The 51,862-nt window shown below is 74.1% G+C and carries 41 protein-coding genes; 11 read left to right on the top strand and 30 right to left on the bottom strand.

Going from position 1 to position 51,862, the window contains the following annotated elements; translation table 11 throughout:
* Positions 1-141: 141 nt before the first annotated feature.
* Both ABZ793_RS02540 and ABZ793_RS02535 read left to right on the top strand, forming a co-directional pair.
* On the top strand, positions 142-1,215 hold the full coding sequence (locus ABZ793_RS02540) for a sugar phosphate isomerase/epimerase family protein (protein ID WP_357450773.1): 1,074 nt from the start codon (positions 142-144) through the stop codon (positions 1,213-1,215).
* Between the two features lie 109 nt (positions 1,216-1,324).
* On the top strand, positions 1,325-2,509 hold the full coding sequence (locus ABZ793_RS02535) for an ROK family transcriptional regulator (RefSeq protein ID WP_357450770.1): 1,185 nt from the start codon (positions 1,325-1,327) through the stop codon (positions 2,507-2,509).
* Between the two features lie 212 nt (positions 2,510-2,721).
* Here the strand turns inward: ABZ793_RS02535 and ABZ793_RS02530 are convergent, their stop codons facing one another.
* The 21 genes from ABZ793_RS02530 to ABZ793_RS02430 all read right to left on the bottom strand — a co-directional run bounded on the left by ABZ793_RS02530 (position 2,722) and on the right by ABZ793_RS02430 (position 28,893).
* Positions 2,722-3,729, bottom strand: coding sequence for a sugar phosphate isomerase/epimerase family protein (locus ABZ793_RS02530; RefSeq protein WP_357450766.1), 1,008 nt, complete (start codon positions 3,727-3,729; stop codon positions 2,722-2,724).
* A 318-nt stretch (positions 3,730-4,047) separates the two neighbouring features.
* On the bottom strand, positions 4,048-6,156 hold the full coding sequence (locus ABZ793_RS02525) for a ThuA domain-containing protein (RefSeq protein ID WP_357450763.1): 2,109 nt from the start codon (positions 6,154-6,156) through the stop codon (positions 4,048-4,050).
* A 74-nt stretch (positions 6,157-6,230) separates the two neighbouring features.
* The gene (locus ABZ793_RS02520) at positions 6,231-9,095 is read right to left on the bottom strand and encodes an RICIN domain-containing protein (RefSeq protein WP_357450760.1); all 2,865 of its coding nucleotides are present in this window, start codon (positions 9,093-9,095) and stop codon (positions 6,231-6,233) included.
* Between the two features lie 325 nt (positions 9,096-9,420).
* Complete coding sequence (locus tag ABZ793_RS02515; protein ID WP_357450757.1) at positions 9,421-10,488, bottom strand: polyprenyl synthetase family protein; 1,068 nt, start codon at positions 10,486-10,488, stop codon at positions 9,421-9,423.
* The gene (locus ABZ793_RS02510) at positions 10,485-11,942 is read right to left on the bottom strand and encodes a nucleotide pyrophosphatase/phosphodiesterase family protein (RefSeq protein WP_357450754.1); all 1,458 of its coding nucleotides are present in this window, start codon (positions 11,940-11,942) and stop codon (positions 10,485-10,487) included. The genes ABZ793_RS02515 and ABZ793_RS02510 overlap by 4 nt, the downstream gene beginning before the upstream one ends.
* Before the next feature lie 156 nt (positions 11,943-12,098).
* Positions 12,099-13,289 carry a metabolite traffic protein EboE gene (gene eboE, locus ABZ793_RS02505; protein WP_357450752.1) on the bottom strand — a complete coding sequence of 397 codons (1,191 nt, stop codon included), beginning with the start codon at positions 13,287-13,289 and terminating at the stop codon, positions 12,099-12,101.
* A complete protein-coding gene (locus tag ABZ793_RS02500) occupies positions 13,289-14,155 on the bottom strand; it encodes a TatD family hydrolase (RefSeq protein ID WP_357450749.1) in 867 nt (288 codons plus the stop codon). The genes eboE and ABZ793_RS02500 overlap by 1 nt, the downstream gene beginning before the upstream one ends.
* On the bottom strand, positions 14,155-14,775 hold the full coding sequence (locus ABZ793_RS02495) for an EboA domain-containing protein (RefSeq protein ID WP_357450746.1): 621 nt from the start codon (positions 14,773-14,775) through the stop codon (positions 14,155-14,157). The genes ABZ793_RS02500 and ABZ793_RS02495 overlap by 1 nt, the downstream gene beginning before the upstream one ends.
* A 38-nt stretch (positions 14,776-14,813) precedes the next feature.
* A complete protein-coding gene (locus ABZ793_RS02490; RefSeq protein ID WP_357450743.1) occupies positions 14,814-15,734 on the bottom strand; it encodes a sugar phosphate isomerase/epimerase family protein in 921 nt (306 codons plus the stop codon).
* Complete coding sequence (locus tag ABZ793_RS02485) at positions 15,731-16,636, bottom strand: SCO3242 family prenyltransferase (RefSeq protein ID WP_357450740.1); 906 nt, start codon at positions 16,634-16,636, stop codon at positions 15,731-15,733. The genes ABZ793_RS02490 and ABZ793_RS02485 overlap by 4 nt, the downstream gene beginning before the upstream one ends.
* Entirely contained in the window at positions 16,620-17,780 is a 1,161-nt protein-coding gene (locus ABZ793_RS02480; protein ID WP_357450737.1) for an inositol-3-phosphate synthase, read from the bottom strand. The genes ABZ793_RS02485 and ABZ793_RS02480 overlap by 17 nt, the downstream gene beginning before the upstream one ends.
* Before the next feature lie 483 nt (positions 17,781-18,263).
* Positions 18,264-19,502: a Gfo/Idh/MocA family oxidoreductase gene (locus ABZ793_RS02475; RefSeq protein WP_357450734.1), complete on the bottom strand. Its 1,239-nt coding sequence runs from the start codon at positions 19,500-19,502 to the stop codon at positions 18,264-18,266.
* 20 nt (positions 19,503-19,522) lie between these two features.
* On the bottom strand, positions 19,523-20,578 hold the full coding sequence (locus tag ABZ793_RS02470) for a substrate-binding domain-containing protein (protein ID WP_357450731.1): 1,056 nt from the start codon (positions 20,576-20,578) through the stop codon (positions 19,523-19,525).
* 139 nt (positions 20,579-20,717) lie between these two features.
* Complete coding sequence (locus tag ABZ793_RS02465; protein WP_357450728.1) at positions 20,718-21,830, bottom strand: ABC transporter permease; 1,113 nt, start codon at positions 21,828-21,830, stop codon at positions 20,718-20,720.
* Positions 21,827-23,338, bottom strand: coding sequence for a sugar ABC transporter ATP-binding protein (locus ABZ793_RS02460; protein ID WP_350712276.1), 1,512 nt, complete (start codon positions 23,336-23,338; stop codon positions 21,827-21,829). The genes ABZ793_RS02465 and ABZ793_RS02460 overlap by 4 nt, the downstream gene beginning before the upstream one ends.
* Before the next feature lie 113 nt (positions 23,339-23,451).
* Positions 23,452-24,630, bottom strand: a complete 1,179-nt coding sequence (locus tag ABZ793_RS02455) for an ROK family protein (RefSeq protein ID WP_357450725.1) — start codon at positions 24,628-24,630, stop codon at positions 23,452-23,454.
* A 345-nt stretch (positions 24,631-24,975) separates the two neighbouring features.
* Positions 24,976-26,085: a YihY/virulence factor BrkB family protein gene (locus tag ABZ793_RS02450; RefSeq protein WP_357450722.1), complete on the bottom strand. Its 1,110-nt coding sequence runs from the start codon at positions 26,083-26,085 to the stop codon at positions 24,976-24,978.
* A 64-nt stretch (positions 26,086-26,149) separates the two neighbouring features.
* Positions 26,150-26,959, bottom strand: coding sequence for an ABC transporter permease (locus ABZ793_RS02445; protein WP_357450718.1), 810 nt, complete (start codon positions 26,957-26,959; stop codon positions 26,150-26,152).
* Positions 26,960-26,969: 10 nt separating this feature from the next.
* A complete protein-coding gene (locus tag ABZ793_RS02440) occupies positions 26,970-27,770 on the bottom strand; it encodes an ABC transporter permease (protein WP_357451458.1) in 801 nt (266 codons plus the stop codon).
* Positions 27,771-27,910: 140 nt separating this feature from the next.
* Positions 27,911-28,099 carry a DUF397 domain-containing protein gene (locus ABZ793_RS02435; protein WP_357450715.1) on the bottom strand — a complete coding sequence of 63 codons (189 nt, stop codon included), beginning with the start codon at positions 28,097-28,099 and terminating at the stop codon, positions 27,911-27,913.
* Complete coding sequence (locus ABZ793_RS02430; RefSeq protein ID WP_357450712.1) at positions 28,090-28,893, bottom strand: helix-turn-helix transcriptional regulator; 804 nt, start codon at positions 28,891-28,893, stop codon at positions 28,090-28,092. The genes ABZ793_RS02435 and ABZ793_RS02430 overlap by 10 nt, the downstream gene beginning before the upstream one ends.
* A gap of 431 nt (positions 28,894-29,324) precedes the next feature.
* Here ABZ793_RS02430 and ABZ793_RS02425 point away from each other — a divergent pair, with 431 nt between their 5' ends.
* Positions 29,325-29,570: a flavin reductase gene (locus ABZ793_RS02425; RefSeq protein ID WP_350712262.1), complete on the top strand. Its 246-nt coding sequence runs from the start codon at positions 29,325-29,327 to the stop codon at positions 29,568-29,570.
* Positions 29,571-29,626: 56 nt separating this feature from the next.
* Here the strand turns inward: ABZ793_RS02425 and ABZ793_RS02420 are convergent, their stop codons facing one another.
* Together ABZ793_RS02420 and ABZ793_RS02415 are read right to left on the bottom strand one after the other, a co-directional pair.
* Positions 29,627-30,166, bottom strand: coding sequence for a hypothetical protein (locus ABZ793_RS02420; protein ID WP_357450707.1), 540 nt, complete (start codon positions 30,164-30,166; stop codon positions 29,627-29,629).
* Positions 30,167-30,276: 110 nt separating this feature from the next.
* A complete protein-coding gene (locus ABZ793_RS02415) occupies positions 30,277-31,209 on the bottom strand; it encodes an ABC transporter ATP-binding protein (RefSeq protein WP_357450704.1) in 933 nt (310 codons plus the stop codon).
* A gap of 567 nt (positions 31,210-31,776) precedes the next feature.
* Between ABZ793_RS02415 and ABZ793_RS02410 the strand changes: the two genes are divergently transcribed.
* The 5 genes from ABZ793_RS02410 (at position 31,777) to ABZ793_RS02390 (ending at position 38,762) form a co-directional block, all read left to right on the top strand.
* The gene (locus ABZ793_RS02410) at positions 31,777-33,912 is read left to right on the top strand and encodes a TRAP transporter fused permease subunit (protein WP_357451455.1); all 2,136 of its coding nucleotides are present in this window, start codon (positions 31,777-31,779) and stop codon (positions 33,910-33,912) included.
* Positions 33,909-34,928 carry a TAXI family TRAP transporter solute-binding subunit gene (locus ABZ793_RS02405; RefSeq protein WP_350712264.1) on the top strand — a complete coding sequence of 340 codons (1,020 nt, stop codon included), beginning with the start codon at positions 33,909-33,911 and terminating at the stop codon, positions 34,926-34,928. The genes ABZ793_RS02410 and ABZ793_RS02405 overlap by 4 nt, the downstream gene beginning before the upstream one ends.
* A 71-nt stretch (positions 34,929-34,999) precedes the next feature.
* Positions 35,000-37,408, top strand: a complete 2,409-nt coding sequence (locus ABZ793_RS02400) for a nitrate- and nitrite sensing domain-containing protein (RefSeq protein ID WP_357450701.1) — start codon at positions 35,000-35,002, stop codon at positions 37,406-37,408.
* Complete coding sequence (locus ABZ793_RS02395) at positions 37,405-37,797, top strand: roadblock/LC7 domain-containing protein (RefSeq protein WP_357450697.1); 393 nt, start codon at positions 37,405-37,407, stop codon at positions 37,795-37,797. The genes ABZ793_RS02400 and ABZ793_RS02395 overlap by 4 nt, the downstream gene beginning before the upstream one ends.
* Positions 37,794-38,762 (top strand): TAXI family TRAP transporter solute-binding subunit, encoded by a 969-nt coding sequence (locus ABZ793_RS02390; protein ID WP_357450694.1) that lies wholly within the window; start codon positions 37,794-37,796, stop codon positions 38,760-38,762. The genes ABZ793_RS02395 and ABZ793_RS02390 overlap by 4 nt, the downstream gene beginning before the upstream one ends.
* Before the next feature lie 10 nt (positions 38,763-38,772).
* Here the strand turns inward: ABZ793_RS02390 and ABZ793_RS02385 are convergent, their stop codons facing one another.
* The 6 genes from ABZ793_RS02385 to ABZ793_RS02360 form a co-directional block, all read right to left on the bottom strand.
* Positions 38,773-39,309, bottom strand: a complete 537-nt coding sequence (locus ABZ793_RS02385; RefSeq protein WP_357450691.1) for a hypothetical protein — start codon at positions 39,307-39,309, stop codon at positions 38,773-38,775.
* Positions 39,310-41,202: a DNA primase gene (dnaG, locus tag ABZ793_RS02380; protein ID WP_357450688.1), complete on the bottom strand. Its 1,893-nt coding sequence runs from the start codon at positions 41,200-41,202 to the stop codon at positions 39,310-39,312.
* A 114-nt stretch (positions 41,203-41,316) separates the two neighbouring features.
* Positions 41,317-42,954, bottom strand: a complete 1,638-nt coding sequence (locus tag ABZ793_RS02375) for a BCCT family transporter (RefSeq protein WP_357451452.1) — start codon at positions 42,952-42,954, stop codon at positions 41,317-41,319.
* 89 nt (positions 42,955-43,043) lie between these two features.
* Positions 43,044-43,880, bottom strand: a complete 837-nt coding sequence (locus tag ABZ793_RS02370; protein ID WP_357450684.1) for a siderophore-interacting protein — start codon at positions 43,878-43,880, stop codon at positions 43,044-43,046.
* Between the two features lie 10 nt (positions 43,881-43,890).
* A complete protein-coding gene (locus ABZ793_RS02365) occupies positions 43,891-45,240 on the bottom strand; it encodes a deoxyguanosinetriphosphate triphosphohydrolase (protein WP_357450682.1) in 1,350 nt (449 codons plus the stop codon).
* Positions 45,230-45,583: a VOC family protein gene (locus ABZ793_RS02360; protein WP_350712273.1), complete on the bottom strand. Its 354-nt coding sequence runs from the start codon at positions 45,581-45,583 to the stop codon at positions 45,230-45,232. The genes ABZ793_RS02365 and ABZ793_RS02360 overlap by 11 nt, the downstream gene beginning before the upstream one ends.
* A 194-nt stretch (positions 45,584-45,777) precedes the next feature.
* Between ABZ793_RS02360 and ABZ793_RS02355 the strand changes: the two genes are divergently transcribed.
* Positions 45,778-46,263 (top strand): roadblock/LC7 domain-containing protein, encoded by a 486-nt coding sequence (locus ABZ793_RS02355; RefSeq protein WP_357450678.1) that lies wholly within the window; start codon positions 45,778-45,780, stop codon positions 46,261-46,263.
* Positions 46,264-46,362: 99 nt separating this feature from the next.
* On the opposite strand, the gene ppdK is transcribed toward ABZ793_RS02355, so the two are convergent.
* On the bottom strand, positions 46,363-49,098 hold the full coding sequence (gene ppdK, locus ABZ793_RS02350) for a pyruvate, phosphate dikinase (RefSeq protein WP_357450675.1): 2,736 nt from the start codon (positions 49,096-49,098) through the stop codon (positions 46,363-46,365).
* Positions 49,099-49,494: 396 nt separating this feature from the next.
* On the opposite strand from ppdK, the gene ABZ793_RS02345 reads away from it, so the two are divergent.
* Positions 49,495-51,141, top strand: coding sequence for a beta-N-acetylhexosaminidase (locus tag ABZ793_RS02345; protein ID WP_357451449.1), 1,647 nt, complete (start codon positions 49,495-49,497; stop codon positions 51,139-51,141).
* A 449-nt stretch (positions 51,142-51,590) separates the two neighbouring features.
* A partial coding sequence (locus tag ABZ793_RS02340; RefSeq protein ID WP_357450672.1) for a C39 family peptidase occupies positions 51,591-51,862 on the top strand: 272 nt, incomplete at its 3' end.

Raw genomic sequence — 51,862 nt, 5'->3', positions numbered from 1 at the left:
GTGCTGGGCGTTCCCCCCCGCGGGGCCGCCTGGCGCTGCTGCTGCGGGTCACCCGGCCACGGCGCCCACCGACGTGCCCGGGTCACCGCCGGTGGCCCCGGCCCGGATCCACCCTCCCCGCACCGAGAAAGGCAGCAACCCATGAACGACAGTCAGCACGGGATGAGCCGTCGCCGCATGCTCGGCGCCCTCGCCGGCGTGGCCGGCGCGGCGGCCGTCGGCGCCACCGGACTCGCCTCCGCCGCCGGCGCCAACGGCAACGGCGTCCTCGTCCCGCCCGGCAAGCGGGGCATCATCCTCTACAGCGTCCGGGACCGCATCGGCGCCGCCCCGGACACCAGCGGAGTGCCGTACGGCTTCGAGCGGGTGCTCGGGCGGCTCGCCGAGATCGGCTACCAGGAGGTGGAGTTCGCCGGCTACAACCAGCACACCACCATCCTCGGCCGGCAGATCACCGCCGCGGAGATCCGCACGATCCTCGACGACAACGGGCTGCGGGCCAACGGCTCGCACGCCTCGATCCCCGGCACGGTCACCCCGGACACCATCGCCGCGTTCGAGCGGACGCTGGACACCGCCGAGATCCTCGGCATGACCCACATCGGCACCGGCAGCGACCCGACCGGCAGCAACTACAAGGCCGACTGGGACGCCGCCGTCGACCGGTGGAACACCTTCGGCGAGATGGCCGCCGCCCGCGGGCTGAAGCTGTACACGCACAACCACGACGCGGCGTACAACTTCCTGCTCGACAGCGGCCCGCTGGACGCCCTGGGCCGGCCGACCCGGTCCTCCGGCGTGCGGAAGCTGGAGTACTTCATCGCGCACACCAACCCGGAGTGGGTCTGGTTCGAGATGGACATCTACTGGGCGCACGTGGCCCAGCACCGGTTCCGCAGCTACACCGACCCGGACGGGGTGGTGCAGACCAGCATCTTCGACCCGCTGGCCGTGGTCGCCGCCCAGCCCATCCGGTTCCCGCTGTTCCACGCCAAGGACGGCGCGTTCAACCCCGCCAGCAGTGCGGGGTACGACATGGTGCCGCTCGGCCAGGGCGACATCGACTACGGCGGGTTCTTCGCCAACATGGGCGCCAAGGGCTACCACAACCCGATGTGGGAGCAGGACAACGCACCGGGCGGCGCCACCGACCCGGGCCGGTCGCTGCGCTACGCGGAGCTCAGTTTCCAGCACATGTCGGGTCTGCGGGGCTGACGGACCCGACACGCACCTGGGGGCCGCGTCCGGGACGACCGGGCGCGGCCCCGCGCGCCACACGCCGGTAACAGCGCCGTGGAAGACTTCAGGCCGGGAGGTGATGGCGATGGTCCTCGTCCGGCCTGAGAACGCGTACCAGGCACGGCTGGTCCGGCTGCTGCGCGACGACGGTCCCCGCTCGCGGGTGGAACTCGGCGACGCGGTGGGCCTGTCCCGGTCCAAGCTGGCCGCGGAGGTGGACCGGCTGGTCGAGCGGGGCCTGGTCGAGACCGCGGGGCCGGCGGCGTCGCGCGGCGGTCGCCGGTCCTCGATGCTGCGTGTCGCCGGCGGCGTGCGCTTCGCCGGCGTCGTCGTCGGCGCGGACCGGATCAGCGTCACGGTGACGGACGGCGAGTTGACCGTGCTCGCCGGGGTCGCCGAGCCGATCGACGTCCGGGTGGGGCCGGAGCCGGTGCTCGGCCGGGCCGTCGAACTGGTCGGAAAGCTGCGGGCCGAGCTGGGTCTGGCCCACCTCACCGGGGTCGGCGTCGGCCTGCCGGGGCCGGTCGACTTCCCCGAGGGCACGCCGGCCTCCCCGGCGGCCATGCCGGGCTGGCACCGGTTCCCGGTGCGCGAGGCGTTCGCCGCCGAGCTGGGCTGCCCGGCCCTGGTCGACAACGACGCGAACGTGATGGCGCTCGGCGAGAAGCACGCCGGGGTCGGGCGCACCTTCGACGACTTCCTCTACGTCAAGCTCGGCACCGCGATCGGCTGTGGGCTGGTGCTCGGCGGCACGCCCTACCGGGGCGCGACGAGCAGCGCCGGGGACATCGCCCACCTGCCGCTGACCGAGGACGGACCGAGCTGCGCCTGCGGCGAAACCGGCTGCCTGGAGGCGTACTGCGGCGACCGCGGGCTGGTCGACGCGGCGCTCGCCGCGGCCCGCGCGGGACGGTCCACGGCGCTGGCGGCCCGGCTGGCCGAGGCGGGCACCCTCTCCGTGGCCGACGTCGTCGCGGCGGCGGGCGCGGGCGACGCGGCCGTGCAGGCCCTGGCCCGGGACGCGGCCCGCCGCCTGGGTCAGGTGCTGGTCGGTCTCGTGAGCTTCTTCAACCCGGGCATCGTCATCATCGGGGGCGCGCCGGCCGGGCTGGGCCACACACTGCTGGCCGAGATCCGTGGGGTGGTCTACCGCCGGTCCGCGCCGCTGGCCACCGGCACGATGCCGATCGTGCTCTCCGACCTCGACGACCGCGCCGGTGCGGTGGGCGCGGCGCGGCTGGTCAGCGACCACCTCCTCTCGGCCGGCTGACGGGGGCCGACCGGCGGCCGGCCCCCGAGCGCGGGCTGAGCCTCCGCTGCGGGCCGAGTCCCCGCTGCCGCACGCGGCCGTGACCGCTGCCGGGCCCTCGGTCCGTGCCGCCGAACGCGGCGTCGGCCGGCAGCCGTGACTCGGCCCGTGCCGCTGGCGGGTGCTCAGTCCTCGCTGCTGGCGGGTGCTCAGTCCTTGCCGCCGGCGGGTGCTCAGTCCTTGCTGCTGAACGCGGCGTCGAAGGCCGCGGCCGGGGCGTCGAAGGCGAGCCGCCGGACGAACTGCAGGGCTTCCGGGGCGCCGACGAGGCGGTCCATGCCGGCGTCCTCCCACTCGATCGAGATCGGGCCGGCGTAGCCGATCGCGTTCAGCGCCCGGAAGCAGTCCTCCCAGGGCACGTCGCCGTGACCGGTCGAGACGAAGTCCCAGCCGCGCCGCATGTCCGCCCACGGCAGGTGCGAGGCGAGCCGGCCCCGCCGCCCGTCCCCCGTACGCACCTTCGCGTCCTTGCAGTCGACGTGGTAGATCCGGTCGGCGAAGTCGAAGATGAAGTTGACCGGGTCCAGCTCCTGCCAGACGAAGTGCGACGGGTCCCAGTTCAGCCCGAACGCGGGCCGGTGCCCGACGGCCTCCAGCGCCCGCTTCGTCGTCCAGTAGTCGTACGCGATCTCGCTCGGGTGCACCTCGTGGGCGAAGCGGACCCCGACGGAGTCGAAGACGTCGAGGATCGGGTTCCAGCGGTCGGCGAAGTCCTGGTAGCCCCGCTCGATCATCTCCGGCGGCACCGGCGGGAACATCGCCAGGGTGTGCCAGATCGACGACCCGGTGAAGCCCACGACGGTGTCCACGCCGAGCCTCGCCGCCGCCCGGGCGGTGTCCTTGATCTCCTCGGCGGCCCGTCGGCGTACGCCCTCGGGTTCGCCGTCGCCCCAGATCCGGGCCGGCAGGATGCCCTGGTGCCGCTCGTCGATGGGGTGGTCGCAGACGGCCTGACCGACCAGGTGGTTGGAGATCGCGTACACCTTCAGGTTGTGCTTCGCGAGGGTCTCCCGCTTCCGGTCGACGTACGAGTCGTCGGCGAGGGCCTTGTCGACCTCGAAGTGGTCGCCCCAGCAGGCGATCTCCAGCCCGTCGTAGCCCCACTCGGAGGCGAGCCGGCAGACCTCGTCGAACGGAAGGTCGGCCCACTGGCCGGTGAAGAGCGTGATGGGTCGCGCCATTGTCCTTCTCCCCTGTCGTGATGGGGGATTCCGTACGGGCGGGCCGGGGCGAGGGTGACCGGCCGGTACCGGTGAACGGCGGGACCGCGGGGTGTGCCGGTGGGTGCGGGACGCACCGAGACCCGCCGGGTTGCGCCTCCCGCCGGGTCACCGGCCACCAGAACGGTCGCCGTCCCCACTCTAGGCACCCCGGCGGCCCGAGGAAACCCCCCGCGGCCTGCCCGCCCTCCCGCCCCGCGATCGTGCAGTCCCGGCCCGTGTTTCGCGGCGTCCGCCGGAGACGCCGGGGCACCAACTGCAAGATCGCGGGGACCCGGGTCAGGGCAGGGTCCACTTCTGGTTGGCGCCGGCGTGGCAGGTCCACAGGTGCACGGCGGTGCCGTCGGCGGGGTTGTTGCCCGAGACGTCCAGGCACTTGCCGGACTGCGGGTTGCGCAGCGTCCCGTCCGGCTGCGCCGACCAGTTCTGCGCCCCCGTGCCGTTGCACGTCCAGAGCTGGATCTTCGTGCCGTCCGCCGAACCGCCACCCGAGACGTCCAGACACTTGCCCAACGCCCGCACCGTCGAGTTCGGCGTCACCGTCCAGGTCTGCGCGGCGCTGCCGTTGCAGGTCCAGATCTGGATCTGGGTGCCGTCGGCCGTGGCGGCGTTGCGCACGTCCAGGCACTTGCCGGCCAGGCCCCGGATCGGGCCCACGCCGCCGCTGCCGCCGGGCCTGACCAGGGTGAAGTCGTCCACGTCGAAGAGCCCCGAGCCCGACCCGGTGAAGGTCAGGTAGAGGTTGCGGGTGCCGGACGGGACCCCGCCGAGGGTGGTGGTGACGTCGGCGAAGGTGGTCCAGCTTCCGGTGTTCGGCACCGCGACCGCGCCGAGCACGGTGCCGGTCGTGGATCCGGTACGCACCTGGAGGGTGCCGCCGGGCCCGCCCGAGACGACCCGCGCCCGGAACGACGTGACCCCGGTCAGGTCCACCCCGTCGTACGCGGCCCAGTCGCCCGGGTCGATGTGGCCGAGCGTCTGGCCGCCGTTCGCCCCGGCCTTCGTGAACGGGGTGACGCCGCCGGCCGAGCTGAACGCCTCCGCCTGGATGGTGGTGTCGCCGGTCGGCGGGGTGGTGCCCAACTCCTTGATCCGGATGTTGCGGAACGAGGCGTCGTCGCCGGTGCCGTGGTTCTGGAGCCCGATGTGGCCGGCGAGTGACCGGGCGGGGTCGGTGTTGGTGAAGTCGTTGATCTTCACGCCGTTGAGGAGGACCTGGAGGCGCTCGCCCTCGACGAGCAGCTCGTACGTGTTCCACTCCCCCGGCGGGTTGAGCGCCGCGTCCCGGGCGGCGAGGTCGGCGGACTTGAAGGTGTAGACCGCGCCGGTGGTGCGGTCGGCCGCGTCGGTGGCGTCGATCTGCACCTCGTAGCCGTTGTTCACCGCCGACCAGGGGTCGCTCGACGGCGGGAAGCCGATGAAGACGCCGGAGTTGTCGTCGCCGGCGAGCCGCCAGTCCAGCTTGAGCGAGTAGTTGGTGAACTGCTTCGCGCTGTACCAGTAGAGCCCCATCCCACCGACCGAGGTGAGGGTGGCGTCGGCGTTGCCGAAGCCGCCCGGCCCGGCCTGGGACCAGCCGGTGGTCGAGCCGTCGTAGAGCGTGGTGTAGCCGGTCTCGGGGCGGCAGTCGGCCCTGGTGCGGCCGGCCGCGTACCGGATGCCGCCGAGCAGGTGGGCCCGGAAGGCCGGCTCGGCGTACGACGCCTGGGTGTGCCCGCCGCCGGTGTAGAAGGCTCGGCCGCCGCTGTGGGTCTTGCACCAGGAGTGCGGGTGGTCGGCGCCCATCGAGCCACCCGAGTAGGACGACTCGTCGAGGGTGGCCAGCACGCGGGCCGTGGAGCGGGCGTTGGTCTGGTAGTTGTACCACTCGTCGGTGCGGGTCCACGTCTGCGGCAGGTGCGCGGTGGCCGCGTGCGCCCGGTTCTCCGCCTTCACGTTCGCCTGCTGGATGTGCGGGTGCGAGGCGAAGTACGCGCCGACCAGGTTGCCGTAGAACGACCAGCCGTACTCGGTGTCGGCGGCGGCGTGCACGCCGACGAAGCCGCCGCCGGAGCCGATGTACGCCTCGAAGGCGCCCTGCTGGGCGGCGTCGAGCACGTCGCCGGTGGTGTTGAGGAAGACGACCGCCTCGTATCGGGCCAGGTTGGCGGTGGTGAACTGGGCGGCGTCCTCGGTGGCGGTGACGGTGAAGTTGTTGGCCGCGCCGAGGTCGCGGATGGCCTGGGTGCCGACCGCGATGGAGTCGTGCCGGAAGCCGGCGGTCTTCGAGAAGACCAGCACGTCGTACGGGGCGTCGGCGGCGCTGGCCGGGGCGGCCGGGGTGGTGCAGGCGAGGACGGCGAGGACGGCGGTGGCCGCGCCGAGGACGGTTCGCAGGAGTTTGCGCATGTCGCTCTCCCAACAGACGGTAGGAAGGGCCCCTGCCTCTGCACCAGGCGTTGGCAGGAGCCGTTCCTTTCGGGTCAGGGCAGGGTCCACTTCTGGTTGGCGCCGGTGTGGCAGGTCCACAGGTGCACGGCGGTGCCGTCGGCGGGGTTGTTGCCCGAGACGTCCAGGCACTTGCCGGACTGCGGGTTGCGCAGCGTCCCGTCCGGCTGCGCCGACCAGTTCTGCGCGCCCGTGCCGTTGCACGTCCAGAGCTGGATCTTCGTGCCGTCCGCCGAACCGCCGCCCGAGACGTCCAGACACTTGCCCAACGCCCGCACCGTCGAGTTCGGCGTCACCGCCCACGTCTGCGCCGCCGTGCCGTTGCAGCCGTAGATCTGGATCTGGGTGCCGTCGGCCGTGGCGGCGTTGCGCACGTCCAGGCACTTGCCGCCGAGCCCGACGACCGGGCCGGTGCGGACCGCCGCGCCGGTGGCGAAGGTGAGCGAGTCGACGTCGTAGAGCGCCCCGGTGCCCGCGCCGGCGAAGGTCAGGTAGAGCGTGGTGGTGCCGGCCGGCGCCCCCGACAGGCTGCCGCTGACCGTGGTGAACGTGTCCCAGGCGCCGGTGACGGGGACCGCCGCGGAGCCGAGCACGGTGCCGGTGGCCGAGCCGGCCCGCACCTGGAGGGTGCCGCCGGAGCCGGCCGAGGAGACCCGGGCGCTGAACGAGGTCGCGTCGTTGAGCTTGTACGGCTCGAACGCGATCCAGTCGCCGTTGTGGATGTCGCCGACGGTCTTGCCGCCCTCGGCCGTGGCCTTGTCGAAGGTGTTGACGCCGGAGGAGGTCCTGAAGTGCTCCGCCTGGCGCTTGCGGGGCTGGAGGGTGTGCTGCTTGTGCGTGGTCAGCCCGCCCGCGTCGGTGTACTCCGCGTCGAAGATGGCGAAGATGTTCGCCGCGTCGTCGTGCTCGCCGTCGACGGGGATGGTGATCGAGCCCGAGCAGCCGGTCCTGGAGGTGATCTGGTGGCCGTGGCTGTCGTGGCCGAGCACGTAGGTCATCCTGACCTTGGTGCAGTCGATCGCGCCGTCCTCCGGGTCGGTCACGGTGATGCTGAACGGCACGGTGTCGCCGTAGCTGAACAGTTGGCCGTTGGCCGGGCTGTTGATGGTGACCGTGGGCGCGGTGTTGCCGACCCCGATCTGCACGTTCGCCGTGCCGGTGGCGTCCTGCGGGTCGCGGACGGTCAGCGTGACCTGGTAGGTGCCGTTGGCGGTGTAGGTCTTGCTGGGGTTGGCCGTCGTCGACGTGGTGCCGTCGCCGAAGTTCCAGGAGTACGTCAGCGCGCCGCCCTCCGGGTCCGACGACCCGGCCGAGGAGAAGTTCACGGTCAACGGCGCCGTGCCGGAGGTCCTGTCGGCCGAGGCGACCGCGGTCGGCGCGCGGTTGCCGCCGGCGATGTGGTCGTACCGGTACAGCGCCGAGTTGGCGTCGCCGTTGAAGTAGCCGGTGCCGTAGTCCAGCACGTAGAGCGCGCCCTCCGGCCCGAACGCCATGTCCATGACCTGCTTGCCGTTCCACGGGAACGTGTCGATGGTGCCCGGCGCGCCGCCGGCGTCGAGGTGGATCGGCTTGACCCAGCCCCGGCCGAGTTCCCCGGCGAAGAACTGCCCGTCGAAGGACTGCGGGAACTTGGTGGCGGAGTCCAGCGCGGCGTCGTACCGGTAGACCGGGCCGGCCATCGGCGACTCGGAGCCGCCGCCGAACTCCGGCGGGCTGCCGGCGTCGCCGGCGTACCGGATCCAGGCGGGCTTCGCCCCGGGCAGGGTGGGCAGGCCGGTGTTGCGGAAGGAGTTGTTGGTCGGCCCGCCGGCGCAGTCGTACTTGGCCCCGGCGGTCCCGGTGGCGAAGTCCCACTCGGCGTACGTCTCGGCGGCGGTGTTGGTGCCCGTGCAGTACGGCCAGCCGTAGTTGCCGGGGCCGGTGACCCGGTCGAACTCGACCTGTCCGCTGGGGCCCCGGGCGCTGGTGGTGCCGGCGTCCGGCCCGTAGTCGCCGACGTGGACGATGCCGGTGGCCCGGTCGACGCTCATCCGGAACGGGTTGCGGAAGCCCATCGCGTAGATCTCGGGGCGCGTCCTCGGGTCCGAGTCGACGAACATGTTCCCGGCCGGGATCGCGTACGTGCCGTCGGCGTTCACCCTGATCCGCAGGATCTTGCCGCGCAGGTCGTTGGTGTTGGCCGCGCTGCGCTGCGCGTCGTACGCGGGATTGCGGTTGGTGCGCTCGTCGATCGGCGCGTACCCGGCCGAGTCGAACGGGTTGGTGTCGTCGCCGGTGGAGAGGTAGAGGTTGCCGGCGGCGTCGAAGTCGATGTCGCCGCCGACGTGGCAGCACATGCCCCGGTCGGCGGGCACGTCGAGGATGTCGACCTTGCTGCCGGTGTTGATGGTGAAGTCGGCGTTGAGGGTGAACCGGGAGAGCCGGTTGACGCCCTGCCAGGCGGAGAAGTCGGTGCCGGTCGCCGGCGCGTCGCCGGCGGGGGTGGACAGCGGCGGGGCGTAGTAGAGGTAGATGTGCCGGTTGCTGGCGAAGTTCGGGTCGGCCCCGATGCCCTGCAACCCCTCCTCGTCGTGGGTGTAGACCGGCAGCGTGCCGATCACCGAGGTGGTGCCGGCGGAGTCCGTACGCCGGACGGTGCCGTTGCGGGCGGTGTGCAGGACCGACCGGTCCGGCAGCACCGCGATCGTCATGGGCTCGCCGACCTCGGCGACGCCCTTGGCGAGGGTGACCTGCTGGAAGTCGGTGCCGACGATGGGGTGGGCCTGGGCCGGAGTGGGGCCGCCCAGCGCGGCGGGGCCGGCGCCGAAGGCGACCGTGGCGGTGGCGGCCAGCAGCAGCGCCGTGCCGGCGGCGGCGGACCGTCGACCGGTCCCGTGGGTGGAGGCGTCCTTCGTGGACATGGATGTGCCGTCCCTTCCTGACCAGTGACTGCCAGGGCGGGCGCGCGCCGTCGCGCCGGATGCCGTAGCGGGGATGGGTCGGCCGCCGGGTGGTGTCCCGGCCGGCCGTGGCCTGCGAGGGGTGGGGTGTGCCACCGCTCGGAGGTCACCAGTCGATGGGTTCCCGCGCCGCCGGTTCACCTCGACGAAACATCTTCGCGATGGCCCGACGCTAAATGACACACGTCTATGTGTCCACATGTTCCGACCGATCGGCGTGAACTTTCGTCGATCCCGCGAAAAGTCCCGGCGGCGGCCGGCGGCGGCGGCCGGCGGCGGCGGCCGATCAGAGCGTACGGTCGACGGCCTGGGCGGCGAGGGCGGCGAGGGCGGCACGGGCCTCGGGGGTCACGGGGGCCTCCGCCAGGGCCGCCAGGGCGGCATCGGCACGCACCCGGATCATCCGCTCGATCCGCTCGCGCGCGCCGGTACGCTCGATGATGTCCCGCAGCTCGGCGGCTCCGTCGGCGTCCAGCGCCGGGTTGCCGAACAGCTCCCGCAGCCTGGCGGCCTGCGCCCGGTCGGCGGCGCCACGGGCCAGCGCCATCATCACCGTCGGCTTGCCCTCCCGCAGGTCGTCCAGGACCGACTTGCCCGTGACGGCCGGATCGCCGAAGACCCCCAGCACGTCGTCGCGCAGCTGGAACGCGTCGCCCAGCGGGTCGCCGAACGCGGCCAGCTCGGCGACCGGCCCCGGGCCCGCCCCGGCCAGCGTCGCCCCGATCTGTAGCGGCCGGGTGACCGTGTAGCGGGCAGCCTTCATCCGGATCACGGTCAACGCGCTGGCCACCGAGCCGTCGCCCACCCCGGAGACCAGGTCCAGGTACTCGCCCGCGATCACCTCGGTGCGCATCAGCGCGAAGACGGCGCACCCCCGGTGCACCCGCGCGGCGTCCAGCCCGCACTCGTGGAACATCTGGTCGGACCAGGCGGCGCACAGGTCGCCGCAGAGCAGGGCCGTGTTGCGCCCGTACGCCTCGGGGTCGCCCCGCCAGGACGAGCGGGCGTGCAGGTCGGCGAAGAGCCGGTGCACCGACGGCTCGCCCCGGCGGCGGTCGCTGCCGTCGAGGATGTCGTCGTGGATCAGCGCGAACGCATGGAACAGCTCCAGCGCGGCGGCGGCCACCACGATCGGGGTGCCGTCGGGGGCGCCGGCGCCCCGCCAGCCCCAGTAGCAGAAGAGCGGGCGCAGCCGCTTCCCGCCGGCCAGCACGAACCGGTGCAGCGCGGTGAAGACGCCCCGGGGCGCGCCGTCCGGCCAGTCCCGGCCCTGCCGGTCGAGGAACGCGGCCAACTCGGCGTCGACACGGGCCCGCAGTTCGCCGGTGTCGGGGGGCGCGACGGTGACGGTCACGACGCCTCCCCCGGTCGTCCGGCCGCCGCCGCAGGGGGCGGCGGCGCGGCCCGGGGCGGCGACGCGGCCGGCGGGACCAGCCCCGCCAGCTCCAGCAGCAGGGCTTTCACCTCGGTCGCGGCGACCCGGTCCCGGGCGGCGGACGGGTCGGAGCAGAGCAGCACCGGCCCGTCGGCCGGGTCGGCGGGGAGCCGCCCGTGCGACCCGCGCACCGCCTGGGCGCCGGCGTCCAGCCCGACCACGCTCATCAGGTAGCGCAGCCCGAGCTTCTTGCGCGCCAGCGCCACGGCGGCGCGCCGCTTGGCGGCACCGGGGGCGGCGGGGTCGAAGAACAGCTCCGCGGGGTCGTAGCCGGGTTTGCGGTGGATCTCCACGAGGCGGGCGAAGTCCGGCGCGCGGGTGTCGTCGAGCCAGTAGTAGTACGTGAACCAGGCGTCCGGCTCGGCGACGAGGACGAGTTCTCCGGCGCGCGGATGGTCCAGCCCGTACGCGGCCTTGCCGTCGGCGTCGAGCACCTCGGCCACCCCGGGCAGCGCGGCGCAGAGCTTCGCCACCGCCGGCACGTCGGCCGGGTCACGGACGTAGACGTGCGCGACCTGGTGGTCGGCGACCGCGAAGGCCCGCGAGGTCCACGGGTCGAGGTACTCCATGCCGGCCTGGGTGTGCACCCGCAGCAGCCCCTCGGCGCGCAGCAGCCGGTTGACGTCGACCGGGCGGGAGGCGTCGGTGATGCCGTACTCGGAGAGCACCACCACGGTGGCGTCCCGGGCCCGGGCGGCGTCCAGCAGCGGCCCGAGCACCCCGTCCAGCTCGGCCGCCGCCGCGGCGGCCTGCGGAGAGGAGGGGCCGAAGCGCTGCAGGTCGTAGTCGAGGTGCGGAACGTACACCAGGGTCAGGTCCGGGGACTGCTCGGCGAGGATCCGCTCGGCGGCCCGGCAGATCCACGCCGACGACGCCAGCCCCGCGCCCGGCCCCCAGTAGCTGAACAGCGGGAAGGTGCCGAGCCGGTCGGTGAGCGCGTCGTGCAGCTCCGGCGGGTCGGTGTAGCAGTCCGGCTCCTTGCGCCCGTCGGCGTGATAGACGGGACGCGGGGTGACCGTCCAGTCCACGTCCGCGCCCATCGCGTACCACCAGCAGACGTTGGCGACGGTGTAGCCGGGCTCGGCGCGACGGGCGGCCTGCCAGAGCTTCTCCCCGCCGACCAGCGCGTTGTGCTGGCGCCAGAGCAGCACCTCGCCGAGATCCCGGAAGTACCAGCCGTTCCCGACGATCCCGTGCCCGGCCGGGGGCAGCCCGGTGAGGAAGGTGGACTGCACCGAGCAGGTCACCGCGGGCAGCACCGTGCCCAGCTCGGCGCGGAAGCCGGCGTCGGCGACCGCGCGTAACCGGGGCATGTGCGCCAGCAGGCGCGGGGTCAGCCCCACCACGTCCAGCACCACCAGCCGCCGGCTCATGTCGGCACCTCGCTCCGCTCGGCGCCGCCATGAGGCACCCCGGCGCTGTGTCGATGATTCACTCGCAGACGCTCGCTCATGTCGGCACCCCGCTCCGCTCGGCGCCGCCATGAGGCACCCCGGCGCTGTGTCGATGATTCACTCGCAGACGCTCGCTCATGTCGGCACCTCCGCCGGACGGGCCTCCGGAGCCAGGCCGAGGGCGACCAGCTCGGCGTGGGCGAAGGCCAGCTCCGCGGCGATCCCGGCGGCCAGCTCCGCGTCGGTGCCCGGCCGCCGCGCCGCCGGCAGCACCCCCCAGGTGTACGTCTCGACGTCGAGGTGGTCGCAGCCCGCCTCGGGCCCGGCGTAGAGCGCGGCCAGCGCGGCGCGCAGCACCGGCAGGGTGGAGCCGAGCGGCGGTTCGGGCGGGGCGTGCAGCGGCACGTGGTAGTGCACCCGCCACGGCCCGGGCAGCCGCGCGGCCAGGGCGGCGTCCAGGTCGTCGGCGGCATGGGCGGGGTGGGCCGGATCCGCCGCCCCCGCGCAGCCGGCCGCGCGGGTCTGGTGCAGGAAGCGCGGCTCCACCCAGCGATGCAACGCCGCCGTCGCCTCGGCCGGCGCCTCGATGGCGGCCGAGACCTGCACCTTCACCACCGGCAGGCCGGCGGCCCGCAGCCGGCGCAGCGCGTCGGCCGGCTCCTCCCAGGCGCAGGCGAGGTGGGCGAGATCCAGGCAGACGCCGAGGCGGTCGGTGTCCACGCCGGACAGTGCCGCGACGGCCTGTCCGGTGCTCTCCACCACGCAGCCCGGCTCCGGCTCGAAGCCGACCCGGACCGGTCGGCCGGTGTCCCGCTCGACGGCCGTGAGACCGGCCGCGAGCTGGTCGAGCCGGCGGCGCGCGGCGTCCGCCCGGCCGGCGTCCCAGGGCCGCCGCCAGGCCAGCGGCAGGGTGGAGACCGAGCCCCGGGCCGCGTCGTCCGGCAGCAGGTCGGCGAGCACCCGGGCCAGGTCCAGGGTGTACGCGAGCCGCCCGCCCGTGGTCCAGTCCGGGTGGTAGACGTCGCCCTTGACCACCGGCGCCTGGAAGGCCGCGTACGGGAAGCCGTTGAGCGTGACCACCTCCAGCCCCCGGACGGTCAGCTCGGTACACAGCCGGCGACGGGCCGCCGGGTCGGCGGCCAGCTCGGCGGCGACCGGGGCGGCCAGCCACAGCCCGAGGCCGAGCTGGTCCGCGCCGACCGCCTCGCGGACGGGCACGGCGTAGGTGTCCAACTGGCGGAGGATGCCGGCGAGGTCCTCGGCGGGGTGCACGTTGGTGCAGTAGCCGAGGTGGACGGTGTCGCCGCCGGCGTGCCGCAGCCGCATCAGCTGCCGCCGCGCAGGATCGAGTTGCCGGCCCAGGTGCCGGTCGGCGGGTCGACGTCGGCGCGGTCCAGGTCGGCCAGGTCCAGCCGCCCGGACTGGCCGTAGAACTCGACCGGGTTGCGCCACAGCACCCGGTCGACGTCGTCGTCGGTGAAGCCGGCCAGCAGCATCGCCTCCCCCGTGGCCCGGGTGAGCAGCGGGTCCGAGCGCCCCCAGTCGGCCGCCGAGTTGACCAGCACCCGCTCGGTCCCGTACGCCCGCAGCAACTCCACCATGCGCGGCGGCGACATCTTGGTGTCGGGGTAGATGGAGAAGCCCAGCCAGCAGCCGGTGTCCCGGACCAACTTCACCGTCACCTCGTTGAGGTGGTCGAGCACCACCCGGCCCGGCTCGATGCCGGACTCGGCCACGACGGCGAGGCTGCGCTCGACGCCCCGGGCCTTGTCCCGGTGCGGGGTGTGCACCAGCGCCGGCAGGTCGTGCGCCACGGCCAGGGCCAGTTGGGCGGCGAAGGCGTCGTCCTCCTCCGGCGTCATCGAGTCGTAGCCGATCTCGCCCACCGCCACCACGCCGTCCTTGTCGAGGTAGCGCGGCAGCAGGTCGAGCACGGGGCGGCAGCGCGGGTCGTTGGCCTCCTTCGGGTTCAGCGCGACCGTGGCGTGGTGGCGGACCCCGAACTGCCCGGCCCGGAACGGCTCCCAGCCGATCAGCGAGTCGAAGTAGTCGGCGAAGGAGGCGGCGCTGGTGCGGGGCTGGCCGAGCCAGAACGCCGGCTCCACCACCGCCCGGACGCCGGCCGCGGCCATCCGCTCGTAGTCGTCGGTGGTCCGCGAGGTCATGTGGATGTGCGGGTCGAAGATGCGCATCACGCCTCCCTGGCGGTGATCGGGACGGGACCGGTGGTGAGCCGGCCGAGCAGCGCGGTGGCGTCGGCGGGCATCGTGCGGCCGGCGGCCTGCCGCTCGGCGGCCAGCCCGGCGAGCATCGCGGCGAGTTCCGCGTCGGCGCGGGCGTCGAGGTCGTGCACCACGGCCAGCGGCACGCCCGTGAACACGCACTTGAGCACCGCCTGCCGCCAGGCGGCCGGGTCGAGGTGCCGGGCGTACGGGCCGAGGGCGGCGGCGACCAGCCGGGTGTCGTTGGTGCGGATCGCGTCGTGCAGCAGCGGCACCCCGGCCGCGCCGATCGGCAGCAGCGGCAGGGCCTTGAGCACGGCCCGCTTCTCGGCGGCGTCGCCGTGGCGGTAGAGCGACTCGGCGTGCGGGGCGTGGTCGGCGGGCAGCGCGGTCAGCAGCAGCGCCCGGGCCGCCTCGTCGGCGCTCCAACCGGCCGGCTCCGTCAGCGGGGCCCGGCCGCAGCGCCGGCCGGCAGCCGCGAAGAGCCCGCCGATCGCCGCCGGTTCCGCCGCCACCCGCCGCACCGCCGCGTCGAGCCAGTCGGGCTCGGGTACCCCCCGCAGCGCGGCCCGCAGTGAATCCGGTGTCATCCCGTCTCCTCTCTCGTGCTGCCCTGCGCGTGGCCCCGTCACCGATCCCGTTGCGCGGCTTCCTTCGTGGCGGTACGCAGGAAGTCGAGCGAGCGGGCGGCGACGGCGGGTGCGGCGTGCGAGTGCCGGGGCAGCTCCACGGCGACCAGCCCCCGGTAGCCGGCGTCGGCCAGGGCCCGCAGCACCGGCGGGAAGTCGATCTCGCCGGCGCCGAACTCCAGGTGCTCGTGCACGCCCCGGCGCATGTCGTCGATCTGCACGTTGACCAGGTGCTCGGCCACCTCGTGCACGCACGCCGGGACCGACCGCGGCTCCAGGCAGCGGCAGTGTCCGATGTCGAGGGTGATGCCGAAGTGGGCCGGGTCGCCGAGCGCGCCGCGCAGCCGGCGCCAGCCGGCGATGTCCTCGACCAGCATTCCCGGCTCCGGTTCGAAGCCGACGGTCACCCCGGCCACGTCGGCGGCGTCGACCACCGTCGCGCAGCCGGCGACCAGCCGGTCCCAGGCCGTCGGCGGCGGGACGGCGTCGGGGCGTACGCCGGCCCAGAAGGAGACGGCCTCCGCGCCCAGGTCGGCGCCGATCCGCACGGCCCGGCGCAGGAACTCGACGCGCCGCGTCGGGTCGTCGTGCAGCAGCGTCGGGGCGTGCTTGTGCCACGGGTCGAGCAGGTACCGCGCGCCGGTCTCGACGACCACGGCGAGGCCGAGCGCCGCCAGCCGGCGGGCGACGGCGGCCACCCGCCGCGCCAGCGCGGGCGCGAACGGGTCGAGGTGGTCGTGGTCCAGGGTGAGCGCGACGCCCTGGTAGCCCAGGTCGGCGATGACCGCCAGCGCGTCGGCCAGCCGGTGGTTGGCGAACCCGTTGGTCCCGTAGCCGAACCGCAGCCCGCCGTCGCCGCGGCCGGCCGCCCCGGCGCTCCGGGGCTCCTGGGCCGCGTGCCGGGGGCTCGGGGTGGTCATGTCGGGGAGACCTTCCGGGCCAGCCGGCGGCCCAGGGGCGCGGCCGCCGCCACCGCCAATCCGAGCAGCCCGGCGCCGGCGCGCGCGGCCAGGGCGCCCTGCAACGCGGGCAGCCCGGTGATCCCGGCCCCCACCGCCGCACGCACCCGGGCGGCGGAGGGATCGGCCACCACCCGGGCCTGGGCCGCGCCGTAGCGGGCCGCGTACGAGCCGGCCAGCAGGGCCGGCAGCATCTCGACGCCGGCCGGGCCACGCCGCCGGCGGGGCATCGCGCGACCGGCGGACCGGGCACGACCCGTCGGGACGGTGGCGGCGCCGGCGGCGACCAGGGCGGTGCCGGCGAGGGTACGCAGCGGCAGCGCCGCGTCGGCGCCGGTGACCTCCCGGCGGGAGAGTGCCGTGACCGTCCACGTGTGGGCGGCCACGGTGACCGCCGCCGGCACCGCCCGCAGCACCCGTCCACCCGTGGCGCCGAGCAGCACGTCCAGCCCCCGGCACGCGGCCATCACGGCCGGTCCGGCGGGGGTGTTCTTCGCCGCCAGGTCGTACCCCCAGACGGCGGCGGCGAGCGGGACGGCGACGCTCGCGGCGCGCCGGCCCCCGGCGGTGGCGGCCAGCGCGACCCCGGCGGCGGTGAGCCCGGCGGCGAGGCCGAGGGCCGTCCCGGGGGTGACCCGGCCGCTGGGGATGGGCCGCTCGGGGCGTTCGACGGCGTCCAGCCGCCGGTCGGCCCAGTCGTTGGCGGCCATTCCCGCCCAGTAGAGCAGCACGGACGCGGCGGCCAGGGCGGGCGTACGCCGGTCGAGCGCACCGGCCGCGGCCGCGCCGGCGACGACGTCGCCGGGCACCGAGAGCGCGGCCGGGGCCCGGACCAGCTCGGCGAGGTCAGTCGCGCGGGGCATCGGCACCTCCCGCGTGCAGCCGGCGGGCGAAGCCGCACAGCCGGGTCCACTGGTCGGCCAGCGAGTGGGTGGACGCGCCGAGCGGGTCCTTGAAGAAGAAGGCCAGGTCGTGCAGGGGGCCGGTGTGGCCGGCGGCGTGCGCGGCGGCGACGAGCCGGGCCAGGTCGAGCACCAGGGGCGCGGCCAGCGCGGAGTCGCAGCCGTGCCAGGTGAACTCCATCCGCATCCCGGTGCCGAGGAAGCCCGCGAAGGTGACCAGGTCCCACGCGGTCTTGAAGTCGCCCAGTTCCTCGACGTACTCGATCCTGGTGCCGCCCTGCGGGAGGTAACCGAGCGTCTCGCCGAGCACCCGTTGCTTGCTCTCCACCTTGGCCGCGTTGGCGGCCGGGTCGGCGAGGGTGGCGCCGTCGCCGCCGCCGAGCAGGTTCATCCCGGACCAGGAGCGCACCGCCAGGTGCCGCATCGCGAACATCGGCGCGAGCACCGACTTGACCAGGGTCTCCCCCGTCTTGCCGTCGTGCCCGGCGTACGGAATCCCGCGTTGCGCCGCCAGCGTGGCCAGGGCCGGCAGCCGCAGCCCGGTGGACGGGGTGAAGTCGACGTACGAACAGCCCGCATGCACCGCCGCGTACGCGTAGAGCGAACTGGGCGGCAGCACCTCGTCGGGACCGGCGAGCGCGGCCCGCAGCGTGTCCGGGTCGGCGTGCGCCGGGTGCGGTCGGGCGACCGGTTCGGTGGCCGAGACGTTGACCACGACCACCCGGTCCAGCTCGTGCCGGCCCCGGAAGTCGGTGAGGTCGCGTACGGTCGCGGCGGCCCGGTCCGCCTGGGTGCCGGCGGTGGGGGCCGCGCGCAGCTCGCGCTCGACGGCGGCCAGTTCGTCGGGGAGGGCGGCGACCAGCCGGCCGGGCAGCACGCCGGCGGCGGCGAGGGCCTCGGCGCGTTTGGCCACCGGGACGGTGGCGAGGTCGTGCCCGCCGAAGACCAGGTCGGTGAAGGCCGGCAGGGCGGGCCCACGCACGTCGGGCAGCTCGGTGACGCAGCCGGTCGGGCCGGTGAGCCCGGCTCGCAGGGCGAGCGCCCCGACGATGCTGGTGGTCGCGACCGAGCCGCGCGCCCCCACCAGCCAGACACCCGTACGCATGGTGCTCCTTCCCGTCAGGAGGGACCGGCCGTGCATTGGCTTACATGGATATCAAAAGTTTGTTCGGAAAGATACGGATCTGTACGGATGGGCCCCGTCCGCCGGCCGTACCGGGGGAGCCGACCGGCCCGGTGTCGACGTCGGCGGCGACGACGCCGGACCGACTCCCGGTGCGGGCGCGGACGGACGGGGCTGGCAGGCAGGGTCGGTCGGCGTCTCGCCCCTGCCTCCCCCGCATCCGCCGGTCGGGACGACGGCGCGCCCCGACCGGACGTCGTGGGGTGACGCGGCCCGGCGGGATCGCCGGGTGGTGGCGGTCCTCCGGTGCGACTGGGGAATCCCGGTCCGGCCGCACCGGACGACCGTCCTGCTCGTGCGCCACCGGGCCGTGGCGGCCCGGCTGCACGTCCTCCGGTGCCGACCTCGTCCCGGCCGCGGGGCGCAACCGCGGCCGGTCCCTCGCCGGTCGGCGCCGGAGGTGGCTCAGACGGCCACCGAGGCCAGCGCGGGCTCCACCTCCGTCCACGAGGAGCCCAGTTCCGCCGACCGGGCGACCGCGTCCAGCACGAGCTGGACCTGGAGCCCGTCGGCGAAGGAGGGGGCCGGGTCGACGCCGGTGGCGACCGCCTCGACGAAGTCCCGCATCTGGTGCGTGAAGGAGTGCTCGTAGCCGATGATGTGGCCGGGCGGCCACCACGCCGACATGTACGGGTGCTCCCCCTCTGTCACCAGGATGCGGCTGAAGCCCTGCTCGGCGGCCGGTCGCGTCGCGTCGAAGAACTCCAGCTCGTTGAGGCGTTCCAGGTCGAAGGCCACGGTCCCGAGGGAGCCGTTGATCTCCACCCGGAGCGCGTTCTTGCGGCCGGTGGCGAACCGGCTCGCCTCGTACGTGGCCAGCGCGCCACCGTCGAGCCGGGCCACGAAGACCGCCGCGTCGTCGACGGTGACCGTGCCGGTGGCCGGGCGGTGCCCGTCGGCGCCGTTGCCGTCGACCGCGCCCCCGTCCACCGTGGCCGCCAGCCCGCTCGACCCGCCCGGCAGCGGGCGCTCCTTGACGAACGTCTCCGTCACGGCGCTGACCCCGCTGATCCGCTGCCCGGTGACGTACTGGGTCAGGTCGATGATGTGCGCGCCGATGTCGCCGAGCGCGCCGGAGCCCGCCCGGTCCCGCTGCAACCGCCAGACCAGGGGGAACTGCGGGTCCACGATCCAGTCCTGCAGGTACGTCGCCCGGACGTGCCGGATCACCCCGAGCCGCCCGTCGGCGACGAGCTGGCGCATCATCGTGACCGCGGGCACCCGGCGGTAGTTGAACCCGCACATCGACCGCACGCCGGACGCCCGCGCCGTGGCCGCCGCGGCGGCCATCGCCCGGGCCTCGGCGACCGTGTTCGCCAGCGGCTTCTCGCACAGCACGTGCTTGCCGGCGGCCAGCGCGGCGAGGGCGATCTCGGCGTGGCTGTCCCCGGGTGTGCAGACGTCGACCACGTCGATGTCGTCCCGGGCGACGAGGTCGCGCCAGTCGGTCGTGTACGCCTCCCAGCCGAGCCGGTCGGCGGCGTCGGCCACCTTTCCGGCGTCCCGGCCGCAGATCAGCGCCATCCGGGCCCGTGTCGGCAGGTCGTACACCCGGTTCACGGTGCGCCACGCCTGCGAGTGCGCGGCGCCCATGAACGCGTAGCCGACCATGCCGACCCGCAGTTGCCTGTCTGTCGTGGACAAGGTGGGTCTCCCCCCGTGTGTCAGAACCCGAGCTTCAGGTAGTTGCCCGCGTTCTCCTTGGTGATCGTCTCGGAGGCGAGGACGATCTCCTTGGGCACCTGGAGTTCCACCAGGTCGGACATGCCCTTGCCCTGGCCGATCAGCCGGGCCAGGGAGATCGCCGAGGAGGCCATCGACGGGCTGTAGGTCACCGTCGCCTTGAGCACCGTGTTGTCGGCCTGGATGTCCTCCATCGCCTTCTTCGAGCCGGCGCCGCCGACCATGAAGAACTCCTTGCGGTTGGCCTGGTTGATCGCGGCCAGCACGCCGATGCCCTGGTCGTCGTCGTGGTTCCAGATGGCGTCGATCTTCGGCAGGGCCTGGAGCAGCTGCGCCGCCTCCTGCTGCCCGGAGTCGGCCGTGAAGCGGGCCGCGCGCCGGTTGGCGATCTTCAGGCCGTTCGCCGTCAGGGTGTCGACGAAGCCCTTCGACCGCTCCTGCGTCAGCTCCAGCTCGTCCATGCCGGCGATCTCGCCGATGACCGGGTTGCTGACGCCCTTGGCCTTGAACTGCTCGACCATGTAGGTAGCGGCGGCCACGCCCATGCCGTAGTTGTCGCCCTTGATCTGGAGCCGGTAGGCGCGCGCGTCGGGGAAGGCGCGGTCCAGGTTGACCACCGGGATGCCGGCCTTCATCGCCTCCAGGCCGAAGGCGTTGAGCTCCTTGCCGTCGTGCGGCAGCAGCACGATCACGTCGGGCTTCTGCGAGATGAGGGTGGACAGCGCCGCCCGCTGGGCCGCCGCGTCCGCGCCGGCCTCGACCGCCTTGAACTCCACGTCGGAGTACGCCCCGGCCTGCGCCTTGGCGTTGTTGGTGATGGCGGCGATCCAGCCGTGGTCGGCGGCCGGCGCGGAGAAGCCGATCGTCACCCGCTTGCCGGGCTCGCTGTTGCCGCCGGGGGCGCCCGCCGCCTTGGTCTGCGCCTCGGTGGGCTGTGTCTCGTTGCTGGTGCAGCCGGCGAGCAGCACGCCGGCGCCGACGGCGGCCCCGCCGAAGAGCAGCCGGCGGCGCGACACGTCGCGACTGTGCTGGGTCATGACGACCTCCTGGGTTCGCGGTGGTGGAGGAAACTCGCGGATCTGGACGGGACGAGGGCGTGCGGGGCCCGGCCACCGTCGCTCGGGTGGCCCGGACGCTGCGCGGATCGGGTGCGGTTGCCGGTGGTGCGGGTACGGGTCAGGTGGTGGTGAGCCGGTTGCGACCGAGGAACTGGGTGAGGCTGCGGAACTGGACCTGCTGGACCAGGACGGCGGCGACGATGATGCCGCCCTTGACCATGTTCTGGGCCTCGGTGGAGAGACCGTTGATGGCGAAGAGGTTGGTGATGGTGGCGAAGATGACCACCCCGAGCAGGGAACCGATGATGGTGCCCCGCCCGCCGCTGAGCAGCGTGCCGCCGATGATCGCGGCGGCGATCGCGTCCAGCTCGTAGAGGTTCGCCATCGCCGCCTGGGCCGAGTTGGCCTGGGCGGTGAGCATGATGGCGGCGATGCCGCAGCAGAGGCCGGAGAGCGCGTAGAGCAGCAGGGTGTGCCGCTTGACGTTGATGCCGGCGAGCCGGGCCGCCTCCGGGTTGCCGCCGACGGCGACCGTACGCCGGCCGAAGGTGGTGCGGTTGAGCAGCACCCAGCCGGCGGCCACCACGGCGGCGAGGATGTAGACCAGCAGCGGGATGCCGAGCAGGTCGTTGCTGGCGAGACCGTTGATGAAGGTGTTCTCCGACACCTGGGTCTGCTTGTTGGAGATCTCGGCGGCCAGGCCCCGGGCGGCCACCAGCATGGCCAGGGTGGCGATGAACGGCACCAGCCGGCCGTACGAGATGAGCAGCCCGTTGACGAGGCCGACCGCCATCCCGACGGTGAGCGCGCTGAAGATCATGCCGCCGGCGCCGTAGCTCTGGGTCGCCACCGTCGTGCACCAGACCCCGGCCAGCGCGACGATCGCCCCCACCGACAGGTCGATGCCGCCGCCGATGATCACGAAGGTCATCCCGACGGTGACCACGCCGACCACGGCGGCCAGCTTGAGGATGCTGAGGATGTTGTCCCACACCCAGTCCGGATTCGAGTACAGGTCGGATCGGGTGAGGGCGCCGATGACGACGAGCACCGCCAGCACGCCGAGCAGGGCGAGGTTGCGCCGGGCGCCCTCGCCGCCGTCGCCCCGCCACCAGGAGAGGCGCCCGGCGGTGGAGACCTTGTCGACGGCCGGCGGGTCCACCGGCGGGGACTGCGCCGGCAACTGCGCCGCCCGCTCCGGCGCTTCGGTGGAAGTAGGACCCTCGGTCATGCCGGTGCGCCTTCCATCAGGGACCCCGCCATGACGAGGTCGAGCACGGTGTTCTCGTCGAGTTCGCCGGCCGGGGCCTCGCGGACGACCCGCCCCTCCCGCATCACCAGCACCCGGTCGGCCAGGCCGAGCACCTCGGGGACCTCGCTGGAGACCAGCAGCACCCCGACGCCGCGGGCGGCCAGCCCCCGGACGACCTGGTAGAGCTCGGCCCGGGCGCCGACGTCGACGCCCCGGGTGGGCTCGTCGAGCAGCAGCAGCCGGGTGTCGCCGAGCAGCCAGCGCCCGACCACCACCTTCTGCTGGTTGCCGCCGGAGAGGGTGCGCACCGGCCGGCGTACGTCGCGGGGGCGCAACTCCAGGCTCTCGGCGATCCGGTTCGCCTCGGCCCGCTCCCGCCCGGCGTCGGTGAAGCCGGCGCGGGCGTAGCGGGCGAAGGTGGCCAGGGTGACGTTGCGGTAGACGGGCTCGCCCAGCAGCAGCGCCTGGCTCTTGCGCTCCTCGGGGGCCATCCCCATGCCGGCCCGCACCGCCGCGCCGACGCTGCCCGGGCGCAGCGGCCGGCCGGCCATCCGCACCGTGCCGGCGTCGGGACGGCGCGCGCCGTAGATCGTCTCCAGCAGTTCCGACCGGCCGGAGCCGACCAGCCCGGCGATGCCGACGATCTCGCCGGCCCGGACGCCGAGCGAGACGTCGGCGAACTCGCCGGCCCGGGTCAGCCCCTCGACCGTGAGCAGGTCCGCCCCGCCGGCCGGGTCCGCCGGGCGGTCCGGGAAGACGTACTCGATGGTGCGGCCGGTCATCCGGCTGACCAGGTCGCGGGTCGGGGTGCCGCGGGCCGGCAGGTTCGCCGCGGTGGTCCGGCCGTCCTTGAGTACGGTCACCCGGTCGCCGATCTCGCGGATCTCCTCCAGGCGGTGCGAGATGTAGATGACGGCGATGCCCTGCGCGGTCAGCTCCCGGATGATCCGGAACAGGTTGCCCACCTCGTCGTGGGCCAGCACGGCGCTCGGCTCGTCCATGATGATCAGCCGTGCCTCGTGGGAGAGCGCGCGGGCCATGCTGACCACCTGCTTGCCGGCGGCGGGCAGCGCACGGACCATCCGTCCGGGCGGGATCTCCGCGTGCCCCAGCCGCCCGAGGATCTGCCGCGTACGCCGGGCCATGTGTCCCCGGCGGACGAAGCCGAACCGGCGCGGCTCGTGGCCGAGGAACGCGTTCTCCGCGACCGAGAGGTCCTCGACCAGGTCGAGTTCCTGGTAGATCGTGGCGATGCCGGCGCGCATGGCGGCCTGCGGGTTGGCGAAGCCGACCGGCTGGCCGCGCCACTCGACCTGCCCCGAGTCGGGGCGGTGCACCCCGGCCAGCACCTTGATCAGGGTGGACTTGCCGGCGCCGTTCTGCCCGAGCAGGCAGTGCACCTCGCCGGCACGCACCTCCAACTGCACCCCGTCCAGCGCGCGTACGCCCGGGAAGGTCTTGACCACGTCGGTGAGGCGCAGGACCACCTCGCCCGCGACGGCGTCGGCTGGCGCCTCGACCAGCGGAGCGTCGGCGGGGACGACATCCGCCGGCGTGGCGGCGGCCGGCTTCTCGGGCACGTTCTCCTCCTCGCGCTCGTTCACGACGCCTCCGCGAAGGCCACGTCGCTGGCCAGGACGGCGGCGCCGGCCACGCCGGCGCGGGGCCCCAGCTCGGACAGGACGACCGGGAGATTGCCGGTGGCCAGGGGCAGCGACCGGCGGTAGACCACGCTGCGGATCTCGGCCAGCAGGATGTGCCCGAGCTGGGCGAGCCCGCCGCCGATCACGATCATCGACGGGTTGGTGAAGCTGACCAGCCCGGCCAGGACCCCACCGACCCGCCGACCCCCGTCGCGGATGAGCTGGATGCAGGTGACGTCGCCCTCGCCGGCGCCCTCCGCGACGTCCCGGGCCGTCACCGCGCCCCGCGCGGCGAGCCGCTCGGCCAGCGCGGGCGAGGTGCCGGCGCGCGCCGCAGCGGTCGCGTCCTTGGCCAGCGCGGCGCCGCTGAACAGGGCCTCCAGGCAGCCGAGGTTGCCGCAGGAGCACATCGGGCCGTGCGCGTCGACCTGGATGTGGCCGATGTCGCCGGCGCAGCCGTCGGTGCCCCGGTAGACCTCGCCGCTGAGGTAGATCCCGCACCCGATTCCGGTGCCGATCTTCACGAAGAGGAAGTCGTCCACGGAGTGGGCGACCCCGCCGTGCCGCTCCCCGATCGCCATGATGTTGACGTCGTTGTCGACCACCGCCGGGCAGCCGTGCTCGCGGGTGAGCAGCTCGCGCACCGGGAACCGGTCCCACCCCGGCATGATCGGCGGGGAGACCGGCACGCCGTCGCGGAAGCTGACCGGGCCGGGCACGCCGATGCCGACGGCGTCGAGCCGCTCGTAGGCGCCGTCCACCCGGGCCTTGTGCAGCAGCTCGTTGACCCGCTGGAGGGTCACCTTCGGTCCGGTGCGGATGTCGGCCGGCTCGGCGTACGCGGCGACCGGCTCCAGGCGGCCGTTGACCACCTCGACGTCGATGGAGCTGGCGCCGAGGTCCACGGCGGCGAACCGCAGGTGGGGGCTCAGCTCGACGAGGGTGGAGCGCCGGCCGCCCCGGGAGGCCGCGAGCCCCGCCTCGGCGACGTAGCCGAGCCCGACGAGCCGTTCCAGCTCGGCCAGCAGCCGGGGGCGGGGCATCTGCAACCGGTCGCCCAGCTCGGCCCGGGACACCGCCCCCTCGTCGCGGAGCAACCGCAGCAGCCGGACGTGCAGGGGGTCGACCGTCCGCACCGGACTCACCTCTTCCCGCGCCTCGTTCACATCGACGTATCACCGATGTGTTGTGTCCGACACAGTAGGAGCCTTCTGCGCCGGCTGTCCATACCTTCAGCACATCCAACGCCAACTTTTGTCAGATCGAGCAAAAGTCCCCGCAACCCCGCACGCCCGCACCCGCCCGCACACCCTCGGCGATCTTGCGGTTCGCGCCCGGGAAATGCGGCGCACCAGGGCGAGATCCGGGCCGAAAGTGCAAGATCGCGGGGCGCGGGAGCGTGGGGTGCGGGTGGGGGCAGAAGGGCGCCCCGCCGCCCGGGTGGGCGGCGGGGCGTGGTGGGGCTGGGGCTGGGGGTCGGGTCAGCGGCGGTTGGCGGCGTTCCGCTTCTTCCTGAGCTTGCGGTCGTCGCGCAGCTCGACGTAGGGCTCCTCGTCGGGCGAGTGGCCCGCCTCGATGGCGCGGCTGCGCTCCAGCTCGGCGTCGAACTCTGCGCCGAGGAGGATCGCGATGTTGCTCAGCCACAGCCAGATCAGGAAGATGATCACACCCGCGAGCGCCCCGTACGTCTTGTTGTACGAGCCGAAGTTGCTGACGTAGAGGGCGAACAGCCCGGAGATCACCAGCCAGATCACCACAGCCAGCACGCCGCCCGGGCTCACCCAGCGGAACCCGCCGTGCCTCGCGTTCGGGGAGGCCCAGTAGAGGATCGCGAACATCAGGCTGACCAGGAGCAGCAGCACGGGCCACTTCACGATGTTCCACACGGTCACCGCGGTGGAGCCCAGCCCGATCGCCTCGCCGACCTGCGCGGCGAAGCCGCCCGTGAAGACCACGATCACCGCGCTGGCCAGCAGCATCACGCCGATCACCGCGGTCACCCCGACGCGGATCGGCAGCGTCTTCCAGATCGGCCGCCCCTCCGGAACGTCGTAGATCGTGTTGGAGGCGCGCATGAAGGCGGCGATGTAGCCGGAGGCCGACCAGAAGGCGGCCAGCAGACCGAGGATCGCGGCGAGCCCGGCGAAGCCCCCGCTCTGCTGCGCCTGGTTGATCGCCCCCTCGACGATCTGCCGGATGTTCTCCTGCGGAACGGCCTGGTTGACGGTGTCCTTGACGCCCTGCGTCGCGCGCGGGCCGAGCAGGCCCAGGATCGAGACCAGCACCAGCAGGCCGGGGAAGATCGAGAGCACCCCGTAGTAGGTCAGGGCCGCCGCCCAGTCGGTGAGGTTGTCGTCCTGGAACTCCCGGAGCGTGCGCCGCAGCGCCGCCTTCCACCCGGTGCCCGGCAGCGCCGTCGGGCTCTCGGGGCCCTCGTCGGGCCCGACCGGGCCGCGCCCGGGGCCGTGCCGCCGCGCCGGATCCGGGCTGTGGTCGGCGCGGCCCGTCCGTCGGTCACCGCCCGCCCTGCCGGCGGCGCCGGAATCGTCGCGGTCGCGCCCGCCGCGGGCGGAAGACTCGTCGGAGGCCATCGCCCCTCCCTCTGGTCGGCTCATGTCCCCCCGACATGCCCCGGCAGCGGCGACGATTAACCACCTACCGGTAGAGCAACCTGCCCATCCGGCGCGAAGCGACCAGCAGGCCGACACCCAGCACCGCGAGCAGGTAGAGCACGTCGAGCACCCACGCCCAGCCGGCCGTGCCCACGGTGACGCCGCGGATCAGGTGCACCGCGCGGTAGAGCGGGGTCACCTCGACCACCCAGCGCAGCAGGGACGGGTACGCCTCGGCGGGGACGAACGTGCCGGAGAAGAGGAAGAGGGTGAACTGGGCCGAGCCCATCAGGTCGAAGTCCTGCCAACTGCGCATGAAGGTGGAGATCGTCATGCCGAGCGCGCCGAAGGCGAAGCCGACCAGCACCGCCGCCGGGAAGGCGACCAGGGCCCGGGCCACGGTGGTCAGGTCCATCCCCACCATCACCACGAGGAACGCGGCCGAGTAGGACCCGCCCCGCAGCATCGCCCAGCCCAACTCCCCGAGGGCGATCTCGAACGGCTGCACCGGGGTGGCGATCACCCCGTCGTACAGCTTCATGTACTTCATCTTGCCGAAGAAGTTGAACGTCGTTTCCGACAGCGCTCCGGTCATCGCCGACGAGGCGAGCATGGCCGGCGCGACGAACGCCGCGTACGTGACGACCTGGCCGCCGGGCAGCGTGAGGTCGCCGACCAGCGCGCCCACCCCGACGCCGATGGAGAGCAGGTAGAACAGCGGCTCCACGAAGCCGGAGACGAGCAGCAGCCAGTAGACGGACTTCAGGGCCGCGACGTTGCGCTCGGCCACCGACGTCGACCGGCGGGTCGCGGCGGCGACGTCGACCAGCCGGGGCAGGACGAGACTGACCACAGCACCCTTCCTAGACGACGAGCCGGCGGCGGAACGCGCGGCGGGCCAGCAACCAGCCGGCGACCGCCCAGGCCGCGAGGTAGAGCAGGTGGCCGGCGACCGACCACTGCGGAGCGACGCCGAGCGTCGCCGCCCGGCACAGGTCGACGCCGTGCCACAGCGGCGTCGCGTACGCCAGCCAGCGCAGCGCCGTGGGCAGCGACTCGACGGGGAAGAACACCCCGGCGAAGAGCGTCATCGGGATCACCGCGAAGCGGAGCAGCATCGCCAGCCAACTGTCGGTGGACACCACCGACGCGTACGCGAAGGTCGGGGCGGCGACGGCGAGGCCGAGCAGCGCCACCACCGGTAGCGTGGCCACCGCCCACGGCGAGCGCAGCGCCCCGAACAGCGTCATCACCAGCAGGAACGCCGCGACAGTGGTGAGCACCCGGAACAGCACGAACGCCAGGTGCCCGCTGAGGATGTCGCCCACCCGCAGCGGCGCGGCGCTCTGCGCGAAGTAGGTCTTGATCCACTGGAAGTTGCTGAACACCGGCCACGTCGACTCGCCGATCGCCGTCTGGAGGGCGGTCGACGCGATCAGGCCGGGCACGATCCACTCGAGATAGCGCACCCCGCCGACGCCCTGGTCGATGTAGGCCCCGACGCCGACCCCGAACCCGAGCACGGTCAGCACCGGCAGCAGGAACGACGAGAAGACGCCGGCCCGCCAGGTGCGCCGGTAGCCGACCAGGTAGTGCGCCAGAACCGCCAGCGCCGGCACGCGTGGCAGCGACGGCCGCGCCCGATCCCGCGCCTGTTGCGCCACGCTCACGCGACCACCCCCGTCCACCACGGCCTTCCTACCCCTGGGGTACGACAGGCCGCAGCCACCCTACGACCGGCGTACGCACCTGTCGTGGCAGTTTCCGCTCCGCGCGGGTTGTCTCCATTCCCTGGACAGGCGAGCTACCGCCGGGCGACGCCTGAGACGAACGCCCGCCAGGCGGCGGGGTCGAAGGCCAACACCGGACCGGCCGGGTCCTTGGAATCGCGTACGGCAACCACGCCGGGCAGGTTGTCGGCCACCTCCACACACGCACCACCTTGGCCGTTGCTGCGGCTGCTCTTGCGCCACCGGGCGCCGGTCAGGTCCATGTCTCCGCCACTTCCGCCATCAGATCGAGGGACTGCTGCTGCGATAGTGCCTCACCACGGATCGACTCCCAAACGTCGACCATCTGCCGCATGTACTCGGCGCGGTCGATCACCTGTCCGTGGAGTTGCCCCTCCAGGTAGACGACATCCTCCCCGTGCGGCGAGGTGGCGATCACGAAGGGCCCGTTGACCCCACCGTAGGCACCGGCGGAGAGCGGCACGACCTGAATTCGGACCCGCGGCAGGGTAGAGCCGAGCTTCACGAGATGGCGAAGCTGCTCGTTCATCACCTCTGGCCCGCCAATCCGGCGGCGCAGCACGTACTCGTCGACGACGGCGGTGAGCAGTGGCGGCCGGTCGAGGGTGAGCACGGCCTGGCGATCCAGGCGGGCCATCACCTGCTGCTCGATCTCGTCCGGCGCGAACAGGCCGGCACCGGTCAGCAGTGCGCGGGCGTACCCCTCGGTCTGCAACAGGCCCGGCACGCACAGCGGTTCAAACCAGCGCAGCGCCGTCGCCTCCGCCTCGATCCCGGTCCAGTCGCGGACCCACGGCACCACGGTCTCTCGGCTGATCCGTCTCTGGATGCGCTCGAAGCGTCCGTCCGCACCGAACACGGTGTCGCAGCGGCGGGCGAAGTCGAGGCTCGGCCGGCGCTCGCACGTCTCCACCTTGGCGACCAGGGCGCCCGAATAGCTCAGCGCCTCGGCCAGCGCGGTCTGGGACATGCCACTGGTGGCCCGGGCGAGCCGCAACTCCTCCGCGAAGTGGTCCAGCATGGACGAGCGTTCCACGGACAGCCTCCGTACATCCTCGTACCGCCAGGGCACGGCCGCCGTACGCCCTGGTCGTCGGCGCGCGGGACCTCCCACCGTAGTCGGGTCCTCACCAGACTGTCACGCAGCGGAACCGCTCACGGGATCGGACGGCGGGCGGAACCAGGCCGGGGGCGCCCGGAGACAACGAGGTCCAGGGCGCCCCCTCCCACCTCGACGGAGGCTCACCGCATGCGACTCAGGTTCTGGCGCTGCCGGCGTTCGACGCCACCCGCCACGCTCCCCCGGCGTACGCCCAACGACCGACCGGCGTGGGCGACCGCGCCGACGGAGGTCTTCCCGACCGATGTCCCGGGACGCCCGGGGCGGCTGACCCGGGCGCAGGAGTGGCGGGCGAACGGCGGCCACTGGCTACCGTCGCCGCGCCGGGCCGGGGAGGGCCCGCGCTGATGCCGCGCTACCGCCCGCACGTCGCGGCGCGCCCGTCCTGGCGCTGCCGGGTGTGCGGCGCCGCGTGGCCCTGCTCCCCGGCCCGGCTGGCGCTGCTCGGCGAGTACCGCGAGAACCGGACCGGCCTGCTGATCTACCTCGGCACGCTGATGTACGAGGCGACGGGCGACCTGGCCGACCTGAACGGGCAGGTCGTGCCGGATGGGCTGGCCGACCGCTTCCTGAGCTGGGCGAGGGCGCGATGACCAGCACGGCCGACCGGCTCGGCTCTGGTGGCACCGCGAGGCCGGGCGCGGGCCGGTCAGCCGCGGACCGCCCGCAGCAGCGACAGCACCGCGGAGCCGAGCAGCAGCAGCCCGGCGCCGGTGCCGACGACCAGGCCCGCCGACACCCCCGAGGTGAGCGCGGTGGCCAGCCCGGCCAGCGCGACGGCGCACATGGCGACGCCGAGGGGCCGCAGCAGCGGGTCGCGCAGCACCGGCACGAGGGGGAAGAAGTGCAGCCCCACCACGGCGCAGACCAGCACCGGGATGAACTCCGACCAGCCGGCGAGACCGAGCACGGCGGCACCCAGCCCGGCGGCGGCGAACTCGGCGACGACGATCAGCAGGTAACGGCGTTCGGCGGCGCGGTCCCGGGCGACGGCGGCGGCCCTCCGGCTCCGGGCCACCACGACCGCTCCGGCCACGGCGGTGAGCAGCGCCGCGCCGCTGGCGACGACGAGCAGGGCCCGCAACGGCTGGTCGGCGGCCGGCACGCTGAACCAGATGGTGGCGAAGACCCCCAGGTAGAGCGCACCCAGCCCGGCCTGGTGGCGGGACTGGAACTCCAACCTCGACATGAGACCCCCGTGCTCGTCGCCCGGCCGGCAACGTGCCGCCGGCCCGCCGATGCTACGGAACGAGTCGCAGGAGGCTGACGCCCCCCGCGCCGCCCGTGGACGTGCGCGACTCAGTCGACCAGGGTGCGGCCGGTGAGGTGGAGGAAGACGTCCTCCAGACTGCTGCGCCGGACCAGCACGTTGGCGGGGTGCAGGCCCAGCGCGCCGACCTCGGCCACGGCCGCGTCGCCGTCGGGGACGTAGAGCAGGATCCGGTCGGGCAGCACCTCGACCCGCTCCCCCAGGCCGTCGAGCTTGCCGGCGAACGCCTCCTGCGACTCGGCGGCGAACCGCAGCTCCACCACCTCCCGGGTGGAGTGCCGCTCGATCAGCGCGCGGGGCGAGCCCTCGGCGACGATCCGGCCGCCGTCCATCACGACCAGGCGGTCGCAGAGTTGCTCCGCCTCGTCCATGTAGTGCGTGGTGAGCACCAGCGTGACGCCCTGCTGCTTGAGCCGGAACAGCCGCTCCCACACCAGGTGCCGGGCCTGCGGGTCGAGGCCGGTCGTCGGCTCGTCCAGCAGCACGATCTCGGGCTCGTTGACCAGCGCGCGGGCGATGGTCAACCGCCGCTTCATACCCCCGGAGAGCGGCTCGACCTTGCTGTCGGCCCGCTCGGTGAGCTGGACGAAGTCGAGCAGCTCGGCGGAGCGGGCCCGGGCCACCCGGCGGGGAATGCCGAAGTAGCGCGCGTAGGTCGTGAGATTTTCCCGGACGGTCAGCTCCGGGTCGAGGTTGTCGAGCTGGGGGCAGACGCCGAGCCGAGCCCGGATGGCCGGCCCGTCGCGGACGGGATCCATGTCGAGGATGCGCAGCTCACCGCCGCTGGGCGGGGAGATGCACCCGATCATCCGCATGGTGGAGGACTTGCCGGCGCCGTTGGGCCCGAGGAAGCCGAAGGCCTCACCGGCGCGCACCTCGACGTCGATGCCGTCGACGGCGGTGAAGTCGCCGAACCGCTTCACCAGCCCCCGCGCCCGGATGAGTGGCTGAGGCGTGGTCACCGCCCGACCCTAACCGCCCGGTCCGACACGTCCCACCGGTTTGTCGGGCGGGACGCCCGACCCCGCCACCGGGACGCGCCGCGGGCCGACCGGGGCGGGGTCCCGCCGCCCCTCGGGCCGACAGGGGGCGGTGGCCCGACAGGGGCGGTGGCCAGGTAGGGAACCCCTCGGCGGCCGGATCGGCCGAGCGGGCGCACGGAGAGCGACGACACTACTCTCCGTCGCGGCGCCGCCGGGGCGGGCGTGCCCGCGTCGGCCGGCGGGCAGGGCGGAAGATCCGGAGGGCGTTGTCGGGACCATAGTGGACAAGACGGATTCAATCGCCGCCGGACATTCCGTATTGTCGCCAGTTCCGGGTTACATTCCGATCAAAAGGCGACCACAACCGCAGTATCTCTGCGTAATTGTCCACCCGTCGCCATTACCGGCTGCAATCATGGCCGGCAATATTCCCTAAGGTATGCAATTCGCGTATCGTGCCCCCTCGTGTCACCAGTACGTTCTTCCGGCGACCCCGCCCCACAGCCACCTTCCGTGGGCCCGGGATCCACCGTGAACGAAGACTTGATGCCGCTGCCACCGGAACCGCCCGACAAGACGGATTCCGCCGGCGCCGATCCGCGCGACCTCGCCGCCCAGTTCGAGGACGAGAAGCCGGGACGGGTCCTCTCCGGGCCGGTCGGCGTCCTGATCACCGGCACCACGCTCGCGATCGCGCTGCTCGCCCTCTGGCAGGTGTTCAGCCCGCTCTCGCAGGGCAGCAAGTTCTACCTCGTCATCTTCCTGGCCGGCGTCCTGCCGGTCGTCTTCCTGGCGTACCCGGCGGACCTGCGGCTGCCCGAGCGGCTGCGGCGCGGGGCCCGACGAGCGGACGGGGAGAGCCGGCCCGACACCGGCGACCGCGACGAGGGCGGGGGCCCGACCGTGGTCGACTGGGTGCTGGCCGCCGCGGCGCTGGTGAGCTGCCTCTACCCGGTGCTGCCGGTCCCCCTCGGCGACGGCGGCGGCGGGTACGACGCCTTCCTCGACCGGCAGGGCCTGCTGGTCGGGGTCGACGTGGCCATGGGCACCGTGTTGCTGCTCCTGCTGCTGGAGGCGTGCCGGCGCACCACCGGGTGGATCCTGCCGGCCGTCTGCCTGGTCTTCCTCGGCTACGGCTACTACGGCGGGCTGCTGCCCCAGTCCTGGCCGGTGGCCCACGCCGGCCTCGACTTCGGGCAGCTCGTCGACGCCTTCTACAACTCCGACAGCGGCTTCTACGGCACCCCGCTCGACGTCGCGGCGACGTACATCGTGCTGTTCACCATCTACGGCGCGGTGCTGGACCTCTCCGGAGCCGGGCGGTTCTTCGTGGAGCTCTCCGCCGCCGCCTTCCGGCGCTCCCGGACGGCGGCCGGCCGCACGGCCGTCGCCTCGGGCTTCCTGCTCGGCACCGTCTCCGGCTCGGGCGCGGCGACGACGGTCAGCATCGGCGCGGTCACCTGGCCCGTCCTGCGTCGGGCCGGCTACCCGCCGGAGCGCGCGGGCGGCATGCTCGCCGCGGCCGGCGTCGGGGCGATCCTGTCCCCGCCCACCCTCGGCGCGGCGGCCTTCATCATCGCCGAGTACCTGGGCGTGTCGTACCTCCAGGTGCTCGGCTGGGCCACCGTCCCGACGGTGCTGTACTACCTCGGCATCCTGCTCGCGGTCGAGATCGACGCCCGGCGCTCGGGGGTGCGCCCGGTGGTGCTCGACACCGCCTCCCCGTGGCGGCTGCTGGGCCGGTTCGGCTACCACTTCCTGTCGCTGCTCGCGATCGTCGTGCTGCTGGCCGTGGGCTTCTCCGCGACCCGGGCAGTCGTGGTGGCCACCGTCCTGGCCGCGGTGCTGTCCTTCCTGGACCGGCGGCACCGGCTCACCCCGGCCCGGCTGCTGGCCGCGCTGAGCGCCGGCGTGCGCGGGGTGCTCGCGGTGAGCGCGGTCTGCGCCGCGGCGGGCATCATCACCGCCACCACCACCAAGACCGGCCTCGGTCCGCAGGCCGCGGCGCTGCTGGTCAGCGGGGCCAAGGCCGTCAGCTCGGATCCGGCCGTGGTGCTGGCGCTCACCGCGCTGCTCGCCGCCGTCGCCCTCACCCTGCTCGGGCTGGCCGTGCCGGTCACCGCGTCCTTCGTGATCGGCTGGGTGATCATCGGTCCGGCCCTGCTGGACCTGGGCGTCACGGCGCCGGCCGCGGCGATGTTCGTCTTCTACTTCGCGGTCCTGTCCGAGGCCTCCCCGCCCACCGCGCTCGCCGCCGTGGCCGCCGCCGCCGTGACCGGCGGCCGGCTGGTGCCGACCATGTGGCAGACCCTGCGGTACGCCCTGCCGGCCTACCTCATCCCGCTCGCCTTCGTGGTCACGCCGACGGGCCTCGGGCTGCTCGGCATCGGGGGCGCGCAGCGGATCGCCGTGGCCGGGGTGGTGGCCGCCCTCAGCGTCGCCGTGCTGGCGGTGGCGGCGGGCGGCTGGCTGCCCGGCGTCGGCCCGGCCGGCACGCCGGAACGGATCCTCGGCGCGCTCGCCGGGCTGACGCTGCTCTGGCTCGAACCCGTACCCGTCGCCGTCGGCGCCGCCCTGGCTGCCGTCATGGTGGCGGGTGTGCTCGTCAGACGCGGCACCGCCGGCCCGACCGGCGTGCCGTCAGCAGGTGCAACGGTCACCCATGGGGAGGAGAAACAGTGAGACGGATCAACGTGCGGATCGCCGCGGGGGTGGGCACGCTGGCGCTCGTCGCGGCGGGCGCCGCCGGTTGCGGGGGGCGTCAGGACGGCGCCACCAAGGACGACGCCGCCAGCGAGATCACCTGCAAGGTCACCGAGAGCACCCGCGTCGGCATCGCCACCGGCAACGCCACCGGCGTCTACTACGTGGTCGGCAACGCCCTCGCCGGCCAGCTCTCCGGGGCGACCGACGGCAAGCTGAGCGGCACCGCCGCCGAGACCGGCGCGTCGGTGCAGAACATCGAGCAGCTCGTCGGCGGCCAGTACGACGTCGCCTTCTCGCTGTTCGACACGGCGGTCAACGCGGTGCAGGGCAAGGGCAGCTTCACCGCCCCGCAGCCGGTCGAGGCGCTCGCCCGGATCTACGACAACTACACGCAGGTCGTCGTGCGGGCCGACGCGGGGATCAACTCGGTCGCCGACATGAAGGGCAAGAAGATCTCGACGGGCTCCCCCAAGTCCGGCACCGAGGTCATCGCCAACCGCCTGCTGGAGGCCGCCGGCCTCGACCCGGCCAAGGACATCCAGGCGCAGCGGCTCGACCTGACCAAGACCGTCGAGGGCGTCAAGGACGGCAGCATCGACGGCTTCTTCTGGTCGGGCGGGGTGCCCACGGGCGGCGTGACCGACCTGTTCACCACGGCCGGCGACAAGGTGAAGTTCCTCGACATCACCCCGCTGCTGCCCAAGATGGCCGAGCTCAACCCGGCGTACCAGGCGGGGACCATCAAGGCGGACGTGTACAAGACGTCGGCCGACACCCCGACCATCGTGGTGCCGAACGTGCTGCTGGTCCGCAAGGACCTCAACGCGAACGTGGCCTGCGCGATCGCCCGGACGGTGTTCGACAGGAAGGACGCGCTGGCCCAGGCCAACCCGGCGGCCAAGGGCATCAGCCTCGACACCGCCCGCAAGACCGACCCCGTGCCGCTGCACCGCGGCGCGGCCAAGGCGTTGCAGGACCTCGGCGCGAGCTGACCCGTCGGTGCCGGGCCCGGGGCGTACCGCCCGGGGCCCGGCACCCTTCCGACCCACCCCGGAGAGCCCGCGTGTCGCTTCCCGACCCCGCCCGCGTGCGCCGGCACCACCGGCCCACCGACCACACCGACCGGCTGTGGTCGGTACGCACCCAGCTGCTCGCGCCGATCCTGGTGGCCACGGTCGGTCTGGTGGTGCTGGGGGCCACCCAGACCGCCACCGCGCTGGACGCCTCCGCCGACGCGGACCGCGCCCGGGTGCTCGCCGGCACCGCGACGGCCACCGTGCGCCTGGTGCACGAGCTGGAGCGGGAACTCGGCGAGACGGCGGCCCTGCGCCAGCGGGGCGGCTCGACCGGCCGTCCCCTCGTCGAGGCGCAGCGGCGGCGGGTCGACACCTCCGTGGAGCGTTACCGCGGTGCCAGCCGGGACGCCCGCCGGGCCGCCCCGGACCTCGGCCAGGTGCTCGACGGCGCCGACGCGCAGCTCGGCCAGCTCGCCCCGGCCCGCCAGGCCGCGCTCAACGCCACCACCGCCGACCCGACCTACCTGGCGCTGGTCGAGTCGCTGCTCGCCGTCGCCGACGCGCTGCCGGCCCAGGTCCGCGACCGGGACCTGGCCAACGGGGCCCGGGAGGTGGCGGCGGTGGCCGCCCAGGAACACCTCGCCGCCCTGGAACGCGACCTGCTCCGCACCGTCTTCGTGCGGGGCGCGCTGGCGGACGGGGAACTGGTCCGCCTCGGCCAGTTGCGCGGCGCGCAGGAGCAGCGCCAGGCCGAGTTCTCCCGGATCGCCGGCGGGCGGTCGACGGCCGCGTACGCCCGGCTGGTGACCGGCACCGACGTCTCCACGGCGCGGCGGATGCGGGACAGCGCGCTCAACGCGGAGACCGAACCGGGCGGGCTGCGGACCGACGGCGACGCCTGGTACGTGGCCCAGAGCGGCGCCATCCGCCGGTACAACCTGCTCGGCCGGGAGCTGTCCGAGGAACTCGACCGCCAGGCCGCCGGCCTGGCCCGGGACGCGCGGCGGCGGGCCCTGGTCACCGGCGGCGCGACCACCGCCGTCGCGCTGGCGTCGCTGACCGCCGCCGCGCTGCTCGCCGTGCGCACCAGCCGCCGGCTGCGCCGGCTGCGGGTCGCGGCGCTCACCATGGCCCACCGGGAGCTGCCGGAGCGGATCACCGCGATCGCGGCCGGCGACGGTACGCAGACCGAGGGCGCGGCCACCCGGCTCACGGCCGGCATCCGGCAGGGCCGGGACGAGGTCGCCCAGGTCGCCCAGGCGTTCGACACGGTGAACCGGGCCGCGCTGCGGCTGGCCGGCGAGCAGGCCGAGCTGCGGATGGACGTGACCCGGATGGTCGAGGCGCTGGCCCGGCGGATCCGCACCCTGATCACCCGGCAGCTGCGCCTGCTCGACGAGTTCGAACGCGAGGAGACCGATCCCGACGCCCTGGCCCGGCTCTTCGCGCTGGACCACCTCGCCGCCCGGATGCGGCGCAACGGGGAGAACCTGCTGGTCCTCGCCGGCGGCGAGCCCGGCCGCGCGCACGAGGGCGCCCATCTGCTGGCCGACGTGATCCGGGCGGCGGCCTCGGAGATCGAGGAGTACCCCCGGGTGGAGGTCGACGTGCCCACCGTCGCGGTGCACGGCGACGCCGTCGGCAACCTGGTCCACCTCCTCGCCGAGCTGCTGGAGAACGCCACCGTCTACTCGCCGCCGGACGCGCCGGTGCACGTCGACGGCCGACGCACCATCGACGGGCTCACGCTGCGCGTGCACGACCGGGGCATCGGGATCAGCGACAGCCGGCTCGCCGCGATCAACGAGCGGCTGCGCGTCCCCGCGATGCTCTCCAGCGCCGCCGCCGGCAGCATGGGCCTGCACGTGGTGTCCCACCTGGCGGCCCGGCACGGCGTGCGGGTGCACCTGTACGCCACCGGCGCGGGCACCGTCGCGCAGGTGGACATCCCGGAGTCGGCGCTGACCCGGGTCGAGTCGGTCGCCCCGCGGCCCGCCCCGGAACGGCGTACGCCGGAGCCCACCGCCGCGGCCCCCTGGTTCCGGCCACCGTCCACCCGGGCCGTCCCGCCCGTGTCGACCGGCGCCCGCCCGGGCGAGTCGGGTGACCCGGCCGCCCTGCCCGACATGGCCGGCATCCACCGCGCGCCGACGGTCGCGCTCCCGGTGCTCAGGGCGCGGCCGGCCGGCCCCGCCACCGCGCCGCCCCCGCCGTCCTCCGTTCCCGCGCCGCCCCCGCCGGGCCCGGCGCCGGCCCCCACCACCGGGGTCGGGCTGCCCCGCCGCACCCGGGGCGGCCAACTCCCGGCCGCGCTGCACGACGCCCCCGCGCCGCCGCCGAAGGACGACCTGCTCGACCCCGAGCTGGTGCGCTCCCGGCTGTCCGCGCTCGCCGAGGGCGTCGCCGCCGCGACGCGACGTACCCAGCAGACGACACCCCCCAGGAGAAACCCATGACCCCATCCGCGAGCGCCAGCCTCGACTGGCTGCTGGCCAACTTCGCCGAGCAGGTGCCGGACGTGTCGCATGCCCTCGCCGTCTCCGGCGACGGGCTGCGGCTGGCGGCCTCCCCCGACCTCGCGCCGGACCAGGTGGACCAGCTCGCCGCCGTGATCAGCGGCCTGGCCAGCCTGACCGTCGGCGCCGCGCGGCTGATGTCCGCCGGCCGGGTACGCCAGCAGATCGTCGACATGGACGGCGGGGTGATGCTGGTGATGGCGGTGGGCGAGCGCGCGCTCGTCGGGGTGCTGGCCGCGCCCGGCTGCGACCTGGGCCAGATCGGCTACGAGACCGCCATGCTGGTCCAGCGGGTGGCGGAGGCGCTGGAGCCGGCGGTCCGGGCGTGACCGGACGGCCCCGACGGCTGCTGGCGGCCATGCTGGCGGCCCTGCTCGCCGCCGGCTGCGGCACGTCCGAGGCCGGGCCGCAGCCCTGGCACGGCGGTCGCATCTTCCTCGCCACCGGCAACACCACCGGCGTCTACTACCAGCTCGGCGGCGGCTACGCGGACGTGATCAGCCGCCACCTGCCCGGCTACGAGGCCCGGGCCGAGCCGACCGGGGCGTCGGTGGAGAACATCAACCGGCTGGCCAGCGGCGACATGGAGATCGCGTTCAGCCTCGCCGACACGGCCGCGGACGCGGTGCAGGGGCGCGGGGCCTTCGAGGGCCAGCCCCAGCCCGTCCGGGCGCTGGCCCGGGTCTACAGCAACTACACCCACGTGATCGTCCGGGCCGACGCGAAGATCACCGCCCTGTCGGGGCTGCGCGGCAAGCGGGTCTCCACCGGCTCCCCGAAGTCCGGCACCGACATCATCGCCGGGCGCCTGCTGACGGCCGCCGGCCTCGACCCGGACCGCGACGTCCGCCGGGCCACGCTGTCCCTGCCGGAGACGGTCAAGCGGATGCGGGCCGGCACGCTCGACGCGATGTTCTTCTCCGGCGGCCTGCCCACGCCGGGCATCGCCGACCTGCTCTCCAGCGCCCCGGGGAGGTTCGCGCTGCTGCCGATCGCCGACCTCATCGAGCCGCTCGGCGCCCGGCACGGCTCGGTCTACACGACCGCCGAGCTGCCGAAGGAGGTCTACGGCACGACGAGCGCCACGCCGACCGTCACGGTGGCGAACGTGATCCTGGTCGGCGCCGACATGCCCGACCAGTTGGCGTACGACCTGACCCGGCTGCTCTTCACCTACCAGGCCGACCTGGTCGGCGTGCACCCGGAGGGCGGCAACTTCACCCAGCAGAGCGCCGCCGGCACCGACCCGATCCCGTTGCACCCGGGGGCCGCCCGCTTCTACCGGGGCGGGTGACCGACGTCGGTCAGGCGTCCGCCGGGGTGGTGGCGGCGCGGGCGGCGGCGACGAGGCGGTCGGTCTCGGCGAGCACGTCGGGGTCGTCCGCCGGGGTGCCGGGATCGAGGCGGACCGTCCAGGTGAGGCCGTCCACGCCCGGCGCCCGCCGCGCGGCGACCCGGCCGGCGCCGCCGGGCACCGGGTGGTGCCGGGTGTACGCCACCGAGCGGGTGACCCGCTCCCGCACCTGGTGGGGCAACTCGCCGGGGTCGAGCAGCAGGTAGGTCTCGGCCGGGCAGTCCGCCACCACCAGGTAGCCGTCGCGCTCGGCGACCCGCTCGGCCGGCGTGACGGTGAGCTCCCGGCCGGACCAGACCGCCTTGAGGATGTCGTGCCAGCCCAGCCGGTGCGCCCGGCCGGGCAGCCAGAGCCCGAGGTTGCTGGCCACCACCACGCCGTCGCCCTCGCCGTTGCCGGCCGCGGCCCAGGCGAGCACCCGCTCGTCGGGGGCCAGCGGCGGCCGGGCGGCCGTCGGCAGCTTCGGCCTGCGGCGGAACAGTCCCATCTACAGCCCTCCCGCGGCCTGCTCGCGCAATGCCCGGGCGTGCTGCTCCAGCGAGAGCAGCTCGCCGAAGGCGGCGAAGTACTCGTCCTTGTTGTTGACCGGGTTGATCCGCTGGATCCGGGACTTCAGGTCCCTGATCCGGCCGGTCACCGAGCCCCACTGCAACCGGGCGATCGTGACCGACACGTAGCGCGGGTCGGGGTCGCCGTCGATGCGCAGCGGCTCCACGGCCAGCTCGCCGACGAGCGCCCGGGCCGCGAGGTCCTCGCAGGCGTCGCGGACGGACTCGATCCAGACCGCGCCGCCGGTCGCCGTGGCGGCCCCGCCGACGGCCGCGACGGCCGCCCGCACCGACACGTGCACGGGGTGGCGGTACTCCGACGCCTCGACCGCGTCGAACATCGGCCCGGCCAGCACCGGCTCCTGGAGCGCGAGCTTCAGCGCCTCCCGCTCGACCATCGACTGCGGGTTGTCGACGACCGGCTCGGCCGGGGCGGGGCGGGCCGGCGGCGGGGTGTCCCGACCGGGCGGGGCGGACGCGGCGGCCAGCACGGCCCGCTGCACCGGCTCGATCTCCATACCGAGGTCGCCGGCGAGCTTGCGGACGTACTCCGGGCGCTTCTCCCGGTCCTTGATCTTGGCCACCAGCGGCGCGGCCCGGCGCATCGCCTCCACCCGGCCGTCGACGGTGTCGAGGTCGTACCGGCTGATGACGTGCCGCAGCGCGAAGTCGACCAGCGGCTCGCGGCGGGCGACCAGGTCGCGGACCGCCATGTCGCCCTTGGCCAGGCGCAGGTCGCACGGGTCCATGTTGTCGGGGCTGACCGCGATGAAGGTACGCCCGACGAAACGCTGGTCGTCCTCGAAGGCCCGCAGCGCGGCCTTCTGGCCGGCGGCGTCCCCGTCGAAGGTGAAGATGACCTCGCCGGCCCGTTCGTCGCTGTCGAAGAGCACCCGGCGCAGCACGCCGATGTGGTCCGCGCCGAACGCCGTGCCGCAGGTCGCCACCGCTGTCGGGACGTCCGCCAGGTGGCAGGCCATCACGTCGGTGTAGCCCTCGACCACGACCACCTTGCCCTGCTTGGCGATCTCCCGCTTGGCCTGGTCGATGCCGTAGAGGACGTGCGACTTCTTGTAGATCGGCGTCTCGGGGGTGTTGAGGTACTTCGGGCCGTCGTCGTCCTCGAAGAGCTTGCGGGCGCCGAAGCCGATGACGTCGCCGGTGATGTCGCGGATCGGCCACATCAGCCGCCGCCGGAACCGGTCGATCAGCGTGCCGGAGCGCGACGGCCGGGACAACCCGCCGGTGACCAGCTCGTCGTGGGTGAAGCCCTGCTGGCGCAGGTGCTTGGTGAGCAGGTCCCACGCGTCCGGGGCGAACCCGCAGCCGTAGCGCTCGGCGGCGGCCCGGTCGAAGCCGCGGCGGGCCAGGAACTCCCGGGCCGGGCGCGCGCCGGCCGTGGTGAGCTGGGCGCGGTAGAACTCCACGGCGGCGGCGTGCGCGGCGACGAGGCGCTGGCGCTGCCCCTGCTGCGGGCGTGGCCGCGGCGCGGCGGAGTCGCCCTCGACGTAGCGCAGCTGGATCCCGGCCCGGGCGGCGAGCCGCTCCACCGACTCGACGAAGCTGAGATGCTCCGCGTCCATCAGGAACTTGATCGCGTCGCCGCCGGCGCCGCAGCCGAAGCAGTACCAGACGTTGCGGGCGGGCGAGACGTTGAACGAGGGGCTCTTCTCGTCGTGGAACGGGCACAGCCCCTTGAGGTTGCCGCCGCCGGCCGACTTCAGGGTCACCGTCTCCGAGATGACGTCGGCGATCGAGCTGCGCTCCCGGACCAGCGCGATGTCCTCGTCCCGGATCCGCCCAGCCATGTCCGCCACCCCCTCGCCGTACATCCTGCCCTGCCCGACCGGCGGCGCGCCGCCGGGGGACACCGGGCGTGGCGACCACCGCCGCCACCTCGGCGGTTCCGCCGGCGCGACCGGTCACCCCGGGGCGGGCCGCGCCGGTCACCGCGGCCGGCGCCGCAGGTAGCGCCGCACCGGCGGCGGGTTCTCCTCCTCGTACGACCGGGCGGCGCGGATCGCCGCGGCCAGGCCGTAGCGGCGGGCCCGGGGCGGCGGGTTGACCGCCGGGTCCAGGGCCATGTCCCGGACCAGCGCGACGGCCAGGCCGAGCATGACCACCACGAACGGCAGCGCGACCAGGATGGTCGCCTGTTGCAGCGCGTCCAGCCCGCCGACCAGCAGCAGCACCGCGGCCACCGCGCCGATCAGCACGCCCCAGACCACGACCAGCGCGCGGTGCGGGCGCAACGCGCCCCGGGAGGTCAGCGAGCCGAGCACCAGCGCGGCGGAGTCGGCGCCGGTGACGAAGAAGAGCGCGACCAGCACCATCGCCAGCAGGGTGGTCAGGCCCGCCAGGGGCAGGGCCCCGAGCAGGCCGAAGAGCGCCCGCTCGGTGCCCGCGCCGACGTCGGCGACCAGGTCCCGGGTGCCGGTGGCCTGCACCCGCAGGGCGCTGCCGCCCATCACCGCGAACCAGACCACGCTGGCCCCGCTGGGCACCAGCAGCACGCCGACGACGAACTGCCGGACGGTGCGGCCCCGGGATATCCGGGCGATGAAGATGCCGACGAACGGGGCCCAGGAGATCCACCACGCCCAGTAGAAGATCGTCCAGGAGCCCAGCCAGGCCGGGTCGGAGAACGCGCCGGTACGGGTGGACATGGTGATCAGGTGGCTGAGGTAGTCGCCGACCGACGCGGGCAGCACCTCCAGCGCGTAGATGGTCGGGCCGGCCACGAACACGAAGACCATCAGCGCGACGGCGAGCACCACGTTGGTGGTGGACAGCCACTTGATGCCCTTGTGCAGGCCGGAGAAGGCGGAGACGACGAAGGCCAGGGTGAGGGCGGCGATCACCACCAACTCGACCGCCGTGCTGTCCGGCACGGGGGTGACCAGATCCAGCCCGGCGGCGACCTGGAGGGCGCCGAGGCCGAGGCTGGTGGCCGAGCCGAAGACGGTGGCGAAGACGGCCAGCAGGTCGATCGCCCGGCCCACCGGGCCGTCCACCCGCGCGCCGAGCAGCGGCTGGAAGGCCGCCGAGATGCGGTTCTCCCGCCCCTTGCGGAACGTCGAGTACGCCAGCGCGAGCGCCACCACCGCGTAGATCGCCCACGGGTGCAGCGTCCAGTGGAAGAGCGTGTACTGCATCGCCACCGACCCGGCCGCCCCGGTGTTCGGCGCGACGCCGCTGGCCGGGGGCGGCGCGGCGTAGTGCTCGATCGGCTCGGCGACGGCGTAGAAGACCAGGCCGATCCCCATGCCGGTGCTGAACATCATCGAGACCCAGGCGAGGGTGCTGAACTCCGGTTCGTCCTCGTCGGCGCCGAGCCGGATCCGGCCGAACTTCGTCGCGGCGATGACCACCGAGAGCACCAGGAAGGCGTCGGCGGCCACCACGAAGAACCAACCGAAGGTGCTGATCACCCAGCCCAGGCCGGACTCGCCGAAGCCGGCCAGGGACCCCCGGCCCAGCACGCCCCAGGCCACCACTGCCAGCACGCCGCCGACGCTGAGCGCCAGCACCACCGGGTCGACCCGGCCCACGGCCTGCGGCCGGTCCCGCACCTGCTCGCCCATGGTCACCCCCCGCCCATCCTGCTGGGCACGGGGGCGACACACGGCGATATCGGGCGAACGCCCGCTCCCGGGGTGCCCGGGAGGGCCGCTCAGGCGGGGACGGCGGCGGACTCCTCGGCCTCGACCTGACGGTTCCAGTCGGGCTTGCTGGCGCGCCAGCCCTCGTCGTCCATGCCACGGCGCCAGTAGCCGGAGATGGAGAGCCGGTCGCGGGGGACGCCACGCTCGACGCGGAGCAGGCGGCGCAGCTCCTTCACGAAGGTCGCCTCGCCGTGGACGAAGGCGTGCACCTCGCCGGGCGGGAACTCCAGGTCGCGGACCGCCGCGACCAGGGCCTCCCCGACCGGGCGCCCGCCCCGGTGCAGCCAGGTCAGGCGCACCGCGCCCGGGCTGGCCAGCCGCTGCTCCTCGGCCGGGTCGGCGACCTCGACGAACACGACGGCCGGGGCGTCGGCCGGCAGCCGCTCCAGGGCGGCGGCGATCGCCGGCAGCGCGCTCTCGTCGCCGACCAGCAGGTGCCAGTCGGCGTCCGGGCTCGGGGCGTACGCGCCGCCGGGGCCGACGAAGTGCACCGGGTCGCCGGGGCGCAGCGCGGCCGCCCACGGCCCGGCGAGCCCCTCGTCGCCGTGGTGCACGACGTCGACGGTCAGCTCCCCGGCCAGCGCGTCCCAGGCCCGCACCGTGTACGCCCGCAGCCGGGGCCACTGCTCCCGGGGCAGGTCACGGCGGATCGCGGCGAGGTCCATCGGGCTCGGGTGGTCGACCCCCGGCACCGGGAACACGATCTTGATGTAGTGGTCGGTGAACTCGCCCACCGGCAGGCCGGTCAACTCCTCCCCGCCGAGCACGAGCCGGATCAGGTGGGGGGTGGGCCGCTCGGTGCGCAGTACCCGGGCGGACGTGACCTTCTTCGGGCGCTCCGTCATGCTGGTTAGGCTAACCTAAGTACGTCGGATCGCCCATTCCCGCCCCTCCGCCGGCCGCACCCCGGGCGCGCCCGGGGCCGGACGCCAGCCGCGCGTGCCAGACCACGGCCGCCGGATCGGTCAGCGAGGCGACCTGGTCGATCACCACCCGGAGCCGGGCGGCGTCGTCCGGCGCGGCCCGCCAGAGCGGGGCGAAGACCGGGTCCAGCGCGTCCGGCGCCCGGCCGGCCAGGGCGTGCACCAGGTCGGCCAGCACCTCCCGCTGCCGCCGGTAGCGGCCCTCGGCGCCGGGGCGGCGCATCACGTACCGCAGGGCGATGCCCTTGAGCAGCGCGCACCGCGCCCGGATCCGCCGGGGCACCACCAGATCGGCCGCGTACCGGCGGTGCGGGCCGGGACCGTACCGCTCCTCGGTGGCCGCCACGACGGTCGAGACGAACCGGCCGGTCAGCACGCTGGTGGTCGCCTTGAGCGCGGCCAGCGCGCGGTGGCTGCCGTCGTAGCCGGCCAGCGGGGCGAGCACGGGGTCGTCGAGCAGTTCCCGCAGCACCTCGTCGAGGTCGGCCGGGGACTCGCCGGAGTAGGTGGCCGCGACGTCGGCGCAGAGCGCGGCCCGCTCGTCGGGGTCGTCCAGCAGCGGGCGCAGCGTCACGTACCCGCCGTGGATGCCGTCCTCGACGTCGTGCACCGAGTACGCGACGTCGTCGGCCCAGTCCATCACCTGCGCCTCCAGGCAACGCCGCGCGCCGGTCGCCGCGGCGCCGTCGCCGGACGCGGGCGGGCCGGGCGGGGCGCCGGCCCGGAGCCAGGCGAAGACGGGCAGGTCGTCGGCGTACGCCCCGAACTTCCGCCGACCCGGACGGCGGGGCCACGGATACTTGCTGACCGCGTCGAGCGAGGCGCGGGTCAGGTTCAGGCCGGCGGACGTGCCGTCCGGGGCGACCACCTTCGCCTCCAGCCGGGTCAGCACCCGCAGCGTCTGTGCGTTGCCCTCGAAGCCGCCGCACCCGGCGGCCAGCGCGTCCAGCGCGTCCTCGCCGTTGTGCCCGAACGGCGGGTGCCCCAGGTCGTGGGCGAGCCCGGCGGTGTCCACCACGTCCGGGTCGCAGCCCAGCCGGGCGCCCATCTCCCGGGCGATCTGCGCGACCTCCAGCGAGTGGGTCAGCCGGGTCCGCAGGAAGTCGTCGGTGCCGGCCGTGTGCACCTGGGTCTTCGCGGCGAGCCGCCGGAACGCCGCCGAGTGCAGCACCCGGGCCCGGTCCCGCTCGTACGCCGACCGCCCGTACCCGGTGTCCTTCGGCGGTTCGCCGACCCAGCGGGCCGTGTCCGGGTCGTCCGGCCCGGGACGCTCAGTCCGCACGCTGCCGCAGCACGCAGAACTCGTTGCCCTCCGGGTCGGCGAGCACGGTCCACCCGACGTCGCCCTGCCCGACGTCGACGTGCCGGGCGCCCATGTCGACCAGCCGCTCGACCTCAGCCTCCTGGTCGTCGGGGCGCAGGTCGAGGTGCAGCCGGTTCTTGGTCTCCTTCTCGTCGGCGGCCGGCACGAAGACGATGCCGGGCAGCCGGTCGGCGGACCGGCGGATCTCCACCTCGTCTGGCTTCTCGGCGACCACCTGGTAGCCGAGTGCCTCGGCCCACCAGCGGGCGAGCCGGGCCGGGTCCCGGGCGTCGACGGTCAGGCTCTCCCAGGCGCTGCTCATGCCGATCAGGTTACGCCCGGACGGCCCGAACGGCTCGCCGCTGGCGCGCGGGGGACGGGCCCGCAACCTCCGTTCAGACGAGAGTTGTCGGCCGATCGCCGACCGTTACGGGACCCCGGTCCGGCATGGCCGGCGGTAGCGTGCCCGGAGCGGAACGTGACCAGACTGAGGGCCCGACGGTGGGAGTGACACCCGTGGACGCGGACACGATGATGGGAACGGAGTTGCAGGGGTTGCGCCGACGCCGCCCCGAGGTGGCGGGCACGGTGCTGGCCGGCACCGACGGCCTGCTGATCTCCAGCGACCTGCCGGCGACGGACGCCACACACCTGGCGGCGCTCGCGGCGGCGAGTTTCGGCCTCGGCCACCGGGTGGCCGACACCGTGCGGCACGGGGAGTTCCGGGAGTCGGTGCTCCGCACCGCGTCCGGCGCGGTGGTCACCTACCCGGCCGGGCGCAACGCCCTGCTGACGCTGGTCGCCGACGGCGCCGCCGACCTGGAGGCGCTGCACGCCGACGCCCGGGCGGTGGCCCGGCGCACCGGCTCGGTGCTGGACACCCGCCGGCCGGTCGGGGTGACGCCGATGCCGGAGGCGCACGCCCCGCTCGCGGCCCGCACCTCCAGGGGCGCCCTGCCCCGGCGCGTCACCCACCACACCTGGCGCCGCCCGCCGATCTGAGCCCTGCGGGAGTCGACCGACGATGCGGTCGCGCCCGCACGGCAGCGGCGGCGGATCCGCTCCCCCGGTTCCGCCGCCGGTCTGCCGAACGTCCCCGCGTCAGCGGCTGTCGGAGCCGTCCGTCTCCACCGCCGCGCGGCCGGCCTCCAGCCGGGCGACGGGCACCCGGAAGGGCGAGCAGGACACGTAGTCCAGGCCCACCTCGTGGAAGAAGTGCACCGAGTCCGGGTCGCCGCCGTGCTCGCCGCAGACGCCGAGCTTCAGCTCCGGCCGGGCCGCCCGGCCCTCCTCCGCGGCGATCCGGACCAGCCGGCCCACGCCGTCCCGGTCAATCGACTCGAACGGCGAGATGCCGAAGATGCCCAGCTCCAGGTAGCGCCAGAAGAACGCGCCCTCCACGTCGTCCCGGGAGAAGCCCCAGCCCATCTGGGTCAGGTCGTTGGTGCCGAAGGAGAAGAACTGCGCCGCCTCGGCGATCTGGCCGGCGGTCAGCGCCGCCCGGGGCACCTCGATCATCGTGCCGATCAGCACCTCGACCGGCTGCTCCCGGGTCACCTCGGCGATGATCCGCTCGGCCTCGGCGCGGACCGTCTCCAGCTCCTGCACCGCCCCGACCAGCGGCACCATGATCTCCGGGCGCGGCGTCACGCCGCTCTTCGCGCACTCGACCGCGGCCTCCACGATCGCCCGGACCTGCATCGCGAACAGGCCGGGGATGACCAGGCCGAGGCGTACGCCGCGCAGGCCCAGCATCGGGTTCTGCTCGTGCATGCGGCGGACGGCGGCGAGCAGCGCCTCCTCCTGCGCCACGTCCTCGCCGCGCTCCTGGGCGACCGCCACGTTGACCGCGAGCTGCTCCAGCGGGGGCAGGAACTCGTGCAGCGGCGGGTCGATCAGCCGGACGGTGACCGGCAGCCCGTCCATCTCCCGGAAGATCTCCACGAAGTCGGCCCGCTGCAACGGCAGCAGCGCGCCCAGCGCGGCTTCCCGCTCCTTCTCGTCGCGGGCCAGGATCAGTCGCTCGACCAGCTCGCGCCGGTCGCCGAGGAACATGTGCTCCGTGCGGCAGAGCCCGATGCCCTGCGCACCGAAGCGCCGGGCCCGGGCGGCGTCCGCGGCGGTGTCGGCGTTCGTCCGGACGGCCAGCCGGCGCGCGGCGTCGGCGTGCGACATGATCCGGTGTACGGCCTTGACCAGCGCGTCGTCGGCCTGTTCCGGGTCGAGCTCACCCTCGAAGTACTGCACCACCTCGGAGGGCATGACCGGCACCTCGCCGAGGTAGACCTTGCCGGTGGTGCCGTCGATGCTGACGACGTCGCCCTCGGTGACGGTCTGCCCGGCGACCGTGAACTTCCGCTGCGGGATGTTGATGTCCAGCTCGTCCGCGCCGGAGACGCAGGTCTTGCCCATGCCCCGGGCCACCACGGCGGCGTGGCTGGTCTTGCCGCCCCGCGAGGTGAGGATGCCCTTGGCGGCGATCATGCCGTTCAGGTCGTCGGGGTTGGTCTCCCGGCGGACCAGGATCACGTCCTCTCCCTCGGCGGCCAGCTCGACCGCGCGGGCGGAGGTGAAGACGACCTTGCCCACCGCCGCGCCCGGGGAGGCGCCGATGCCCTTGGCGACCGGCTGGAACTCGTGGTCGAGCTGGAAGCGCGGGAACATCAGCTGGGCGAGCTGCGCGCCGTTGACCCGGTGCAGCGCCTCGTCGAGGTCGATCAGGCCCTCGTCGACCAGTTGACCGGCGATGACGAAGGCAGCCGCGGCGGTGCGCTTGCCGACCCGGGTCTGGAGCATCCAGAGCTTGCCGCGCTCGATGGTGAACTCGATGTCGCAGAGGTCCTTGTAGTGGCCCTCCAGCCGGGCCATGTAACTGAGCAGCTCGTCGTAGGACTTCTTGTCGAGCTTCTCCAGCTCCTGCAACGGCACGGTGTTGCGGATGCCGGCGACCACGTCCTCGCCCTGGGCGTTGGCCAGGTAGTCGCCGTAGATGCCCTGGGCGCCGCTGGCGGGGTCGCGGGTGAACGCGACGCCGGTGCCGGAGTCCGAGTCGAGGTTGCCGAAGACCATCGCCACCACGTTGACCGCGGTGCCGAGGTCGGCGGGGATCCGCTCCTGCCGGCGGTACACCACCGCCCGCTCGGCGTTCCACGACTCGAAGACCGCGCGGATGGCCAGGTCGAGCTGCTCGCGCGGCTCCTGCGGGAACTCCCGGCCGGTGTGCTTGAGGAAGATCCTCTTGTACGCGTCGACCAGCCCGCGCAGGTCGTCCGCGTCGAGGTCGAGGTCGTTCCGGGTGCCCTTGGCGCGCTTGGCGTCGTCCAACGCGTGCTCGAACTCCTCGCCCGGCACCTCGCAGACGGTCTTGCCGAACATCTGGATCAGTCGGCGGTACGAGTCCCAGGCGAACCGGTCCGCGCCGCCGGCGGCGGCCTGGTCGCCCGAGCCTCCGGCCTGCCGCGCGAGTCCCTGGACGCTGCGGTCGTTGAGGCCGACGTTGAGGACGGTCTCCATCATGCCCGGCATGGAGAACTTGGCCCCGGAGCGGACGGAGACGAGCAGCGGGTCCTGCGGGTCGCCGAGGCGCTTGCCCATCGCCTGCTCCAGCGACGCCAGGTGCGCGGCGATCTGGTCGGCCAGCCCGTCGGGCTCCTCACCGGTGGCGAGGTACGCCTTGCATGCCTCGGTGGTGATCGTGAAGCCCGGCGGGACCGGCAGGCCGAGGTTGGTCATCTCGGCCAGGTTGGCCCCCTTGCCGCCGAGCAGGTCCTTCAGGTCCTTGTTGCCCTCGGCGAAGTCGTAGACGTACTTGTGTTCCACCGTCTCTTGCGCTGCCACCAGAGCCTCCCACGCGCGCCGGTCCGACACTTAACGAAGGTTCAGTTGCTCCATACCCCGGGGCGGACCACCGGTAATCCCGATGCCATGCCGGCTGGTGGGCGAAGGCTAAGCGAACATCGAGTGGCCCGGGGCCGTTCGGTGACAATAGGCACAGCCATCACGACTATCCGCGTTCGTACCGGTTTTTGGGAACGCTTCCACGCGCACGATCACGCAACTCCGGCCTCCCCCTCGTACTCTTGACGGCACGCATTTCGGTGAACCTCACCTTTGCCATAACAGCCGCGAATACACCCCCGGGGAGCCATCGCCGTGCCATCCGTTCCCACCGCCTCGGAGCCGCTCGACCCGTCCGCCACCGGGCCGGACGACCGGGCGCCCGGGCACCTCGACCTGCCGGCCCACGCGCCCGCCGCCGCCGAGCTGGCCCGGGCGGCGGCCCGGACCGCCGGCGACCTGCTCGCCCCGCCCACCCCGGTCCGGCTGGGCGACGTGGTGCCCGCGCCCGAGCTGGTCGCGCCCGACCCGGCCGCCGACTTCGTCCTCACCGCCGAATCGGCCGTCCGGGTGAGCGCCGACGACGCCGTCCGGGCCGTCGGCGAGCAGCTCGCCGCCCTGCTCCGGCCGGCCACCGGCTACCCGCTGCCGGTCGCCGACGCCGCCCGGCCGGAGCCGGCCGGCGGCATCGCGCTGGCGCTGGTCGACGCCGACGACCTCGGCGCGGAGGGCTACCGGCTCGACGTGACACCCGACGGGGTACGCATCGAGGCCGCCACCCCGGCCGGGCTCTTCTTCGGCACGCAGACGCTGCGGCAGCTCCTGCCGGCGGCGATCGAGAGCCCCACGCCGGTCGCCGAGCGCTGGGCGCTGCCGGGCGGCTCGATCACCGACCGCCCCCGGTTCGCCTACCGGGGGGCGATGCTCGACGTGGCCCGGCACTTCTTCGGCGTGCCGGACGTGCTCCGGGTGATCGACCACCTGGCCCGCTACAAGCTCAACCACCTGCACCTGCACCTCACCGACGACCAGGGCTGGCGGATCGCGGTCGACTCGTGGCCCCGACTGGCCACGGTCGGCGGGGCGTTCGAGGTGGGCGACGGCCCCGGCGGGCACTACACGCGCGACGACTACCGCCGGATCGTGGCCTACGCGGCGCAGCGGCACATCACCGTGGTGCCGGAGATCGACCTGCCGGGGCACACCCACGCGGCACTGACCGCGTACGGGGAACTGGCGCCGGACCGGGTCGCGCCGCCGCCGTACACCGGCACCGAGGTCGGCTTCAGCTACGTCGACCCGGACAGCGAGCGGACGTACGAGTTCGTCGCCGACGTGCTCGGCGAGATCGCCGCGCTCACCCCCGGGCCGTGGCTGCACATCGGCGGCGACGAGGCGTTCAAGGTGCTCCCCGACGCGTACGCCGCGTTCGTCGAGCGCGTCCAGCGGATCGTCGCCGACACCGGCAAGACGGTGGTCGGCTGGCACCAGATCGCGCCCGCCGGGCACGCCGACGGGCGGGTGCTCCAGTGGTGGGGGACGACGGGCGAGGACCCGGTCACCGCGGACGCCGTCCGCCGGGGCGCCCGGCTGATCCTCTCCCCCGGCAACCACGCCTACCTCGACATGAAGTACGCCCCCGACACCCCCATCGGGCACGACTGGGCGGGCCTGATCGACGTCCGCCGGGCGTACGACTGGGATCCCGCCGCCCACGTGGCCGGCGTCCCCGCCGACGCGGTGCTCGGGGTGGAGGCGCCGCTGTGGACCGAGTCGGTCACCTCGCGGGCCGAGGTCGAGTTCATGTTCTTCCCCCGGCTGCCCGCGATCGCCGAGCTGGGCTGGTCCCCGCGGACGGCGCACGACTGGGCCGGGTTCCGCGACCGGCTGGCCGGGCACGGCCCGCGCTGGTCCACCGCCGGCATCGCCTTCCACCCCGCCCCGGAGGTGCCCTGGCCGGCGGAGCAGCCGGCTCCGGCCGCGTCCCCGGCGGCGATCCCCACCCAGCGCGGCCCTGAGGGGGCGTCCGCCCCGTCCGCCTGACGTCGCACGCCCGGCGGGCCCGCCACCGGATTGGTGGCGGACCCGCCGGCGCGGCGGCCCCGACTATGCCCCCACGTCCTGTCGGGCGGCTGTCGACGACCGTTCGGCGACGCCGACGACCTGCGCCGCGTGTCCCGAATGTCCGGTTCGCGCCGCCCGGTATGCCCCGGATGTCGCCGCCACGTGCGGCCCCGTCCCGTGGCCGGCGCCACCCCGGCGGCGGAATCGTCGGCCGGCCAGGGTCGTTGAACATGGCATACCCGCGGCACTCCCCCACGCCGCGGCGGCCCGAACGACCGGCGGAATGCGTCGCCGGCCCGGGTCGTTGAGACACCCCGGACGCCCGAGCAGGCCCCGCCGCCGGAGCGATCCGTTCTGACATCCCCCTTTTGCGGCACGCCGTTCCCCCGTGCGCGCCGCACACCCCCGATCGAAAGGTGCATACGATCATGCGTACCGATCTGATCCGTAAGGCCGCCCTGACCGCTGCCGGCCTCGCCTTCACCGGCGGCGCCATCGCCGGCCCCGTCACCGCCGCCTACGCCGCCCCCACCACCGACAGCAAGCCGGCCGCCGCCACCCAGGACCGCAAGAGCGGCGAGAAGGAACTCGGCGTGCGCTACGAAGCCCAGCCGAACTTCTACTACTGCGGCCCCGCCGCCACCCGCAACGCCCTGAGCGTGCAGGGCAAGGACATCAACGTCGACGCCATGGCCAAGCA

Source organism: Micromonospora sp. NPDC047465 (assembly GCF_040643125.1).
Taxonomy (GTDB): domain Bacteria; phylum Actinomycetota; class Actinomycetes; order Mycobacteriales; family Micromonosporaceae; genus Micromonospora.
This window is presented reverse-complemented; position numbering and strand designations above follow the sequence as displayed.

What these genes read in the sequence shown, in the direction of transcription:
- ABZ793_RS02510 (WP_357450754.1), bottom strand. Translation starts at nt 11,942, where the DNA reads ATGAGCCGGCGGCTGGTGGTGCTGGACGTGGTGGGGCTGACCCCGCGC.
- ABZ793_RS02420 (WP_357450707.1), bottom strand. Translation starts at nt 30,166, where the DNA reads ATGTCGAGGTTGGAGTTCCAGTCCCGCCACCAGGCCGGGCTGGGTGCG.
- ABZ793_RS02435 (WP_357450715.1), bottom strand. Translation starts at nt 28,099, where the DNA reads ATGGACCTGACCGGCGCCCGGTGGCGCAAGAGCAGCCGCAGCAACGGC.
- ABZ793_RS02425 (WP_350712262.1), top strand. Translation starts at nt 29,325, where the DNA reads ATGCCGCGCTACCGCCCGCACGTCGCGGCGCGCCCGTCCTGGCGCTGC.
- ABZ793_RS02370 (WP_357450684.1), bottom strand. Translation starts at nt 43,880, where the DNA reads ATGACGGAGCGCCCGAAGAAGGTCACGTCCGCCCGGGTACTGCGCACC.
- dnaG (WP_357450688.1), bottom strand. Translation starts at nt 41,202, where the DNA reads ATGTACGGCGAGGGGGTGGCGGACATGGCTGGGCGGATCCGGGACGAG.
- ABZ793_RS02375 (WP_357451452.1), bottom strand. Translation starts at nt 42,954, where the DNA reads ATGGGCGAGCAGGTGCGGGACCGGCCGCAGGCCGTGGGCCGGGTCGAC.
- ABZ793_RS02540 (WP_357450773.1), top strand. Translation starts at nt 142, where the DNA reads ATGAACGACAGTCAGCACGGGATGAGCCGTCGCCGCATGCTCGGCGCC.
- ABZ793_RS02450 (WP_357450722.1), bottom strand. Translation starts at nt 26,085, where the DNA reads ATGGCCTCCGACGAGTCTTCCGCCCGCGGCGGGCGCGACCGCGACGAT.
- ABZ793_RS02465 (WP_357450728.1), bottom strand. Translation starts at nt 21,830, where the DNA reads ATGACCGAGGGTCCTACTTCCACCGAAGCGCCGGAGCGGGCGGCGCAG.
- ABZ793_RS02530 (WP_357450766.1), bottom strand. Translation starts at nt 3,729, where the DNA reads ATGGCGCGACCCATCACGCTCTTCACCGGCCAGTGGGCCGACCTTCCG.
- ABZ793_RS02360 (WP_350712273.1), bottom strand. Translation starts at nt 45,583, where the DNA reads ATGAGCAGCGCCTGGGAGAGCCTGACCGTCGACGCCCGGGACCCGGCC.
- ABZ793_RS02525 (WP_357450763.1), bottom strand. Translation starts at nt 6,156, where the DNA reads ATGCGCAAACTCCTGCGAACCGTCCTCGGCGCGGCCACCGCCGTCCTC.
- ABZ793_RS02490 (WP_357450743.1), bottom strand. Translation starts at nt 15,734, where the DNA reads ATGACCACCCCGAGCCCCCGGCACGCGGCCCAGGAGCCCCGGAGCGCC.
- ABZ793_RS02470 (WP_357450731.1), bottom strand. Translation starts at nt 20,578, where the DNA reads ATGACCCAGCACAGTCGCGACGTGTCGCGCCGCCGGCTGCTCTTCGGC.
- ABZ793_RS02535 (WP_357450770.1), top strand. Translation starts at nt 1,325, where the DNA reads ATGGTCCTCGTCCGGCCTGAGAACGCGTACCAGGCACGGCTGGTCCGG.
- ABZ793_RS02385 (WP_357450691.1), bottom strand. Translation starts at nt 39,309, where the DNA reads ATGGGACTGTTCCGCCGCAGGCCGAAGCTGCCGACGGCCGCCCGGCCG.
- ABZ793_RS02485 (WP_357450740.1), bottom strand. Translation starts at nt 16,636, where the DNA reads ATGCCCCGCGCGACTGACCTCGCCGAGCTGGTCCGGGCCCCGGCCGCG.
- ABZ793_RS02520 (WP_357450760.1), bottom strand. Translation starts at nt 9,095, where the DNA reads ATGTCCACGAAGGACGCCTCCACCCACGGGACCGGTCGACGGTCCGCC.
- ABZ793_RS02410 (WP_357451455.1), top strand. Translation starts at nt 31,777, where the DNA reads ATGCCGCTGCCACCGGAACCGCCCGACAAGACGGATTCCGCCGGCGCC.
- ABZ793_RS02480 (WP_357450737.1), bottom strand. Translation starts at nt 17,780, where the DNA reads ATGCGTACGGGTGTCTGGCTGGTGGGGGCGCGCGGCTCGGTCGCGACC.
- ABZ793_RS02395 (WP_357450697.1), top strand. Translation starts at nt 37,405, where the DNA reads ATGACCCCATCCGCGAGCGCCAGCCTCGACTGGCTGCTGGCCAACTTC.
- ABZ793_RS02495 (WP_357450746.1), bottom strand. Translation starts at nt 14,775, where the DNA reads ATGACACCGGATTCACTGCGGGCCGCGCTGCGGGGGGTACCCGAGCCC.
- ABZ793_RS02500 (WP_357450749.1), bottom strand. Translation starts at nt 14,155, where the DNA reads ATGCGCATCTTCGACCCGCACATCCACATGACCTCGCGGACCACCGAC.
- eboE (WP_357450752.1), bottom strand. Translation starts at nt 13,289, where the DNA reads ATGCGGCTGCGGCACGCCGGCGGCGACACCGTCCACCTCGGCTACTGC.